Consider the following 57671-nt stretch of genomic DNA (forward strand, 5'->3'; position numbering starts at 1 on the left):
CGGGAAGACTGGCAGGCTTTTATCCGGAGGACTTTATGGGAGGTACCGAAAATTGAATGACCGTTGGAAAATGAACAGAATCGGATTTGTAAATTTCTGGCTGTATGATGAGGAATATTTTGGATTTACAGATGGAAAACTCCTTCTTCGTGGACAGAATGGGTCGGGAAAATCCATTACAACACAGAGTTTTATTCCCTTTGTGCTGGACGGAGACCGGACACCCAGCCGTCTGGACCCTTTTGGCTCCAGTGACCGAAAAATGGAATATTATTTTTTAGGTGAAGAAGGAAAGGATGAAGCAACGGGCTATCTGTTTCTGGAATTTAAAAAAGAAGCAACCGGTGAGTACCGTACCATTGGAATCGGACAGAGGGCAAGACGGGGAAAACCTATGGATTTCTGGGGATTCGTGATCCTGGACGGCAGAAGGATCGGCTATGATCTGTGGCTTTATAAAGAAGTAGGAAGCAGCAGGATCCCTTATGACAAGCGGGAAATGCGTGCTGTTTTGGGAGAGGAAAATTTCTTCACCGACAGTCAGAGTGATTATAAAAAGCATGTAAATCAGTATATTTTCGGGTTTCGGAAAGAAGAACAGTATGAACAGTTTATCCGTCTGCTGGTAAAGGTACGTGCGCCGAAACTTTCGAAAGAATTTAAGCCCACAAAGGTCTATGATATCCTGAATGATTCCCTGCAGACTTTGTCGGATGAGGATCTTCGCGCAATGGTAGATGCCATGGAAAAGATGGATGATATCCAGGACAGCCTGGAAACTCTGAACCGTGCATTTGCAGATGTAAAGATCATCCGGAATGAATATACCCGTTATAATCAGTATATGCTTGCAAAAAAAGCGCAGGCTTATCTGACAGAAAAAGAAAAAGTAGAAGAACTTCAGCAGGATTTTGAGGAACGCAGACAGAAGCTTCTGGAAACCGAAGAAAAAAGACAAAACGGAACAGAAGTTTTAAAAGAGCTTCGGGAAAAAGAAAAACTGGCGGAGACAGAACGAAATGGCCTTCTGGATATGGATCTGGAGGAAATCGATAATAAACTGGATTATGCCAGAAAACAGAAGGAAGAAGCAGAACAGAACGAGACACGCTGGGAAGAAAAGATCCAGGAGTTTAAGACAAGGATCTGGGAACAGGAGCAGGAGCTGAAGAGGACGCAGGAGCGTCTGGAAGAGAGGCAGCAGGAACTGGAACAGCAGAAAGAAGAGCTGGATGAGCAACAGGAAATCCTGCGATGGGAGTATCATGAAAAAGCCTGTGACATTATAGAAAATGAAAATTTTGAGAAAACGGAAGAGATCATAAGAAATCTGGATATTCTGAAAAAGCTTGTAGAAGAATGTCATCAGGTTATCCGGCAGTATGAGATGCTTTCCGGACAGTATGATGAAATTGCCGGTCAGCTGGAAATCCTGAAACAGGAAAAAACAGAAAAAAAACAGGCACTGAAAAACGCACAGGAACAGGTACAGGGCAGTATTGACCAGTGGATCACCGATGTTTTTGAGATAAAAAAGAATTCCAGCCAGTGGGAGCCGGACGAAGAAATGCTCCATGAGATCGAAGAAAAAGTGAGGGAATATCAGTCTGTAGAAGATGCGGGAGCTGTGCAGGAACTGTTAAGAGCTGATTATGAACGGCAGAGACAGGTAATTCTTGATCAGAAGACAGAGAAAGAGAATATACAAAAATCTGTAAAAGATAAGCTGGAAAAAGTGCAGAAAGAATTGACCACTGTTCTGGAGCAGAAAGAACTGGAGCCGGAACGGGACGAAGAAACTGAGCGGTCAAGGGCAGCGATGGCAGAAAAGGGGATCATAGCAGTTCCTTTTTATAAGACCGTAGAGTTTTCAGATGATCTGGATCAGTCTGCCTGTGCACAACTGGAGGCACAGCTTCAGAGAGCAGGACTTCTGGATGCGCTGGTGCTCACAGAACATGATTTTAAAGATATCAGGGAAAAGCTTCCGGAATTTCTGGATACGGTTATTCATATGGAGGAAACCGGAAATTCGGGATTTTCCGGACTGAAAGTAAATGAAGAACTACCGCCGGAATTGAAGAAAGAAATTTCGCGGATTTTGTCGAATATTTATGAAAAAGAAAATGGTTCCGGAATCTGTATCGGCGCAGATGGCTGGTTCCGTCAGGGAATCCTTACCGGACGTGCGGATAAATCCGGTGATGCGGAATACATAGGAGTTCTGGCGAGAAAACGCCGCAGGGAACAGAGAATCCAGGAACTGGAAAGTGAGATCAGGGAGCTGAATGAAACTCTGGAATCTGTGGAAAGTGAGATCCGGGAAATCTGCAACTATATGGAAACGCTCCTGGAAGAATACCGACAGCTGCCGGGATTTGGAGAGATCAATGCTGCGCTGGCACTGGAAAAAGAGTGCGAAATGCTTTTGCAGATAAAAAATGCGGAGTATACGCAGAAAGAGAAACAGGAGCAGGAGAAACTCCAGGAGAAAAATCAGAAATACCAGCAGATGCTGCAGAAATGCAAACTGTTTCCATATGGAAGGACCGAAGAAGCTTACGAAGAAGTCAGTAATGCCATTGAAGAATATCGTCATATCTGGCAGGAGATCAGGCAGGATATCCTGCAGATCATTACATTAAAAAGCAGCTGCATTGACAGACAGGATGCAATGGAACGGGACGAGCATCAGATGGATGATGCGTTCCGGGAGCTGGAACATTACAGTACAAAGCGAAAAGAAGCGGAGCTGCAGATCCGGCAGCTGGAAGAGTATCTGAACCGTCCTGACATAGCAGAAAAAGCAAACCGCCTGAAACAGCTGAGGGAAGAAATCCGGGAAACCAGAGACAGGATCAGCTTCCTGGAGAAAGAGCTGGCAGTCCTTACAGACAGACTGGAGCGGATGCAGGAAGAAGAGCCTGAGAAGAAGCTGGAGCTTCAGAGGGAGATTGCAGCAGAACAGACTTTGAGAAATTATTTTGAGGAAGAGATTGCCCTTAAGCTGGTACTGGAGAGAGAAGGCAGAACGTTATATGATTGTGCAAAGGCAGCAGTGGGGCTTCTTCGGGAGAATGACAGAAACAGAGAACAGAGCGAAGTGTTCCAGGCATTATTCCGTGTTTATCAGCAGCATAACGGAAGTCTGATACCGTATGGAACTTCCATAGAAAACTGTTTTGGGTCAGAGCAGAATGCACCGGAAGAAAAAGGAACTGCTTTGCGAAGCCGTGTGCGTATTGTATCTACCTGGCAGGGAAAACAGGTTTATTTGGAAGAGTTTTATAATATCCTGAAAGCAGCCATTGAGGAAACCGAGCTCCTCATTCAGGAAAAAGACAGGGAACTGTTTGAAGATATCCTTTCCCAGACAATCAGTCAGCAGCTTACCGATAAGATCGCGGAGAGCAGGAAATGGGTTAAGGACATGTCCGGGCTTATGAACGAGATGGATACTTCTATGGGATTAAGTTTTTCCCTGGAATGGAAGCCTTGCAAACCGGAAAATGATACGGAGCTGGAAGTGGGAGAACTTGAAAAGATATTGCTTCGTGATCATGCACTTCTGACACTGGAAGATATCGAAAAAGTTGCAGCCCATTTCCGTAGTAAGATCCAGGCAGAAAAAGCAAGGCTGGAAGAAAATAACGGTACAGTAACGTATATAGATCTGGTGCGGGATGCACTGGACTATAGGAAGTGGTTTGAATTCCGCATGTTCTACAAACGAGGGGAAGAATCGAAGAGACCACTGACCAATGCCGCATTTAACCGCTTCAGCGGAGGAGAAAAAGCCATGGCTATGTATGTGCCTCTTTTTGCGGCTGTGAACGCCCAGTATCAGAAGGCAGAAAATAAGGATCATCCGCGAATGGTTGCACTGGATGAGGCTTTTGCAGGTGTAGATGATAAGAACATCAGCAGCATGTTTGAACTGGTACAGAAGCTTGATTTTGACTATATCATGAATTCCCAGTCTCTCTGGGGATGCTTTGAAACTGTTCGTGGACTGCGGATCGCGGAGCTCCAGAGACCGCAGAACTCTCAGGTGGTTTCTGTGATCTTTTATACCTGGAATGGAAGTGAAAGGATCTTAGATGAGCAGTAACAGGAATAATGATCAGGCATGTGCGGAGTATTTTAAAAGCCAGAAGATTTATCAGCGCTGTTTTCGGGAGCTATGGAAAAAATGGCGTTCCTATGGCAAACCCGCTGGAAGGATCACGCTGAAGCATGCATCTGATGAAGAGCGCCGTGCAGTTGGCGGAATTACCGGAAAGGTGTTTTATGAGGAAGATATCCACTTTACTTTTGCGGAATTCGAGCAGGGACTGCAGAAGACCCGTTTTGCACCGGTTGATATAAAAAAGGTCCTGGAAGAATACTTTGGAGAAGAACTTGTCACAAAACAGGATCAGAAAAAGGAAGCACGAAAACAGAAAGAAAATTTTCTGAAAGATATCCGCGATGCTTTTCGGGAAAAGAGTGAGGCAGAATCTGTTGCGTCTGAATGGATAGAACAGATGCTGTCCATGAAAAAGTATGGATATCAGATTCTTATCCGGGAGTTTGAAAAAGATCCGGATCAGGCAGGTGTGCTGGCAGAATATGTGGGAAATTCCCTGGAAAAGCTTTGCGGGATTTCGAATACGGAGGAATGTCCACTTGCGGTATTTGCAGCAGAGATATCCGGAAATCCACATTATTTTGACCGCGAAACAACAGCAGGAATGCTTCTGGTCCGGGGAATCTGCTGTATCCGAAGGAGGGAAGTTCCGGAGAATGCTTACCAGTGGCGGGAGCTGATGGAGACAGAGGGAATCATTCCGGACAATGTATCCTCCCTGCTGCATGTATATGGATTGCGGTTAAAAAAAGGAGCTGCCTGGCACCCGGCGTACGAGGCATTTTGTGAAGCGGGAGAACCCTGCGTGATCACAATGGAAAACATGAAAGGAATCACAGAAGTACAGCCTCTGGGGAAAAAAGTGTTTATCGTAGAAAATGAAATGGTATTCAGTTATCTTATCGATAATCTTCCGGATAAAAACTGCACACTTCTGTGTACTTCCGGTCAGCTGCGCTTTGTGGCACAGAAACTGCTGAGTCTGGTCTTGGAAGCTGAGCTGGATGTTTATTACAGCGGAGATATTGATCCGGATGGAATGGGAATTGCGGACAGATTGTGGCAGAAATTTGGTGACAAGATCCATCTGTGGAGAATGAGTCCGGAGGATTATGAAAAAAGTATTTCCGGGGAACACATTGAGGAAAAGGGTCTGACGAAGCTTTTGCACATCCATCATCCATTGCTGAAAAAAACAGCAGAATATGTAAAACAGAAACAGTTATCCGGCTATCAGGAAAATATATTAAAAGAATTACTGGCAGATATGGCGAAAGCAGATGAACGCAGCTGAAAAAATAAAAACACCGAACAAAAATCTGAGATTTAACTTCAATAAAAGCGGAAGTTAAATCTCAGATTTTTTAATTGTTCAAACTATATATTTTTATGTGAAAATCACCAAAACCCTCTCGACTTTACACTACGTTAATGCTATACTTATATAGTTATTTAACGTTTTAAAGTGGAAAATAAAAGTGAAAATACAGGAAAGAAGATAGAAAATGAAGATCGTTGTATGTATGAAGCAGGTACCGGCAACTTCCAAGGTTGATATCGATCCGGAAACCGGTGCCATGAAACGAATGTCCGGTGAGACAAGGACTAATCCATATGATCTGTTTGCACTGGAAACTGCCCTTTCGATCCGGGAAAAAACAGGCGGAACTGTAACCGTCCTTACCATGGGACCGCCTCAGGCGGAAGAGATGATCCGGGATGCTTATACCATGGGTGCTGATGAGGGCGTGATTCTTTCAGACCGAAAATTTGCGGGAGCGGATGTTCTGGCAACCTCTTATGCGTTAGCACAGGGAATCCAGGTGATCGGCGGTGCAGATCTGATCATCTGCGGAAGACAGACCACAGATGGTGACACAGCCCAGGTTGGACCGGCCATTGCAGAGCATCTGACCATCCCACATGCTGCATGGGTAGCTGAGATCATGGACGTCAATGAAAAAAACATTCAGGTCCGTCAGGATCTTGTCAGTGTTTCCCAGGTTTCCGAGATTCCGTATCCATGTCTGCTGACTATTGATAAGGATACCTGCGTGCCACGTCTGCCATCCTATTTATTAAAGAAGGCAACTTCAGACCGTCCGGTACGGATCTTAAGCTTTGAAGATATGCCGGATCAGGATCTGAGCCGTTACGGACTGATCGGTTCCCCCACCTCTGTGGAAAAAATGTTTGCGCCGGAGGAAAGTGAAAAACAGGTTTATCTGGAAGGGACTGCAAAGGAAAAAGCAGACAGGCTTGTTGCTCTCCTGACCGGAAAGAAGATCATATAGGGGGAAGCGGAACATGGAATTTTTAAAATTTGATATAAACAAATGCGTACTCTGCGGAGTATGCGTGGAGAAATGTCCTTTTGGGGCCCTCACCATAGAGGGAAATGGAATTGTTGTAGGCGATGCCTGTCGTATGTGCGGGCTTTGCGTTCGTAACTGCCCGGAGAAAGCCATCCGGTTTGAGCAGAAGGCGAAATCCTTTGACAAGGATAAATGGAAAAACTTTCTTATCTATGTGGAGCAGGAGAGAGGAGAGATTCATCCGGTTACCTTTGAACTGATCGGGGAAGCGAGAAAGATGGCGGTCAAAGTCGGTTATCAGGTTAACTGTGTGATCGTCGGAGGAAAAGGAACAAAGGAAAATGCGGAAAAGCTTCTGCCGTATGGCGTAGACAATGTGTACGTATATGAGCATGAAGGCTTCGAAGGTTTCCGTGCAGATTGTTACACAGATGCAGTTGCAGACTGTATCGCAGCAAACAAGCCAAGCTCTGTGCTGATCGGAGCTACTGCGCTGGGGCGTTCCCTTGCACCGAGGCTTTCCACCAGGTTCCATACGGGACTGACTGCAGACTGCACAACTCTGGATATCCGTTCCAACACCGATATGATCCAGATCAGACCGGCTTTCGGCGGAAATATCATGGCTCAGATTGGCATCACCAAATCACGGCCACAGTTTGCCACGGTCCGTTATAAGGTTATGGACAAGGCAGAAAAAGTAAAAAATCCGCATGGTCAGGTGGTTGTATGTCCGGTAAACGAAAAAATGGCAGATTCCAGGATTAAAATTCTGTCATCCAGGGTCATTGATAAGGTAAAGAGCCTTGAGGAAGAGGATGTTCTGGTAGTAGCAGGCCGTGGTGTCCGGAATGAAAAGGATGTGGAAATGTGCCGGGAACTGGCAGATGCCCTTGGCGGACAGCTTGCCTTCACCCGCCCTATGGTAGAAAACGGATTCGGAGATGTTGCACATCAGATCGGACTTTCCGGAAGAACTGTCCGTCCGAAGCTGGTCATCACCTGCGGCGTATCCGGTGCTATCCAGTTTACCTCCTGCATGACAGGATCTGACTGTATCGTAGCGATCAACAATGATCCGGAGGCACAGATCTTTAATGTTGCAGATTACTGCATCGTGGATGATCTGTATCAGGTTGTACCGGAGCTGACAGAGCTGATAAAGAATCGGAAGGAGGATTAAGTCATGGCATATCCCTATAAAAAAATGACTTCAGAAGATTTTGACTACATCCGTTCTGTGACTGCTTCAGATCGTGTATGGGTCGGCGACGAGATCGCAAAAGAATATTATCGTGATGAGATGCCGGAGTACGGAGTTTTTCCTCCGGAGCTTTATGTGGAGGTTTTAAATAAAGAAGAGATCTCAGCCATTATGGCTTACGCATATAAAGAAAATATCCCGGTGGTATGCCGTGGCGCAGGAACCGGACTTGCAGGCGGAGCAACCTGTAAATATGGTGGAATCATGCTTTCTGTGATGCGCATGAACAGGATCTTTCCGATCGACAGAAAGAACCAGACCATCACAGCGGAGCCGGGAGCACTGCTCATCGATATCCAGGCGGCAGCAGCGGCAGGCGGACTTTTTTATCCGCCGGACCCGGGTGAAAAAACAGCTTCCATCGGCGGCAATGTTATCACAAATGCCGGTGGCATGAAAGCAGTACGATATGGACTGACCAGGGATTTTGTCCGCTGTATCGAGGCAGTTATGCCGGATGGTTCCATCATGAATTTTTCATCCAACGTTGTGAAGAACACAACGGGATATGATGTAAAAGATCTGGTGATCGGCTCAGAGGGAACCTTATGTATCCTGACTCAGGTAACGCTGAAGCTTCTTCCCGCACCGACCTGTACCTGTACCCTTGTAATGCCGTTCAGGAGTCTTGAGGAATGTGCAGACATGGTCCCGAAGGTTCTGGAGCTGCCGTTTGTGCCAACAGCCATCGAGTTTCTGGAAAGAGAACTGATCGATATCGTAGAACGTAATCTGAACAAAATGTTCCCTGTAAAACAGGGAGAAGCAGTGCTGATCGTTATGTATGATGCTTCCAGTAAACAGGAACTTGACAGTGCAGTAGAGGCAGCAGCGGAAGCAGCTCTGGCAAATGGAGCTCTGGACTGCTGTATCGCAGGAACGCCGGAGCGTGCCGGAGCTGTATGGAGTGTCCGGGGCGGGATCCTGGAAGGAATGAAAGCAGATTCTGTCGCACAGGAGGAGTGTGACGTGGTTGTTCCGCGTGCAAGGATCGCAGAGTATGTAAAAGCAGCCAAAAAGATCGCAAGTGCACATGGTATCCGTGTAGAGCCCTGCGGACATTGCGGAGACGGAAACATCCATACAGAGATGCTCCGTGGACCGGAAATGAGTGACCAGGAGTGGAAGGAAGCCACTCACGCAAGTCTGGTAGAGCTGTATGCACTGTCCAAGGAACTGGGCGGACAGCTTTCCGGTGAGCATGGAATCGGGAACGGACGTCTGGAATTTCTGGAAGAATTTGCGGGACCGAGAATGATCGCTCTTTATAAAGCCATCAAGCTGGCTTTCGATGATAAACTGATCCTGAATCCGGGAAAAGTCATCGAATATAATAAATAAAAAATGGGGGAAAGAGAGATGAGTCAGAATAAATCATTACAAAGTAAAATGCCTCTGGCTATGGGACTTGCGTTCGTCGCATTTACCACACAGTTCGGAGGCGGATTCGCATCAGGAGCGCAGATCTATCAGTATTTTATCAACTACGGTATCTGGTGTCTGATCCTGCCGGCAGTGACACAGGGATTGTATGCACTGTTTTTCTGGTATGGAATGCGCTATGCTTATAAACACAAAACCTACGATTACAGAAGCTTTTCCGACAGTCTTTACGGAAAAACGAAACCGGTTATGTCCAATCTCTATGAGATCTGTTACCTGATCATGATCGGAACTGCATCTGCAGCAGCCTTTGCAACCGGCGGTTCCACACTGCAGACACTGTTCGGGATCCCATACTGGCTCTGTACACTGATTATTGCAGCATTTATCTTTGTGATCGCGCTTTTCGGAACCAATGTCGTAAGAAAATGTGCTTCTACATTAAGTGTGCTGATCATCATCGGTCTTGTACTGGTACTTGTTCCGAATATCATTGCACAGTGGGGAGATATCACAGCTTCCATCCATACTATGTCCTCCGGAGAAATGACTGTACTTTCCTCCGAGAGCGGAGCCTTTGGACCGGCGCTCTATTCAGCAGTCCTTTATTTCTTCTTCCAGCTGGCATCTGTTTCTGTTATGTACCAGCACATGGAGGATGTAACGGACGAAAAACAGATCAACAAAGCAGCGATCTGGATGTTTGTATGCAATTTCTGTGCAATGGAGCTTTCCATCCTCGGACTTCTTGCCATTGCATATGTAAGTGAACTGGCATCTGCATCGGTACCGATGCTGGTACTGGTCCAGAACGGTGTAGGCGCCGGTATCCTGACACCGATCATTTCTCTGCTGATCATCCTTGGAGCTATCTCCACAGCAGTAAATATGATCTCCGGTATTGTGACCCGCTGCGTAAATGCAGTGGAGCGCCGTATGGACAGCCCGGCGAAAAAAGCGCAGGGACACCTTGGAAGAAATGCAGTTTTCACAGCGATCTTTACATTCCTGGCATTTGCCATCGCACAGTTCGGTCTGATGACAGTTGTTAAGAAGGGATATGCATACCTTGGATATGCGGCGTTTATTACATTGTTTGTACCGTTTGTTGTACATGCCGTTGCGACAAAGGGAAAAGAGATCTGAAGAATAAAAAGCTGAACAGAAAATCCCCCGTTGATCCGTATGGCAGGATCATCAGGGGATTTTGTCAAAGTTCACAAAAATATTATAAATATTTTATTAAATATTCCAGATAGACAACATATATTTTTTCTGATACTATTACGTACAGTTATTAAATAGTTACGAATCAGAAGGATTGTTACTGAAATATTTATTTATCGTCAGGCAAGACCTTATAGTAGTATAGGAATAGGTTTTCTATATACTGTAATGGTCTTTTTTTTATTTGTTTGGCAGCGGGGGAACAGGACTATGGTTATCCATAAGATTTTGAATAATAATCTGATACTGTCCAGGGATGGACAGGGACATGAAGTTATTGTAAAGGGCTGCGGAATTGCCTTTCAGAAAAAGAAAGGACAGCAAGTGGAGGAGTCCAGGATCGAGAAAATCTTTACTGCGGAAAATGCCCAGATCAGCAAGGAGATACAGGGTTATCTGACTGCTATTCCGGAAAAATATCTGGATTTTGTGGAAGCTTTTGTAAATGATGTGAAGGAAAAAGAGGGGATGAAATTAAATGACAGTATTTATTTTTCCCTTAGCGACCATATCATGGGTGCGATCTCCAGACTTGAAAACGGGATCCGCCTTCAGAATATGCTGCTTCTGGATATCAAGCAGCTTTATCATAAGGAATATGAGATCGGCCTGGAATTACTGAAAAAGGTAAATGAGATGTTCGAGGTAGATCTTTCTGCAGATGAAGCAGGATTTTTTGCATTGCATTTTGTGAATGCGGAAGATGGCGGCAAGACGGACAGCTATCAGATTTCCATTATCGTACATCAGATCCTGGACATCGTGGAGAAGTATTATGACAATATGGAATTTCAGGAGGATAATCTGTATTATCAGCGGTTTCTCACGCATCTGAAATATTTTGCCCAGAGATTCCTTCATAAAGAGCTTCACTATGATGAGAATCAGGAGCTTTTCAAGATCATCAAGGAGCAGTACAGAGAAGCTTACGGCTGTGTAAAAATGATCTATCTTATGATGGAAGAGGAATATAAATACGCTATGACTGAGGATGAAATGCTGTATCTGACGATTCATATCCAGAAGATCACAGAAGACCATAAATGTCTGAAAAACCTGTGAAAAGAGATTGTTTTATAAATTAGGTGTTAATGGATTGTTACTGAAATACGTGCCATGTGCGTATCTTTTCAGGCAAGACCTTTAATATAAATTTCAATATTTATTATTAAAGGAGGTCCCCAAATGAAAAAGGACTATGCAAAAACTGCAGACACACTGATTGCAGCGCTGGGCGGAAAAGATAATATCACCCGTCTGTTCCACTGCATGACAAGGCTTCGTTTCTATGTGAAAGACAGATCGAAGATCAACGAGAAAGAGATCTTAAAGCTTTCTGAGATCTCCGGCGTTAACTGGCATGAAGATCAGTTCCAGGTTATCGCAGGAAACGAAGTAAACGCTGTTTACAAGGCATTGGAAGACAAAGGCGTTCCTACCGATGATGCACCGGCAGCGAACTCTGACAGTTCAAAGAGTGTTGTTTCAAAAGTTATCGATGCCATCACCGGATGTATGACCCCGATGATCCCTGCCCTGACTGCAGCCGGTATGATCAAAGTTGTACTTACCCTGCTGACAACTTTTCATCTGGTATCAGAAACAAGCAGTACCTACCAGGTGATCAGTTTTATCGGAGATGTTACTTTCTACTTCATGCCGTTCCTGATCGCAGCAAATGCTGCAAAGGTTTTCCGCGTGAACCAGTCACTGGCGCTGTTTATTGCCGGTGTTTACTTAAGCCCTACCTTTGTAACTATGGTAGCTGGTGATGCGGCCATCACACTGTTTGGTCTGCCGATCACAAAAGCAACTTATTCTTATTCCGTTATTCCGGTTATCCTGATGGTATGGATCACACATTATATTGAGATTCTGGTTGATAAGATCACACCGAAAATGGTAAAACTGATCCTGAACCCGACACTGGTAATTCTGATCAGTGCACCGATCGCCCTGATCGTAGTTGGACCGATCGGAACAATTATTGGTAACGGACTTGCGGTAGCCATCAACTTCCTGTCCGTAAAACTTGGTTTCATTATTGTAGGTATCCTTGCAGCAACCTTCCCGTTCATCGTTATGACCGGTATGCACCATGCGCTGACACCGATCGGACTGAATGCCATTGCAACCGGTGGTACCGATACACTGATCTTTGTATCTCAGGTATGCTCTAACCTTGCACAGTCCGGAGCTTCTCTTGCAGTAGCTGTAAGATCCAAGGACAGCAACATGAAACAGCTGGCAAGTGCAGCCGGTGTTTCCGCTCTTATGGGTATCACAGAGCCTGCTCTGTATGGTGTTACACTGAAACTGAAAAGACCGGTTGTAGCAGCTTCCATCGCAGCCGGAATCGGTGGTATCGTAGGAGGACTTCTTCAGGTTTCTCTTTACATTGCACAGAATTGTATCATGGCGATCCCGGCGTTTATCGGCGAGAAGGGATTAATCAATCTGATTTATGGAATCATTATGATCGTGGTATCTTTTGTAGCTGCTTTTGTTCTTACGCTTATCTTCGGATTTGAGGATGTAAAGGCTGAGACAGAGGATGAAGTACAGAACACAGATACAGAAAAACAGCCGGCACAGCAGAACGCTCCGCTTGTAGATAAGATCGAGCTTTGTGCACCGGTAGCAGGAACTGTAAAAGCACTTTCCGATGTTCCGGATAAAACTTTTGCTGATAAGGTTTTAGGTGACGGAGCAGCGATCGTTCCATCAGAAGGAAAGGTTTATGCACCGGCAGATGGTACGGTGGCAAATATCATGGACAGCAAACATGGAATCATGTTTGTGACAGAAAGTGGAGCAGAAATTCTGATCCACATCGGACTTGATACTGTAAATTTAAATGGTAAATATTTTAAATCCCATGTTTCTGATGGAGATAAGGTAAAAAAAGGAAAGCTTCTTGTGGAATTCGATATGGATGCCATTAAGAAAGAAGGATATGATCTGATCACACCGGTTGTTGTGACCAATATTTCTGATTATATCAAAGCAGTATGCATGGAAAAAGAAGATGCAGCTGTAAATGCAGGAGATAAATTCCTGACTATTGTATAAGAATAATAACGAAACATCAGGCGGAGATAACAGATCCGCCTGATGTTTGTAAAAAGGAGAAAATTAAAATATGAAAAATTATAACCGTATGCCGGAAAACTTTCTCTGGGGCGGAGCAACCGCTGCAAACCAGTATGAAGGCGGTTGGGATGAGGATGGCAGAGGCCCGTCCATTGCAGATGTCCTGACAGGAGGAAGTGTGGATAAGGAACGTCGTCTTACACCGCCGGCACCGTTACCGGAAGAATTTTATCCCAATCACCAGGCGACTGATTTTTATCATCACTGGAAAGAGGATATTGCTCTTTTTGCAGAGATGGGATTTAAGGTATATCGTTTTTCTATTTCTTGGTCCAGAGTGTTCCCAAATGGGGATGAGGAAACTCCAAATGAGGAAGGCCTTAAGTTCTACGACAATGTGATCGATGAGTTGAGAAAATATAACATTGAGCCGCTGATAACGATCTCTCATTATGAGAATCCCCTTCATCTTTCTCTGGAGTATGGCGGATGGAAAAGCCGTAAGATGATCGATTTCTATCTTCGATTTGCAAAGGTTTTATTTGAGAGATATAAAGGTAAGGTAAAATACTGGCTGACTTTTAATGAGATCAATATGCTGACGCAGGACTTTGGTGCGGTATTCTGTGCAGGAATGCTGGACCCGAAGGATGTATGTGAGCAGAGCCGTTATCAGGCAATGCATCACCAGCTGGTAGCAAGTGCACTTGCAGTTTCCATGGCTCATGAGATCGATCCGGAGTTTATGCTTGGCTGTATGCTTGCTTATCACAATGGTTATCCATATACCTGCCATCCGGATGATATCTTATATGCACAGCAGTTTGGGCAGATCCACAATTCCATTGCCGGTGATGTTCATGTAAGAGGATATTATTCGGGATTTGCAGCGAGATACTTTGAGGAGCACGGAATCCAGCTGGAGGTTCTTCAGGAGGATAAAGAGATCCTCAAGAAGGGTACGGTGGACTTTTTCACCATCAGCTATTATTCCAGTAGCTGTGTCAGCGTGACAAAGGACGGAGAGAAAACGGCCGGAAATGGAAGTGACAATCTGAAAAATCCATATCTGAAAGCTTCCGACTGGGGCTGGCAGATCGATGCAACTGGTCTTCGCTATGTTCTGAACCAGATCTATGACCGCTATCAGATTCCGATCATGATCGTGGAAAATGGTCTTGGGGCGGTGGATCAGCTGACAGAGGATGGAAAGATTCACGATGATTACCGTATTGAATATATGCGCCGCCATATAGAGCAGATGAAGGAAGCAATCCATGACGGAGTAGATCTGATCGGCTACACCTGCTGGGGCTGTACAGATCTTGTCAGTGCCTCCACCGGAGAATTCAAGAAGCGTTATGGTCTTATCTATGTAAATAAAAATGATGACGGGACCGGAGACTTTTCCAGAATCCGCAAAGATTCTTTTTACTGGTACAAAAAAGTGATTGAATCCTGCGGGGAAGAGCTTTAACTGAATCAACTGCGAAGCAGTTATCTGGTGTAGACTTATGTAGCGAATGCGGTTGCTTTTATCCGGTTGACGACAAAATCCTGGAGTATGACAATATACTCCGGGATTTTTTTGGAAGGTTGACTTTTACACGGTAAAGTGTAATACTTATTGTAAGTGACGAATGTGAGGAGTGTTTTTTATGCCGGATGAAAAAGTACTGTAGGTAGCGATACTTACATAGGGATGTGCATTTTGTGCCATAGCTGCATTATGTATATTTCTGAGCAGTAATTATTGCTTGTTTTTTACTGCCTGTTTTTGTACGGCGCTTTTTCTTAATAGTAAGAATTAAGATAGTGCGGTCTGGATCAAATTCTTCTTCAATGATTGGCTCAGGCCACCCCTGATCTGCCCAAGTATTAAAAACATTTGGAACACCACTTCCGGCACGTTCACCTATATTGATGAGATTAAACATTTTCATCAATATTTTATTTCGAGGGTCTGATATTCCACCTTTACGCATCTGTTGTTTACCAGTTCGGGAATAACCAGGGTTTTCAAATATTATTTTTTCAGTATTTTTTCTGATAACAATACCACGCACGCCATAAAAATCAGCGTTTATTAAACAATTAGCAATTAAAAGACTGGAAATTTTCTGTAACGTTTTCGAAACCAGGGTCGTCTTATAAGTGAGAAGGGAGGAAAAGAAAGAACCAATGAATATAGAGGAACTTTACCGTACATATTTTGACATTGTATATCGGTATATCCGTTCTATCTCACAGGATGGGTCGCTGGCTGAGGAAGTGACACAGGAGACATTTTTTAAAGCGCTGAAAAAAGCAGATCAGTTCCGCGGTGACTGTGATGTGCGTGTGTGGCTCTGCCAGATCGCAAAGAATACGTTGTACGATCATCTGAAAAAACAGAAGAAGCAACTTCTCGGGGATGAGAAACTGGAAGAAGCAGAAAGCGCTGACGGAGAGCTTCTGGAGGAAAAGCTGGTGCAGCGGAGCCAGGCTATGGAGATCCACAAGGTTCTGCATAGACTTTCGGAACCGTACAAAGAAGTTTTTTCTCTGCGGACCTTCGGAGAGCGGACCTTCCGTGAGATTGGAATGCTTTTTGGAAAAAGTGAAAACTGGGCGAGGGTGACTTATTACCGTGCAAGAGTAAAGATCAGAGAGGAGCTGGAGCAATGAGGATCACATGTGATGTAATACAGGATCTGATGCCATCCTATGTGGACGGCATTTTAAGTGAAGACAGTCAGGCGCTGGTAAAAGAGCATATGGAAGCTTGTAAGGAATGCAGAAAAATGTTGGAGATCATGAAAGAGGAGCAGGGAAAAGAGCAGGCTCAAATGATATCATCTGCAGCCTCCGGAGCACAACGCAGAGCTGGTGAAGCGGAAAATACCGGAAGTGCAGCCGCACTGAAAAAAATCCGGAGAAAATTAATAATACGCAGAGTGCTGACAGCAGCAGTGGCCGTTATCCTGACACTCATCGCTGCGGCAGCAGGCTACGACCACTGGTATTTCAACGAAAAATACATGACCCTGGAAAATAGCGGAATGTACGTAAAAAATAACAGTTTGTATTCTTCCAATAATCTCATCAACCGAATGAAAGTACAGTACACAGAAGATGGAAAAACAGAGTTCGTCTACGCCATTGACGCGCCATATGCAGGAACTCTGGAACTGAAAGGCGATGACATGCTGCTTCAGGATTTTTCCAAAAAGACAGAGGAAGTATCACCGGAAGACGACAGCACCCCGGAAACGGTAACAGAGGTTTATTATATGAGTGAGGAGGCCGGAAAGAAGAGCCTGGAATTAACAGAGCTGGAAGCAAAGGGAGATCTGGATGCAGCGGAGAAAATTGTGGATGAGATGAAACAGAAATCGAAGCTGATATGGTCGGAACAAGAGGATAGAAATACCGCATCGTCTATGTTAAAATAAAACCTGGACAGTACAGTGAAAAAGTTCTATAAAAATTCTGTGCTGTAGGCAAAAAAACAGACAGCAGTGAATTTATGTATTTACTGCCGAAGAACAGGGGGACATAAGATGTTATTTGTATGCTATCCAAAATGCAGTACCTGCAAAAAGGCTCAGAAATGGCTGGATGAGAGTGGCGCAGAATATACGTTGCGTGATATTAAGACGGACAATCCAACTGCAGAGGAACTGAAAGCCTGGTGGGAAAAAAGCGGTCTTCCGCTGAAGCGTTTTTTCAATACCAGTGGAAATATTTATAAAGAGATGAAACTGAAAGATAAACTTCCGGAGATGAGTGAGGAAGAGCAGCTTGCGCTTCTTGCAACAGACGGGATGCTTGTGAAACGACCAATCCTTGTTGGGAAAGACAAGGTGCTGGTGGGCGCTAAAGAAAAAGAATGGGAAGAGTATCTGAAATCATGAAAAAGAAACTGAATTATGCAGATATCGTTAAGGAAACCGTGATCCTCACCGTGGCAGTGGCGATCATTGCAGCGGCGGTATATTTTTTCCTGGTGCCAAGCCATACGTCGGTCAGCAGTATTTCCGGTCTTGGAATCGTGCTTTGCAACTTTGTGCCGCTGCAGCTGTCGGCGATTACCATGATCCTGAATGTGGTATTGCTGATCATCGGATTTTTTACCTGTGGAAGAGAGTTTGGAGTTAAGACGGTTTATACCAGTGTGATGCTGCCGTTGTTTCTGGGACTTTTTGAGATCATTTTTCCGAATTTCGGTTCCATGACAGACAGCCAGGAACTGGATGTTCTGTGTTATATTCTGGTAGTGAGTGTGGGACTTAGCATTCTTTTTAACCGGAATGCATCCTCAGGCGGACTGGATATCGTGGCGAAGATCATGAATAAGTATCTCCACATGGAACTTGGAAAAGCCATGTCTCTTTCCGGTATGTGCGTGGCACTTTCCGCGGCGCTTGTGTATGATAAAAAGACGGTGGTCTTAAGTATTCTGGGAACGTATTTTAACGGAATCGTTCTGGATCATTTTATTTTTGACAATAATATCAAGCGGCGTGTCTGCATCATCACGAAAAAGGAAGAGGAGCTGAGGCAGTTTATCATTCATGACCTGCACAGCGGAGCCACGATCTATGAGGCCATCGGAGCTTATAACATGGAAAAACGCCGTGAGATCATCACCATCGTAGATAAAGGTGAATATCAGAAGCTGATGAAGTTTATAAACCAGGAGGACCCGAAAGCGTTTATCACGGTTTATAATGTATCGAATATGCGGTATCAGCCGAAGAAATAAAAATATTTTGCTGGAATAAAAAAACTCCCGGGACAAAAGGCCCGGGAATTTTTTTGCCATATTTTACAGGAAAATATATTTCAGGATAAACAGCACTGCCAGTACATACATCAGAGCGCTGAGCTTCTTTTCTTTTGCCTTACCTGTGATCAGGTTGATGGCTACGTATGTGATAATTCCCATGGAGATACCTTCGGAAATGCTGTAGAAGAACGGCATTGCGATGATACATACATAACATGGGATCGCCTCGGACATATCGCTGAAATCAATGCTGATAACATTGCTGAGCATGTACAGACCGACGATCACCAGAGCCGGAGCTGTGGCAAAGGACGGGATCGCCAGGAAGATCGGAGACAGGAACAGGGACAGGCCAAATAAGATGGCAGTTGTCACTGCGGTAAGTCCGGTTCTTCCGCCTTCGGATACACCGGAAGCACTTTCTACGAAGGTAGTGGTTGTGGATGTACCGAGAACAGCACCTGCAGTTGTTGCAACAGCATCTGCAAGAAGGGCGCCCTTGATGTTAGGAAGCTTGCCATTTTCATCCAGCATGCCTGCCTTGGAGGATACACCAACGAGAGTTCCGAGAGTATCAAAAAGATCTACAAATAAAAATGCAAACAGGATAACAAGGAAATCCAGTGAGAAGACTCCGTCAAACTGCAGCTTCGCAAAGATCGGAGCAAGACTCGGGATAGAGAGTCCTTTGCTGAAATCCGGGAGCAGGCTGTAGAAGCCGATCTCCGGGTTCGGAACATAAAGTCCGGCGAACTGACAGATAATTCCAAGTCCCCATGTGATCAGGATACCCCAGAGGATGTTTCCCTTTACATTCTTAACAACCAGGATTCCAGTTACGATGATACCGATCAGAGCCAGGATAACGGTGATCCCAACGTTGTTGAAGGAAGCCTCCACACCCTTGGCTGCGTTGTAGCCATCTACAGAGAAAAGCTGCAGCAGAGTGGAGCCGCCGATCACGATATTGGCATTCTGTAATCCTACAAATGCGATGAAAAGACCGATACCAACACTGACAGCGGATTTCAGGTTCAGAGGGATCGCATTGAAGATCGCTTCACGTACATTGGTAAGTGAAAGAACGATAAATACGATACCTTCTGCAAAAACTGCAGTCAGTGCATACTGCCAGCTGTATCCCATACCGATGACAACTGTATAGGCAAAGTATGCGTTCAGACCCATTCCGGGTGCCAGTGCGAACGGGTAGTTGGCGAAGATTGCCATCAGCAGAGTTCCCAGGAAGGCTGCCAGTGAGGTAGCTGTGAATACAGCTCCGGAATCCATGCCGGTTGCGGACAGGATGTTCGGGTTAACTGCCAGGATATAGGCCATTGTCATGAAGGTGGTGATACCTGCCAGAACCTCTGTTTTGGCGTCCGTTTTATTTGCGGACAGCTTGAAGATTTTTTCTAACATATTTCTTTCCCTTTCTTAAATATGTTTTTGGACAACATGTCTATTTTATCATATAAAAATTTCGTATGCAATCGTTAGTGCTCACAGATATGGATATAATAGGTGTTTTTTTGCAAAATAATTTACAGGCAGGCAATTTGTGTGTAAAATACAGGAAAGAGAGTATTTAATTTACAGACGGGTTTATTCTGCAATGAAAGGGGGATGGATAATGTCTGAGAAAAAACTGCGGAATATTACAGATGTGCTCTGCTTTCTGATGATCCTTGGGTACGTGATGTATCTTGTGGCCACCTGGGGAAATCTGCCGGAGAGGGTGCCGATCCATTTTAATGCGCATGGGATCCCGGACCGGTATGGGAAGAAGGGCAGCCTTCTTCTGGAGCCGATTTTGGGGCTGCTGATCCTGGCACTTCTGATGTTCTGTCAGAGATTTCCACAGTGGTGGAATTATCCGGTTGAGGTGACAGAGGAAAACAGAGAGAATATCTTTGAAATCGCGTCAAAAATGATGTCTGTGATCAAGCTGTTATCCATTGGAGTATGTCTTGATGCCGGGATCAGCGGGAATCTGGGAACGGCACCTATGTGGCCGGTGTGGATACTGATCACAGGGATTTTCGTGACATTGATCCTGGGGATCCGGGGGATATATAAGGCTGGTAAAGAAACTGGCATGGATGAGGATGATAAATCGTGAAGCGGTTGCGTTTGTGATCATGCAGAAGAGTGGAAGGGAAATGTTCGATTTATTGTACTGAATATGGATGGAACCAGCGAAAGCGGATCGCGAATATCCGCTTGGTGAAATTATAATAAAAACAGGAAAGGAATCTCAGGAGCATATGACAGATACAAGAACAGATGAGCTTTACAGAGCGCTTCAGGATAAGGGCTATCCCGATGAGCTGTGCCAGTGCTGGCAGATCAGAAGCTCTGCAGCAGTTCCGGGATTTTATGATTTGATTCTTGAATAAGAGGTAGTCAGGATAAAATCACTGTACTTAATACAACGAGATCACAGACTGCCTGTCCACGGTCTCAACATCCAGGGCTGACTGGCAGCAGGAGTTTCTTTCCATGGATTGTAAAATATGAATAAAATCGCGTTTCCAAACCATACTATCATTATTATCAAAAGAAAGGATGATCATAATGATATTAAAGGAAAAAGAACGCACAGTGATCCAGGATCTTCAGACACAGGAAAAAAGCTGCATTGAAAAATACGGAAAATATGCACAGCAGGCCAGGGATCCGGAGCTTAAAAGCTTATTTCAGACTCTTCAGAAAAAAGAGCAGGAGCATTACGATTCCCTGAGCCAGGTGCTTTCCGGTACAGTTCCACAGGTAAACTGTAATGACAGTGACGGCCGTGATTACCAGCCAAAGGCTGCTTACACATCGGTGATGTCCTCAGAGGATAAGGAACACGATGCTTTTCTTGCAACAGACTGTATCGGAACAGAAAAGCTGATTTCCGGAGAATACAACTCGGATGTTTTTGCTTTTGAAGACAGTGGTGTGAGGAAGCTTCTGGCTGATATCCAGGTGGAAGAGCAGAACCATGCGGAGATGCTTTACAAATATAAGACTGTGAACGGAATGTTCTGATATATAAAAAAAGGGAGGATTTCAGTAATGGAATTCTTCTTTTTTTTATTATATAATCAGGAGAACAGCAGGGAGAAATACTTTCCTGCAAAGAGAGGAGAAATAAATATGAAGGGAACCAGCTGCGAATACTGTGCAAACTATACATATGATGAAGAGTGTGACGAATATTACTGTGATGTCAATCTGGATGAGGATGAATATTATCGTTTTGTGAGCAGTGATTACAAGGAATGTCCGTATTATCGTTCCGGAGATGAATATAAGGTGGTACGTCATCAGATGTGATGCAGAGTAACGGAAAAAACAGAACAGAAGAGAATGTGATAAGACAAATGCGGGTTTTCCACGAAAAGGAATGCGAGTTTTGTGAAAATCTGCATTTTGATGTTTTGATATGTGCAAAAGGCTTCAAATTTGTAAAAATTGGCGTGTTTACATTTGAAAAAAATATCTTTATAATAAAAATATTGGTCTGACAGGTGGAGCCTTTATACCATCCAGACGATGATAATGCTACAGGATTTTGTCTGAGACAAAATTTCGGGTAAGCGTCTGACAGACTTATAATAGATTTTTTGATTTGACGGAGGATGTGACAGATTGGATATTATAAAGAAATTCGGGGATATGGTGGGAGAGAAATCCATCAGGGATCCGGAAAAAGCACGAAAACTTCTTCTCACTGGATACCGGCTCCAGGAAAAACGTCTGCAGCTTTTCCCTGACAGGAAGCTTCCGGCTTCGGGACAGTATGTAGCCCGTGTAGTCATGCAGAATATTATCAAAGCCCTTGCAAAACCGGACGATACCGCTCTTGTGAGTATTTTTGTACCGGGAGAGCTTCTGACAGCAGCAGGGATCACTCCGTATTCCGTGGAGGCAATGTCCTGCTTCATCGCCGGAACCAGATGCGAGCAGGCATTTCTGGCACAGACGGAATCAGAGGGCTTTCCGGAAACCATGTGCTCCTATCACAGAGTTTTTCTGGGAGCGTCCATGGCAGGACTGGTACCGAAGCCCAAATGTACCATCTATACAAATCTTGCCTGCGATGGAAACATGATGACGTTTCCTTATCTGAAACAGAAATATCAGATCCCGGGCTTTTATATTGACGTACCCTATGAAAAAAATCAGGATTCCATCAGCTATGTTGCAGATCAGCTCCGCGAGATGAAGAAATTCCTGGAAGATGTCACCGGCAAAAAGATTTCTGAGCAGTCGGTACAGCGTGCAGTTGCCAACAGCAATGAAGCGGCCTCCTATTACAGCCGCCAGCTTGCCCTCAGAAAGGAACACGATCCGGTGACTTCCCTGACAAATGAGCTGTATGCGATCTTTATGTGCCATCTTCTGGCGGGCTCAGAGGAATCCCTGAAATACACAAAAATGCTTCTTGAGGATGTGAAGAAGGCACCAAAGGGGGAAGGCCTTCATATTTTGTGGATGCATATGATGCCGTTTTTGCAGGAGCCGGTAAAGGATGTATTTAATTATAGCCAGAACGTGCATATCCGTGCCTGTGATTTTGTTGCAGACGGTTTTCAGCGGATGCAGGCCTCGGATCCTTATGAGGCTCTTGCGGAAAAAATGGTCAACTGCATTTACAACGGAAGTGTGAAGCAGAGGATCCGGCGTGCCCAGGAGCTGGCGAACCTTACAGAGGCAGACGGCGGGATCCTTTTTGCGCATTGGGGCTGCAAGGGAACCATCGGAGCTTCCAGCCTGATCAAAAATTCTCTGGAAAATGCAGGACTTCCAACCATGGTCCTGGACGGTGACGGCTGCAACCCGGCCAATTCCAGTGACGGCCAGGTATCCACACGACTTCAGGCATATCTGGAAATGCTGTCAGAAGGTAAGGAGGAAAAACGGTCATGATACATTACGTCTGTAAATATACACCGCTGGAGCTGTTTAAGGGCTTTGGCGAGGAATGTGCGGTTCTTGAGGAAATGCCGGAGAATTTTGAGCTTTCGGACCAGATCGCCCATGCCAATCTCTGTGGCTTCGGAAAATCTGTGATCCAGGCAGTGCTGGAGGGAAAGGTAGAGCAGCTTGTTCTTGTTAACTGCTGTGATTCCATGCGCCGTGTGTACGACATTGTGGAAAGTACCGGTAAATGTAAATTTCTGTACATGCTGGACATGCCTCATGAGGATAACGACTGTGAAAAGGTGAAGCTTGCCCAGGGCATCCACCGTCTGAAGAAAGCTTATGAGAAATTTTCGGGGAAAACCTTCGACAGAAGTGGATTTCTGAATGCTTTTTCCCATGAGACTGTGGATAACCAGCCGTATATCGGTGTTCTGGGTGTCCGTGTCAGCGGCATCCTGGAAAAAATGATCCGGGATAATATCCGCATGGATGTGGAAAACCTGACCTGTACAGGTGGAAGACGTCTTGCAGTGATCCGTGAGGAGCTGGAAAAAATGGAAGACGATGCCATGTTCCTGGCTTATGCGGATGCACTTCTTTCCCAGATGCCCTGCTTTCGTATGAACAACAGCACCCGAAGAAACCGGCTGTATCTGGATCCGAACCTGAAGGGGATCATTTATCATACTATTAAATTCTGCGACTATTACGGATTTGAGTATGCAAGCATCAAGCGTGATATCAAGGTTCCGCTTCTGAAGATCGAGACAGATTTTACAAGCCAGAGTGCAGGACAGCTCCTTACCAGAGTGCAGGCTTTTGCGGAGACCCTGGAAGGCTCTGAGGATATGGACCCATCAAAAGGAATCAGCGAGGAGATAAGGAAAAAAATGGAATCAGGAGTTTATTATGTGGCAGGGATCGACAGCGGTTCCACAAGTACGGATGTTGTGATCCTGGATAAAGACGGAAAAATTAAATCGACCATGATCATTCCCACAGGCGGCGGCGCTATGATGAGTGCAGAAAAGAGCCTGGAGATGGCCGTGGAAAAAGCAGGGATCAGGAAAGAAGATATCGTGCGTATCGTTACTACCGGATATGGACGTGCCTATATTGACAGTGGTGATGACAGTATCACAGAGATTACCTGTCACGCAAAGGGAGCTCATTATCTGAATCCGAATGTGCGTACAGTTATCGACATCGGCGGTCAGGATATCAAGGCGATCAGCATTGACGAGAACGGTGCGGTAAAAAATTTCCTGATGAACGATAAATGTGCAGCAGGAACCGGACGATTCCTGGAAATGATGGCCCGTACTCTTGGACTTTCCCTGGAGGAGATGAGTACCCGTGGTCTGGAGTGGAAAGAGAACGTAGTGATCTCAAGCATGTGTACTGTATTTGCAGAGTCCGAGGTAGTTTCCCTGGTTGCCCAGAATAAGGACGTGGCAGATATCATCCATGGTCTGAATGTATCTGTTGCTTCCAAGGTAGGAGCTCTTGCAGCCCGCCTTGGCAAAAAGAATCCGGGGGAATACATGATGACCGGTGGTGTTGCCAGAAATAAAGGTATCATCCAGGCACTGGAGGAGAAGCTGGGGGCGAAGCTTTATATCTGTGATGAAGCACAGCTTTGTGGTGCGCTTGGTGCGGCACTGTTTGCTTATGAGAAGTGTAATGCGGCACTGTAGCCAGAAGTGTGGAAATTTTTGAAAAATCCTTATATTTCCTGAGAAAAGAAATGACATAAGCCTGATGGAATGATAAAATGATAGACGGAATGGTAGTTTTCTGAATGATAATTCTATCACAGGAGGATTTTTACAATGAAAAAAGCGCAGATCATCGTGGACAAATATTTCCTCACCGGAAAAACAGACAAAAGGATCTATGGTTCCTTTATAGAACATCTCGGACGTGCGGTTTATGAGGGGATTTATCAGGAAGGCAGCCCTCTTTCTGATGAGCAGGGATTCCGGAAGGATACTCTGGAGCTGGTAAGGGAGCTTCAGGTACCGATCGTTCGTTATCCGGGTGGAAATTTTGTATCCGGATTCCGCTGGGAGGACAGCGTCGGACCGAAAGCTCAGCGTCCGTCCAGACCGGAGCTGGCCTGGGGTGTCATCGAGACAAACCAGTTTGGACTCAATGAGTTTGTGGACTGGTCCAGAAAAGCTGACAGCGATGTGATGATGGCAGTAAACCTGGGAACAAGAGGACCGGAGGATGCGAAAAATCTTCTGGAATACTGTAACTTTAAGGGTGGTACCTATTACAGTGATCTCCGTAAGGCTCACGGCTATGAACAGCCGCATGATATCAAATTATGGTGTCTCGGAAACGAGATGGATGGTCCGTGGCAGATGGGACATAAAACCGCGGCAGAGTACGGAAGAGTTGCAGCAGAGACTGCCCGCCTGATGAAATTTATGGATCCGGAGGTTGAGACTGTTGCATGCGGAAGCTCCAATCTGGAAATGCCTACCTTTGGCTCCTGGGAGTATACGGTTCTTGACGAGGCTTACGATCAGGTGGATTATCTTTCCCTGCATCAGTACTATGGAAATGCAGCGGGAGACACTGCCGATTTTCTGGCAAGCTCCAAGGGCATGGATGATTTTATCTCAGGAGTGGTTTCCATCTGCGATGCTGTAAAAGCAAAGAAGCATGGAAAAAAACAGATCAATCTTTCCTTCGATGAGTGGAACGTATGGTACCACAGTAATGAACAGGATAAGAAGCTGGAAAAATGGGTACAGGCGCCCCATCAGCTGGAGGATGTTTATAACTTTGAGGATGCACTTCTTGTGGGAAGTATGCTGATCACACTTCTCCGTCATGCAGATCGTGTAAAGATCGCCTGCATGGCACAGCTGGTAAATGTTATTGCGCCGATCATGACATCCGATACAGGCGCATGGCGTCAGACGATCTTTTATCCGTATATGCTGACAAGTGTGTTTGGAAGAGGAACCGTCCTTAATACACAGGTTCTCACACCTATATATGAAAGCAAGACTTATGGAGAAGCTCCATATCTGGATTCTGTGTGCGTCTGGGATGAGGAAAAGGATACGCTGACGATCTTTGCAGTGAATAAAAGTATGGATGAGGATATGGAAGTTTCCTGTGACTTAAGACAGTTTGAGGGATATAAGATTGTAGAGCATATCGTGCTGAATAACGATAATCTTCAGGCAGTCAATACAGAGACGCAGCCCGAGAATGTAGTTCCTGTAAAAGCCAGTGCAGAATGCTCAAAGCTGGACGGCGGAAAACTGGAAGCAGTTTTTGCAAAACACAGCTGGAATATGATCCGTCTTGCGAAATAAGGGTCGGTGAAGTATAGTAAAAGCAGTTACAGAAAATGTAAATCATGCAAGAAAGTCTCCGGTGTTACTGAGAACGGAGTGAACAGAAAGTCTCCGGCGGGAGTGCAAAGAGCAATAAGCAGTGGAGGTTTGACAACGGGATAGGTGTGTGCTATATTGAAAAACAGAAAAGAAAAGAGCCAGCGGGAGCTTGTGTGACAGGCTGAGAGGAAGATAGATCTTCGACCGTACCTGATTTGGGTAATGCCAACGGAGGGATTGTGATCTGAGAGCGTGTCTCCGTGGAGTTTGCCATGGGATGCGCTCTTTTTTAATGCAGCAATGAAACTGGAATGGTCTGACAATGTGGGGATGTGAAAGTGACAGAGACTGCATGTGGAGCTTCTGCGAAAGAGCGGGCAGGAAGGGGAGCGCCTTAATGTCTGGCAGGAGAGTGATATTCCGGAGGATTTTTCCGGAAGTATCATGTAAGCGATGGGAATCCGTGTTTTCGGAGTGAGAGGAAGTAAGGGAACTTCGACCGCCAAAATCTAAGGGCAGACTGCAGCAGACGGGAAGCTTTTGCCCGGATCTGACAGGGCTCTGCCTGATATTTCAGGGAGGAAAAACACTATGGAAAAACAAAGGATGCACACGCTTCGTATGGTAATGCTGGCAATGATGGTTGCGATCGGTGTCGTTATTTCACCGATCCTGAGGATTGAGGGAATGTGCCCTACGGCGCATCTTGTCAATATCGTATGCTCGGTTCTGATGGGACCGTGGTATTCCCTTCTCTGTGCGACCATGATCGGCGTGATCCGTATGATGTTCATGGGAATCCCGCCACTTGCACTGACCGGTGCAGTATTTGGCGCATTTCTTTCAGGTGTGTTCTACAGACTTTCCAAAGGCAAGATCATCTGCGCGGTGATCGGTGAGATCTTTGGAACAGGTATCATCGGATCCATGGTTTCTTATCCGGTGATGGCATTCCTGATGGGAAGAGGCGGACTGACAGCATTTTATTATACGCCGATGTTCCTTGCAGCAACCACAATGGGAGGATGTGTTGCCTATATTTTCCTGAAGGCTCTGAGTAAAGCAGGTCTTCTGGTGAAATTCCAGGCAGCTTTGGGTTCAAAAACATATGAGACAAAGAATTTTACAACTGCGAAAGCGAATTAAAGAAGAAAAGCCGCTGATCCATTGCATCACCAATCCGATTTCGATCCATGACTGTGCCAACGTGATCCTTGCAGTGGGTGCAAGGCCGATCATGGCGGAGCATCCGGCAGAGGTGGCAGATATTACGGCATCGGCTGGTGCGCTGATGCTGAATCTCGGGAATATTACCGATGCCAGGATCGAGTCAATGAAGCGTTCTATGAGAACCGCGATGGAAAATAAGATTCCGGTTCTTCTGGACCTGGTAGGGGTTGCCTGCAGTGATCTCAGGCTGGATCTGGCACGGGAGCTTTTAAGGATCGGTCATCCGGCAGTGCTGAAGGGAAATATGTCAGAGCTTCTGGCTGTTTCCGGGCTGCCGTCTCATGCGATCGGAATCGATGCGGGTGTCGAGGATGCTCTGACTGAGGAAAATATTGATGGAGTCAGTGAAGTGCTTAAGGCTTTTTCCAGAAATAATCAGGCAATCGTGCTGGCTACCGGGAAACAGGATTTTGTTACCGATGGTGAACGGGTTGTTCTGGTACAAAATGGCAGTGCGGCGCTGTCCGGGATCACAGGAACCGGCTGTATGGTCGGTGCACTGACTGCGGCGTTTTTGCCGGGGTGCGAAGATAATATTGCGAAAGAGATGACGGATAGTATAGAGGCAGGTGTCTGGTCTGGCGTTGAGATGGAATTAAATGGGAGATCCGGGAATTATCTGGCTGCGGCAGTGCTTGGTACTGCACTTATGGGTATCGCCGGCGAGGAAGCGGAGAAGATTTCCCGCGGTCCGGGAAGCTTTCAGGTAAATCTGCTGGATGAGATCTATGGGGTTTCGGATCGACAGCTGCTGGATCTGTTGAAGATTGAAATATACTGAAAAAGAGGGGATTAGGATGGATAGAAAAGATTTGGATGTAACGTTGTATCTGGTGACGGATAGTTCTTATCATACGGAGGAGTCTTTGCTCCGTACGGTTGAGGAGGCCTGTAAGGGTGGTGTGACTCTGGTCCAGCTTCGCGAGAAGAATAAGGGTGGACGGGAGTATCTGGATAAGGCTTTTAAGGTGAAGGAGATCACAGATCGTTACAATGTGCCGCTGATCATTGATGATCGTGTGGATGTGGCGCTGGCTTGTGATGCGGCTGGTGTGCATGTTGGAGCTTCTGATATTCCGGTTGCTGTGGCAAGGAAGCTGATGGGACCGGATAAGATCGTGGGGGCTACTGCCAAGACGGTGGAGGCTGCTGTGAAGGCTTATGAGGCTGGTGCGGATTATCTTGGTGTGGGGGCGATTTATCCTACCACTACTAAGGTTGTGACGATCCTTACCAAGGTTTCTACGTTGAAGGATATCTGTGAGGCGGTTCCGATTCCGGCGGTTGCGATCGGGGGATTGAATGCCGGGAATATGGATGTGCTTGAGGGCGCCGGTATGAGTGGTATGGCGGTTGTTTCTGCGATCATGAAGGCGGAGGATCCGAGGAAGAATGCGCAGGAGCTGAAGCAGAAGATTGTTGCTTTGATGGGAAAGTGATTTAGGGAATGCGTGAAGAACAGTGGTGGATTATTCCACCGGCAGATCTCTGTGTTCTACGCTGGTGGAGAATACGATCTGTGTTTTGGTGCGGCCGAACTGCTGGAGTTCGTTGATGAAGTGGTCCAGTTCCATGGTGGAGCGGAAGGCTACTTCGATGAGCATGGAGTAATCGCCGGTGACGCAGTTGCATTCGATGACGTTTGGGATGGACTGGATGAAGGGATAGAAGTCTTTTTTCTGGTTGGGTTCTACTTCCAGGTTGATGAATGCTTTTATATGATAACCGAGAAATACCGGGTTGATCTGGGCGTGGTAGCCTGTGATCAGCCCGTTTTTTTCGAGGTGTTCGATCCTGGCGGAAACAGCGGGGGAGGAGAGGAAGACTTCCTTTGCGATTTCCTTTACCGGGGTGCGGGCGTTTTTCTGAAGCATTTCGATGATCTTTCGGTCGATGTTGTCGAGTTTGTGTTCCATGTGGAATGTCTCCTTTCGATGAAAAAATGTCATTTGTAACTGGTACAGAGCTGCGTAGGGAAGTGGATTGAAAATAGGTATTTCTGTATTGATTATACTGCGTGTGTTATCCCAACACAAGAAACGACTTAATAAAAATAAGAAAAATAAAAGAAACTCTTAAAAAGATTAATATAAACTATTGAAAAACACGGATAATCATGGTTTTCCCTTAAAAGTATTTACAAGCCACAAAGAAAGTGTTAGTTTCTTAGGCATCAGAAAACAGCTGCTGATAAAAATGAAAATAACAAAATGATTTGAAAACAGCGAATATCTGGCGAATGAAAAAGATGAGATCAGACAGCGGAGCAAATCAGATGTGCACAGGATCAGAAGAAAGAAGAGGGATGACAAAATGACAACAGAAACAAGACTGGAAGCAGATTCGATCGGAACTATGGAAGTGCCTGCAGAGGCTTATTACGGAGTTCAGGCTTTAAGGGCAAAACAGAATTTTCCTATTACAGGTACAAAGCTTCATCCGGTATTTATCAGGAACCTGGCACAGATTAAAAAAGCAGCAGCTATCACTAATAATAATGCAGGGCTTCTTCCGGAGGATAAGGCAGATGCCATTGTCAGAGCCTGTGATGAAGTGATCGCAGGAAAATTGGCTGAGGAATTTATCGTAGATGCCATTCAGGGTGGTGCCGGAACCAGCGCAAATATGAATATGAATGAGGTGATCGCAAACAGAGCCGGTGAGATCCTCGGATGTCCGAAGGGTAGCTATAAAATGGTCCATCCAAATGATCACGTAAACATGGCGCAGTCCACCAATGATGTGATCCCGACGGCCGGTAAGCTTACCGTTCTGGATCTTCTTGCACCTCTGGAAAAAGCACTGGTAAGACTTGAGAAGGAGCTTGCAAAAAAGGCAGAGGAGTTCGATGATGTGATCACTATGGGACGTACACAGCTTCAGGATGCAGTTCCGATCCGCCTTGGTCAGGTGTTCCACGGTTATGCGTCCATGGTTTCCAGAGACAGGAAACGTATCGAAAAGGCTCACAGGGAAATGTACACCGTAAACCTTGGAGGAACTGCAGTGGGAACTGCTATCAACGTTTCCGATTCTTATTTTTATAAGATCGTGCCAAATCTGGAAAAGCTTACAGGTTATCCGCTGAAACAGGCCGAGGACCTTTTTGACGCAACAGAAAATCTGGACGGCTTTGTTGCCGTATCCGGTGTAGTAAAAACCTGTGCGGTGGATCTTTCCAAGATGTGCAACGATCTTCGACTGATGTCTTCCGGCCCGAAAACCGGATTTGGGGAGATCAATCTTCCAGCAAAGCAGAATGGGTCTTCCATCATGCCAGGTAAGGTAAATCCGGTCATTCCGGAGGTAGTAAGCCAGGTTGCTTTCCACATCGTAGGACATGATACCACCATTACCATGGCGGCAGAAGCCGGACAGCTGGAGTTAAATGCTTTTGAGCCGGTTGTATTTTGTAATCTTTTTGAATCCATTACGACTCTGGAAAAAGCAGTGGATACATTGAGCGTAAACTGCATCACAGGAATCACCGCAAACCGCAAACACTGCAAAGACCTGATGGAAAGCAGTGCAGGAATCGCAACGGCTCTTTGCCCGCATATTGGCTACAAGGCGTCTGCAACCATCGCAAAAACTGCAGTAAAAACCGGCAAGTCTGTCCGGGAACTTGTTCTGGAACAAGGGATCATGACTGAGAAAGAGCTGGAAGAGGTTCTTGATCCGTATCTGATGACAGAAGTCGGAGAAGAGCGGAAAGAGGATGAAGCAAGAAGAAAAGCCTGCTGAGAACGGAGTGAACAGTAACAGCGACAGGAATAAGATATCAATGAATATACACAGGAGACTTGCCACAGTGCAGGTCTCCTTTTATAATGGAAGAAACGCGATAAGAAAAGAAGGGAAAGATACATGCTTAAACGAACAGCCATCCGGGCACTTTGTAATACAACGGCATATCAGAGAGGTCTTGATATTTACCGTACCGGAAAGAGGATCCAGTCGCTGGATATTAAGTCGGAAGGAGCTGTGGATAAAATATCTGCAGCAGTGAAGGGAAGTGGGCGTAATGTATACAATACAGGCTTTCAGTATGATACAGAAGCGGACCGCATAAAAGAAGCATACTGTGACTGCCCGGCCTTTCGCAGCTATTCCGGAATCTGTAAGCACTGCGTGGCAGTGCTTCTGGAATATGGAGACCGTAAGGCCTATGAGCGTGTGGAAATCCGCAGACAGCAGGATGAGGAACCGAAGCAGGCAGAGTTATTGAGCGGAACAGCATTTCCGGCTGCTTTATCCGGACCAGGGCAGCCTGCAACGAAAACCACCGTTGAGCTGAAAAGCCTCCTTAATCGCCAGCTATACAGCCGTATGCTTCCGTTTTCCGGGGATCCGTATTTTGGCAGGGTGGAGCTGGAAACCTGCCTGAAATTTAATTCTGTGAGAAATTGTTTTACCGTGGAATTCCGCGTTGGCTGTGAGAAAAAATATATCCTCAAGGATGTGCTGGCCTTTGTGTGGAATCTGGATCATAATGAGAGGGTTTCTTATGGAAAAAATCTGGAATTTATCCATTCAGATGAAGCCTTTTCAGCAGGATCCAGAAGCGTGCTGGCTTTTATCCGGGAATGGGTCGAGAATCATCACGGCACTTACATGTCCAGATATGAACAGCTGAAGAATATAGCTGTGGAAAAGGTGAGGGATCTTACCGTTGACAGAAAAGAACTTGAGGATCTGCTTCTTATACTTGGCGAAAAAAGTTTCAAGTTTAAAATGAACAATGATCCGGAGACAACATGGCATTCTGTCAGAGAAATTCCGGACAGGACGCTGATGATCCGGAAGAAGGATCAGGGGTTATCTCTTGAGATCGCGCCGGTATACAGTGTGACAGGCATACGGTATCATATGTATTTTGATAATGCGAAGGTATATCTGGTTTCCAGGCAGGAGCTTGGAGCAGTGGAGGAATTTGTTACCTGTCTGGAGCGGCTTCCTGCGGGCCGAGGTTTTATTGATGAACCGGATGTGCCTGCGTTTGTGCGTGAGCTGCTTCCTTCCCTGAAAAAATTTTTTCACTGTGATCTCAGGGATTTCCCGGAAGAAACAGGTCTTGAATGCTACAAGGCTGCATATGAGATCTATCTGGATGCGCCGGAGCGTGACTGGATCACCTGTAAGGCATTTTCTGTTTACGGGAAGGATAAATTTTCGGTTTTTGACCGAGATGTGTCTGCCCGCACCAGGGATATTCCGGGAGAGCTTGGTGTGTTTGCGCTGCTGTCAAAATATTTTAACGGATATGATGACCAGCGGATGGAGCTGGCATTGGATTGTCGTGCCGGGGAACTGGAATCTTTGTGCAGGGAAGGTTCAGGGAAGCCCGCCGGTGTGAAAGATTCCGAAGAAAAGCTCTACCAGCTTCTTACTGAAGGAATCCCCGCCATGCAGAAAGTTGCAGCTGTCTATATTTCCCAGTCCATCAAACAGATGAGGGTAACAAAGCTGCCAAACATCCGTCTTGGTGTTTCTCTGTCAGCCGGACTTCTGAACCTGGATCTGGATGTGGAGGGGATGGATCAGGCGCAGCTTTTTGATATTCTTTCCAGGTACGATCGCAGAAAAAAATATTTCCGCCTGAAAGATGGCAGCTTTCTGGATGTTTCTGATGGTCAGCTCAGGGAGCTTTCTGCTCTGAAAAATGGACTGCAGATCAGTGATCGTGAACTGAAAAAAGGAAAGACTCAGGTTCCGGCCTATCGTGCTATGTATCTGGACAGTCAGCTGAAGGGCGGCGATCTGATCAAGGTAGAGAAGGACAATGCCTTTCGTGCGTTGATCCGGAACATGCAGACAATGGAAGAACATAAATTTCAGATTCCCAGGGAGCAGGAAAAAATCCTCCGGGGTTATCAGAAAGAGGGCTTTTACTGGATCAAAACTCTGAAGCATAATCAGTTTGGAGGGATCCTGGCAGATGATATGGGACTTGGAAAAACCCTCCAGGTGATCACATTTCTCTGGTCAGAATTTCAGGAATCTGCGCCGGGAGAAAACAGACGTGCCCTTGTGATAACGCCTGCTTCGCTGGTGTTTAACTGGATGAACGAGATCGAACGTTTTGCGCCGGGACTTCCGGCTACCGTTGTGACTGGTGATGTGAAGGAGAGGAAAGCACTGATCAAAAATGCGGGAGAACGGGAGGTTCTGATCACCTCCTATGACCTTCTGAAACGGGATCTGAAGGCTTATCAGAACCTGGATTTTGCTGTGCAGATCATTGATGAGGCGCAGTATATCAAGAATCACGGAACTCAGGTGGCAAAGGCTGTGAAGGAGATCCGGTCGGAATTCAGGCTTGCGCTGACCGGTACACCGGTGGAGAACAGGCTCAGTGAGCTGTGGAGTATTTTTGATTTTCTGATGCCAGGATTTTTGTATTCTTATGAGAAATTCCGCAAGGAAATAGAGCTTCCAGCTGTGCAGTACAGTAATTCCGATGCGATGGAGCGTCTGCAGAAAATGATCCGTCCTTTTGTGCTGCGGAGATTGAAGAGGGATGTGCTGAAGGATCTTCCGGATAAGCTGGAAAAAGATATGTTTTCCACGTTGGAAAGCGAGCAGAAGGAGCTGTATGAGGCCCATACGGAACGGCTTCGCCTGATGCTTGGGATGCAGTCGGATGCGGAGTTTCGCACTTCTAAACTGCAGATCCTTGCAGAGATCACGAGGCTGCGGCAGATCTGCTGTTATCCGGGACTGGTATATGAAGGATACAAAGGGAATTCTTCCAAGCTGGAGATGTGCATGGAGTTGGTTCAGAATGCGGTGAATGGCGGACATAAGCTCCTGTTGTTTTCCCAGTTTACTACCATGCTGGATGTGCTGGCTGTCCGTCTGAAAAAAGCAAAAGTTTCTTTTTATATGTTGACCGGATCGACTTCCAAGGAAAAACGGGCGCAGATGGTACATGCATTTAATGAGGATGATACTTCTGTTTTCTGTATTTCTCTGAAAGCAGGAGGAACAGGCCTGAATCTTACGGCAGCTGATATTGTGATCCACTACGATCCCTGGTGGAATCTTGCCGTGCAGAATCAGGCAACAGACCGTGTCCACCGCATCGGTCAGCAGAACGTTGTCAGTGTCTACCGCCTCTTTATGAAAGACACCATAGAAGAACGAATCCGGGCTCTTCAGGAAAGAAAACGGGAACTGGCTGATGAGATCTTAAGCGGCGAGGGAATCGGCCAGGCTTTGATCAGCAGAGAGGAAGTACTGGAGCTGCTAGGCAGGTAAAATTCTTAACTGAATCAAGTAAGTTCCCTGCTTCAATTACGAAAAGCAATACGCGGTGAGGGGACTTGCTTGTATCAGGAAGAATGCAGGCTGTGAATATCCGCCTGACTCAGCAAAAACACCCCTGATGGAAATCGCGTGTGTAAATCACGTACGATATCCGTCAGGGGTGTTTTATTTTATGCAAAAAACTTGTCGTACAGACCAAAGAAGAAGATAAACAGAATGATCAGCGGCAGGATATAAGTGATGTATCCGCGCATCCATTTCCGGATCTTCATGCCTTTTCCGGTGTTGGCTTCTTCTGTGAAGTTTTCCCAGCCCCAGCCACGTTTGGAAACGCAGAAAAGCAGGTATACAAGAGAACCAAGCGGGAGCAGAATGTTGCTTACCAGGAAATCCTCAAGGTCGAGAATTGCGCCGCCGAATACCTTGAGCCAGTCCCAGGACCATACATTGTATCCAAGTACGCATGGCAGAGACAGAAGGATGATGGCGATGGCATTTACAAGACTGGATTTTTTTCGGCTCCAGCCGGTAAGCTCCATACCGCAGGAAATAATATTTTCAAATACAGCCAGGATGGTAGAGAAAGCTGCAAATGACATAAAGATGAAGAACAGGCTTCCCCAGAGTCTTCCAAGCGGAATGTGGTTGAAAATATTCGGCAGTGTGATAAAGATCAGGCTCGGTCCGGAGGTCTGGTCAACATTGAAAGTGAAACATGCCGGGAAAATAATAAGTCCGGAGGCGATCGCAACGAATGTATCCAGGATCGCAATGTTCACGGATTCCCCAAGCAGTGCTTGATCTTTTCCGATGTAGCTTCCGAAGATCGCCATGGCACCGATACCGAGGCTGAGAGTGAAGAATGCCTGGTTCATAGCGCCGGTGATGGTGGTGATGATACCGATCTTCTTCATACGCTCAAAATCCGGGATCAGGTAGAATTTCAGACCCTCTTTGGCACCATCCATGGTAAAGCTGTTAACAGCCAGGATAACCATAATGATCAGAAGGGAGATCATCATAACCTTGGTAACCTTTTCCAGGCCATTCTGAAGACCGCGGGAGCAGACGAAAACACCTGCGATAACAACAACGATCATCCAGAATCCCATGGTTACAGGCTGCCCCAGCATGTCTGTAAATTTTCCGGCAACACCCTCAGAATCAAGTCCCTGGAATTTGCCGGTGGCAGTCATATAGAAGTAATTCAGCATCCAGCCGGTAACAGTAGTGTAGAACATCATCAGAAGGTAGCAGCCGATCAGAGTGATGTATCCGTGGATGTGCCATTTCTGGCCGGGTTTTTCCAGTGCATAGTAGGCTTTGACAGGGCTCTTCTGGCTGGCACGTCCAACAGAAAATTCCATAGTCATAACAGGAAGACCCAAGATTGCCAGAAAGATCAGGTAAAACAGTACAAATGCACCGCCGCCGCCCTGTCCGGCCATATAAGGGAACTTCCACACATTTCCGATTCCGATGGCACAGCCGGCAGAAATCAGGATGAATCCCAGACGGGATCCCAGTTGCTCTCTCTCTTTCATAATTCACCTCATTATTGCAGTATGGTAAACTGCTATTTGTATAAAGTCGCAGGTTTTATCTTAACACATTCCAGGATATTGCACAATAAAAAGAACTTGCATTTTACATAAAACATATGTTAGAGTAAAATACTATTTTAACGAGATGAAACGGTGAAACGTTACGCTTTAATGAGACGAAGATCATGTGCCGATAGAACCTGGATAACTGTTCTTTTCCGTCAGGGATACGAAATTTTTCGGAGAGATTCCGTAATATTTCCGGAAACATTTGCTAAAATATCCGGAATCGGAAAATCCGCATAAAGCAGCTACATTTTGAATGGAAGGGCTGTTTTCCAGAAGAAACTGTCGGGCTTTTTTCATGCGGCATACATTGATGTAAGAGGTAAGTGTAACTCCGGATTCCTGGCTGAATACAGCAGAGAGATGCTGGGGATTGATAAAAAAATGGGAAGCAATAGTTTCAAGACGAAGATCCGGCTGATTAAAGTTCAGACGGATATATTCCTGAATCTGGGACACGAGCGCTGACTTCCGTGGACTTTTTTCATCAGCAAGAGAATCCAGAACTGTATTGCAGGTAGACTGAAGCAGTTGTTTTAGCTGCATAGCACTCTGGCAGTTCTGGTAAGTATTCAGGGCATTTTCGAGGAGAGGAAAAAGAGTTTCACGCTGATTACATTCCGTGATAAAACCATCAAGTACAGTAAGAAATGCAGCAGCCACACTCCAGGTCTGACGGATGTGGATTTTTTTTGTGATGATATCGTTGAAGTATTTATCAATATATTCACAGAGAGCCTGTGAGTTTCGCTGGCGTAGAAAAATCAGGATATCATCATAAACCAGTGGTTTTAATGTAAAATCGGAAGAATGTGACTGAGGTGTGAAACAAAGAAATCCGGAAGAAGATGCAGCCCTGTTATGAAAAACAGAAAGAGCCTCTTCATAGGAATAACGGATTCCTTCCACGCCTTCATGAGGCGTTCCACAGCAGAAAAAAGTGGAAATCTGTACGGTATTATCATATATTCCGGCAAGTCTGAGGCAGGATTGTTCCAGGTCGGTAAAAGAAAAACTAGAGTCTGTTTCTATGATGATATATTGCCGCATTTGAGAATAGTCAATGTAAATAAGCTCTTTGCACACAGGTTGTAAGATTTCTCTGCATATGTTTTCCAGGATGTTATGGAGCAGAGAAAAATCACTCTTTTCATCCCACATTTCCAGATTGGCACTGTGGATCTGCATAAGAATGGTAAGATAACCGGAATTTTTATGAACTGAAATTTTTTCCAGATTATCTGGAGAAAGGGTCGTTCCGCTGATTATTTTCTGGAAAAAATTAAGCTGCATTTGTCGTTTGTACAGATCGCGGAACTGAAAATAATTATTCACATAGCTATTTCTGGAATCTTCCTGATCGATTTCGTTGCTTACTTTCTGGAGTGTTTCCATAAGCTCCTGGTGATCCAGTGGTTTCAGGAGATATCCACGGACCTGAAGAGAGATTGCTTTTTTTGCATAGTCAAAATCTTCGTATCCCGTGGAAAGGATAAACCTGGTACGACAGTCGGCTCCAAGAGCTGCAATCATATCCAGACCGCTCATAACCGGCATGGATATGTCCACAAGGGCAATATCAGGTTTGACATTTTCAATAAGCCGGATTCCGGCCTGCCCGTTATTGGCTTCCCCTGCAATCTCATAAATATTCTGTTTTTCAAGAAAATTAATCAGAGATTTTCTGAAAAAAACTTCATCGTCAATAATTACAAGTGTTTTCACTTTATATTTCCCCCTAAATCAGATTTTGTGTCAGGTATTGCTATGGTTACAGTGGTGCCATTTTCAGGTGAACTTTCGATGGAAAGTCCGTAATTTTCTCCGTACAGAAGAGCAATCCTGTGGTTGATACTTGGAAGCCCGAAAGAATGTCGGGCAGTTTTGAAGTCCCTGATAGAACGATTAAGTTCGGCAAGTTTTTCCGGTGGAATACCAGAACCGTTATCAGAAACGGAAATAAAGATGGTGTCATTTCTGATGGAAATGTTTAAGTGAATATGACACATCTGGCTGGTAAGCCCATGGACAAAAATATTTTCAACAACAGGCTGTATGGTCAGTTTAGGTATCTCTGTTCCATGATCTTCCCAGGATGGTTCATAGGTGATCTCGTAATCAACAAAATCCATATACCGCAGATTCTGGATATAAAGATACTGTTCTGTAAGAAGCAGCTCCTGGTGCAGAGGAATGATAAACTGTCCCTTTGAAAGAGAGTTTCTGTAGAAAGCTGACATGGCAGATACTGCTTTTACTGCGGTGTCTTTCATATCAAGTTCTATGAGAGATTTGATGGTGTTTAAAGTATTGTAAAGAAAATGGGGGTTGATCTGGGATTGTAGGAGACGCACTTCCATTTTCTGTTTGGCATTTTGTTCCTCATAGATGTCGTTAAGCAATATCTGGATCTTTTGCATCATAAGGTTAAACTGGTTATAGAGAACTGCAAGTTCATCGTTGGAAGAATAACTGGCAGAAATATTCAGCTTTCCGGTAGAAGCAGATTTCATTTTGTCCACAAGTCTCTGGATAGGTGCAGTGACAGTACTTGTACTTAATATGGAAAAAAACACCGATAAAATGAACACCACGATGCTGATCAGAAGAATGTTGTGCAGGATCACCATATGATCCAGAGGCAGGTTTTCCAGAGGAATCAGGTTGATCACATTCCAGTTCAGAGCAGGATAGGATTTGCAGATAAAAAGAGTATCAGTGCCGTCTACGGAAAAAATCTGCCTGTCAGTTTTTATCAGGGTTTTATATTTATCTGAGCTGATTTTTGTGTAGGATGAGAAATCCTTATAAATTCCCTTTGATGAAGAAGAGGAAAGTATCTGTCTTTTTTCATTGGTAATATAGAAATCCCTGGAAGAACTGTCCGGAAGATCGCGGAATGCAGAAGAAATATTCGTTTCCTTGATCAGAAGGACCAGAGCCCCCAGATATTTGGTGTTATCAATGTTGGTGATACTTTTTAGGGCTACAAAGGTTGGTTCTCCGCTTATCTGGAAAGGCCCGAGAAACTGAAAAGCCAGATTGGTCTGAAGGTTTTTAAGAACTTCAGGATCCAGAAGAGAATCAAGTTGGTCTGTTTCTGTGGTACTGCTGTGAAACCAGTGGTTTTCCGTATCCAGTATATCCCAGGCATAGATGTTTCTGTGAAGTCCGATAATACGCTGGGCCTGATTTGTGAGTTCGGAATTTACTAGAAAATGTTCCAGTTCGTTTTCAGGAACTGTAGGGTTTTCTTTTAAAATATTGGCGATATTGCTGTTAATGGAAAGGGTGATGGCATAGTCTGATATATGGTCGATTTTTTCGCCAAGGTTACTAGTGATCAGGGATAGCTGCTGCTGACTGGAAAGTGCGGCACGCTTGATCAGTACTTTTTTGGACGCAGTATAAAAAAACACGGAAGTAAGCAGGAGTATCAGAGAACTGAGCAGCAGATATGTAATAAAAAGTCTGCGTTTCAAGCTGATTCCTGAAAATAATTGAAACGCCTTTTTTTTTAGATTTTCTATCATGGAATCCCCCCTTGTTTTAATGGCTACATTATATAATAAGGGAAAAATCCTCACAAGTGACGGGAAAGGATTGGAGAAAATATTCCAAGCACAGCGAAGATTTTCCATGTATTTTTCCGGACGGATTTAATATAATAGGCTCATCGATAAGGAAAGCATAACAGAATATTCAATCCGGATGAATAAAACTGTACCAAAAGGAGGACGAAAATGAAATTAAAAAAAGTGATGGCTGCTACACTTGCTACAATGATGTGTCTCTCTTCATTCAGTATGATGAATGTATGGGCTGATAAAAAAGAAGATTCCAAACCACTTGTGATTAACTATATCAGTGCCAGAGGTGAAACAGATGCAGCATTAAAAACACTGAAGAAGCTTGCGGAAGATTATAAAAAAGATCACCCGGATTTTGAATTTAACGTAGAGTCTATTGCAGACAGAGAAACATATCTTCAGAAGATCAAGATCCTTGCATCAAGCAATGAGTTGCCAGACTGGTTTGATGCCGACCCGGAGGCATTTTTTGAAGGACTTTGCAAAAAAGAGCTGATCTACAGTGTGGATAATCTTTATGATGAATTGGGTATCAAGGATAAGTTTTTTGATATTGCACTGGATTATCCGAAGCTCAGTGACGGAAGTAATTACCTTATGACCTGGCAGGGAAATGTGGAATATTTCTGGTATCACAAAGATATGTTTGAAAAAGCCGGAATTACTGAAACACCCCAGACACTGGAAGATCTCCTGGATGTGTGCCAGAAGCTGAAAGATGCGGGAATGACCCCGATATCCGCAGGAAATTACGACATGATCATGCGTTATCCTGCATTTAAGGCTTTCAGACTGGAAGGAAATGACTTCATTGACAATGCAAGAATGGGAAAAGAAAAATTTAATTCTGAGACAGGTATCGCAACAGCCCAGTATGCACAGGATATAGCTCAGTATTTCAGTGAAGGATGGACAAGTTCAGATGCTACCGCGCAGATGGATCTGTTTCTGAACAATGGTGCGGCAATGTTATACACCGGAACATGGGATACACCGGATCTTACAGATGATGAGGGAAATCTTAAAGATGATATTTCCATGTTCAAACTTCCTGTAGACAGCGAGGGAACCGCTACGGGAGAAAATGATTACTATGCGAATTGTGGAATCGGAACTGCCATTCTCAAGGATTCCATGAGTGATGAGATGAAAGATTTCATCAGTTATGTATGGGATAATTTTGCTGATACGGCAATGTATGAGTTCAATATGCTTCCATCCATGATGCCAAGTGACCCGGAGAAGCTGCCGGAGCTTACACAGCAGATTTTAAGCGATCTTGAGAACTGCGGCACTTTTGCCCAGTGCTGGGATGTTCGTCTGGATCCTTCTACAAACGAGGTTTACAGAAAAGAGCTGGCAAGCCTTGGAATGGGAGAATCAACACCTGAAGAGTTCTGTGAAAACATGGACAAAGCTGTAGAACAGTATGCATCTGATTATTTTGACACTGAAGAATAACTGATAGAATGCGCAGATGCGGAATTTTATCTGCATCTGCGTATGAAAGGGGAGAGGATATGAAGCCCAGAAATAAAATCCAGCCTTTACCATTTGTTCTTCCTGCACTGATCGTATATATTCTTACTGTTATCATCCCGATTCTGTGGTCAATGGGTTACAGCCTTTTTTCCTGGAATGGAATCAGTGATATGAAGTTTATCGGACTGGAAAATTATGTAAGGATGTTTCAGGATGAGACATTTCGTGAGGCTGTTGTAAATAATCTTAAATTTGTTGTACTGGGAAGTCTGTTCCAGTTATGTGCAGGACTGATCCTGGCGATTTTGCTTACACATATTTCCAAGGGTGGAAATATTCTGCGGGTTATTTATTTTATTCCATGTATCATTTCATCTATGGCGATCTGCCAGATTTTTTCCAAAATGCTTTCTGTCCAGCCCCAGGGCCTGGTTTGCTATGTGATGGAAAAACTGGGAATGGAACCTATCGCTTTGCTGGCAAATTCCCATACAGCGCTGATTACCATAACCCTGATCGATGGATATAAATACTGTGGTCTGTATATGATCATTTTTTATTCCGCATTTGTATCCGTATCAAAGGATGTGATCGAGGCATCTACAATGGATGGCTGCAATGTTTTCCAACAGTATCGTTACATAAAGCTTCCGCTGGTGAAAAATATATTCAGTATTGTCATTGTAATGCTTGTAAATGGTTGTCTGAAAACCTTTGATGTATTCTATATTCTTGACAATAAATCCAGATCAACAGAGATGGTGGCAACTTATATGTATAAAACCGCTTTTAATTCGGCTGACTTTGGCTATGGAAGTACATTGTCCGTTTTTCTGGTCATTGAATGTCTGGTAGCAGTAGGGATTATACAGAAATGCCTGGGATCGGCGAAAGGAGATGGGTCAGAATGATAAAATCAAGAAAAAATATACCTATTCGTGCTGTGTTCTATGTAGTGATCCTTATTTTTGTCATGATACAGGTCTACCCTATTTTCTGGGTTATCTGCTCCAGCCTGAAAACACCGGATGAAATGACATATACTGCACAGTATGCCCTGCCATCAGGATTTTATCTTGGAAACTATATCAGCGCACTGACGATCTCATCCATTCCAAGATATTTTCTTAACAGTACGGTTGTGGCAGTTCTCACACTTCTTGGCATCGTAGTCCTGGGATGCCCGGTTGCATTTGTGATCAGCAAGGTAAAGGTAAAATATGCCAATGCACTGATGGCATTTTTCCTGTTTGGAATGATGGTGCCTATTTTTTCCTGCCTTATACCCATGTTCCAGATTTATAACAGGATCGGACTGCGAAATACATACTGGGCACTGGTGCTTCCGCAGATCGGGTTCGGACTTCCAATGTGTATCTATCTTTACACCGGATTTTTTAAATTTATGCCGGATTCTCTTCTGGAAGCAGCAGTTATTGACGGTGCCACAATGGGAACCACATTCCGCAAGATCGTGGTACCTATGGCTAAAAATACTACAATGACAGTTCTTACATACAATTTTGTTTTTGTATGGAACGAATTTACCTATGCCAATACATTTATCTCATCTTCTGATATGAAAACTCTGCCAATTGGCCTGAATGACTTTGTGGGGCAGTTCGGAAGAGTGGACTGGGGAAGTACATTTGCGGCGATCGTAATATCGATCCTGCCTACACTGATCGTGTATTTTATTCTTAACAAAAACATAATCGAAGGTATGGCTGCAGGTGCGGTCAAGAGTTAGGAGGCTGAAATGGAAACAAGGATTGAATTGAAACAAGGATGGAAAATTTTGCAGGATGTTCATGATACAGGGGAAAAGACCGGACTTTATGCTGCCAGGGAAGCGGATACTTCCGTAGGTTCCCAGGTGTCTGAATGGGAGGAACTGGAGGAACTGAAACATCTGCAGCTTATCTATGCCAGACAGCCATATTTCGGGCGTGAACTGAGATATTTCAATCAGGCGCCCTGGTGGTACAAAACAGAGTTTGAAGTTCCGGATCAGAAAGTTACGGATGCTGTCCTTAAATTTACCAATGTTGATTATTATGGAAAAGTATGGATTAACGGAGAATTTCTTGGAGAGCATGAAGGATATTCCGCTCCATTTTCCTTTAATGTAAAAGATAAGCTTGTTTTTGGAGAGAAAAATTATCTCATTGTAAAGGTAAGTTCTCCATGGGATGATGAGGTGGAGCTGGATGCACAGGATTCCAGAACCCACCTGGTAAAAAGAAATATGGTAAAAGGTACCTACGAACATTCTGATACATTTATCCAGAGAGATGTAAATCCTGTAGGAATCTACGGAAAAGTGGAACTGATCCTGACAGAAGAAGGTGTTCTGGAAGATCAGACAGATCTGAAGTATGAACTGGATCCGGATGTAAGGAAAGCAGACATATATGTGGAAACTGAAGCGCGAGGTCTGAAATCCGGGGAGACATATGATTTTAATGTAAAGATCCGGGAAAAAGAGTCCGGTCTTATAAAGGCAGAAAAAACTGTTCAGATAATGGCAGAGAAAGCAGAGACAGGTTTTAAATGTGAGCTTAAAGTGGAAGATGTCAGACTGTGGTCCACATGGGATCATGGTTATCCCTGGATGTATCAGGCAGAACTTACGTTAAGCAGGGGAAAAGACATACTGAGCAGCAGAACAACGAATTTTGCTTTTCGGGACATTCAGATTGAGCGTAATGAAAAAATAACAAGATTCTGGCTTAATAACAGGAAACTGTATATAAGAGGAACCTCTTATTTTCCGGATTGTTATATTTCTGCAATGACAAAGGAACGGTACCTGAGAGATCTTCTTAATGTAAAGGCGGCAGGTTTTAATCTGGTACGAGTACATGTCCACACAGAGCAGGAAGTTTTTTATGATCTGTGTGACGAGCTGGGAATTGCAGTTTTTCAGGATTCGGAGTACAACTGGACGCATCCTTCAACAGATGAATGGGCGCAGAGATTTGCAGATGTTTACAGAGAAAATGTGAAACTTCTGAAGCATCATCCGTCTCTGATCTGCTGGATCATTATGAATGAACCGGGATGTATTGATCCGGATGGAAATGTGAGAAGGAGATTTATGGAAGAAAATCCGGGACCTGCTTTGTACAGGGAAGTACAGAAGATGGATCCGGGCAGACCGATCATCAAGGGTTCTTTCTGCGAAGACGATCTGCTTAGCGGGGACAGCCATAATTATCTGGGTTCTTTATGCGGTGGAGAATATGCAGATATTTATGAGCAGACAGAAAAGCTGAATACAGAGTACGGATTTGATGCACCGGGCAGCAGTGAAAATCTGAAAACTGTTCCGGCGGTATATCATCGTCTGGAAAAACTGGTGGATGATATCCCGAAGATCCAGGAATATCAGTATAAGCTTCTGAAATATTATACAGAGCATTACAGGATCCAGAAATATGAACCTTGCTCAGGATATATACAGTTTATGTTTATCGATCTGTGTCCTCAGAGCTTCTACGGATTATATGACTGGTGGGGAATTCCCAAAAAGGGTCTTCAGGCTATACTGGAAAGCAACGCACCAGTGGGTGCTTTTGCAAAGTACAAAGATTATCTGGACAGTCTGTATATTGTAAATGATACAGATGGAACTCTGGGAGAGTGTGAACTTACATGGATCATTACAGAAACATTGAACGGAGAACTGGTGGAAAAGGGAAGTGTTAAAGCAGAAGTTCCGGCAGACAGCCGTGTCATGGTAAAAACCTTTGAGAAAGAATACGGAAAAGGTCAGAAGTGGAACCTTACACTAATTCTTTCTGATAATAACGGCAAATGTATGGCAAAGAATACCTATCAGGATATCTGTACTTTGCTTTCAAGAGTTGATGGGCATCCGGACCGTATGAGCCATGAGTTTGGAATGAGACTCTACTGGGCCTGAGATATCCGTAGCTCACAGCCACTTTCATCCTTTCCTTGTGTCGAAAATCACAACATGTTATACTTTATGTATAAAGGAAGATTTTCGGCGTGGAAGGAGCGATATTATATGCGTTTACAGAAAGTACAGGATGCCCTGAATAAGAAAAATATCAAATTCGAATACACAGAGGAGGATGGCTGCGGAAGCCTGGATTTCATGTTCCGTGGACTGAAATTCCATGTATGGGAATACGAGGACAACGGTTGGGGTGCCGAGACCAACATTTATGCGGCTGGAAGAAGTGAGGACATTGACGGAGATTATGAAGAGAAGATTTCTGCAGAGATTCTTTCCTGGCCGGATATGATCAATAACTGAATATAATAATATTGAATAAAGTGGCTGTAACTGAACGAATACGCTCAGTTACAGCTACTTTTTATCGGAGAAAAGTTTTCTGAAGAACTATAGCTGTACGTTCAGGTATTCACTGGGAGATATCTGACAGTTCTTTTTAAAAACCTTGCTGAAGTAATTTCCATTGCTGAAACCAAGATGCCAGGCAATGTCGTCGAGAGTCATATCCGTAGACGGCAGAAGCCGTTTCGCCTCGGTGAGCTTCAACTGCATAGTATAGGAAAAAAGATTCTGACGTTTTTTTAAAACAATCTGGACAGATGCTCCTTACTTAGAAAAAAAGATTCTGCAATATCGGCCAGGGAGATATTTTCCAGATAATGTGCATTGATATAATCAAAAACGTCACCGATTACCTTACTGGTGAACGCAGAGCAGGCTTCAGTATGTAATCAATAACACCGGCCTGGATCGCAAGTCTTGTATATTTGAAATCGCTGAATCCGCTGATCACACTGATTTTGCTGTCGATGTGAAGTTCTTCCAGCTTTTTTAAGAGCTGTGTTCCGTCCATGACGGGCATTTTCATATCTGTGATAATAATGTCAGGATGCTCTTTGAGAATGATCTTCAGGCCATCTTCGGCATTATCTGCTTCCAGAAGATCACTGTTTGCTCGGATTTATCCCATGGTGTTTTGAACTTCCGGATAAGGGATATGAAGAAGCTTGGGAGCAGATTGTGAATCCGGAAGGTTTTGCCTCCCCCTGTGGCCCTACAACTGCGGAACAGAGACATCCACGGTACGGATATGAACAGGCAGATTATGAATGTCTGTGGAACGGTCCATCCTAGCCATTTTCAACGACACAGACACTGACAGCAATGGCAAATCTTCTGAAAGATTATCCGCAGACTTATGTGACAAATATGGTCTATCTGGAATGTTTTTGGTTGTTGCTGAAAAAGATTTCATGGTTCAGGATCCCACATCAGTGACCCTGATCTCATCCTGGAATCCGTCCGTATAATGCAGCTCATAATCCTCTGTGATAAATACAGCCTGCACGCCTTTTTTCTCTGCAAATTTCAGCCCGTCTTCCAGGCCAAGGGCGAAACAGGTGGTGCTTAAGGCATCGCCGTCTACAGACTGGTCGGAGATGATCGTCACAGAGATCAGGCCGTTATCATAAGGATAGCCGGTTTGGGGATTCAGGATATGATGATATAATTTACCATCCTGCTTAAAGCACCTCTCATAAATTCCGGAGGATACAACGGATTTTCCGGCGATATCCATAACAGCCTCTGTTTCATTGCGGTCTGCAAAAGGCTTCTGGATGCCGATCTTGAAGGGAGTGCCGTCAGGCTTCGAGCCGATGCAGAGGACATTGCCGCCAAGGTTGATGATGGCACTGTTTACGCCTTTTTTTACCAGAAAATCTTTCAGGCGGTCTGCAATATAGCCTTTGGCAATGGCGCCTACATCGAACTGGATGTCATCAGAGGGAAGTGTGATATCCTGCCCGTCAATGGTGACGCCGTCGGAGCTGCACAGGGGGAGAACTTTCTGAATATCTGCATCATCCGGAGCCTTCGGGTCTTCTGCTGTGAAATCCCAGAGAGAGGTCAAAGGCGCAATGGCGATGTCAAAGGCACCGTCGGATTCCCTGGTGATATCGAGTCCTTCGGAAAGCAGAGAGGCAAGGTCTTCAGATATATGCCAGGTGTCTGCTGTGCCGCTGACCGGATATGGAGTAGTCTGCCGGTCGGTACTGGTATCTTTATCCGATGTATCTTTGCGGTGATTTAATTTATAAAGCTCGCTTTTCTCATTTGTCCGGCTGAAGACCAGCTCATATTTATCGCACAGTGCCAGACAGTCATCCAGGAGAGCTTTATCCTGAGAATCGTAAATTGTGATCTGTACAGCTGTATTCAATTTGATACTGCTGATACTGATGGGCTGATTTCCGGTGGTGGATGTATCTGCATCCGTGATATTTCCGCAGCCTGTGAAAAGGAGCATTGGACAGACAAGAACTGTGCACAATATTAAATAGAAGAAACGGGAATGCGAGCGGCTTCTTTTGGAATGAAAAAAATAAGTTGACATAATATTCTCCTGTTTTCTGATTGACTGACTTAACTGAAGAGCATTTATTTGATGCAAATCTATGTAGTACATGAGGATGGGGTCATTCACTTGACCGGATCAGGAAGCGATGCGGATTGCGGATATCCGCCTGACCGACATCGGACAGATTTATGAAATCTCATTATACCATGTATTTCTGAAATCAGAAAGGCATATGCCTGTCGCAAAAATCATTGTATTTTGCAATAATATAAGATATAATTTCTCCGAAAAAAGAACATATTTGCTATGGATGCTATGGATCCGAATGATTGACCGGGAATTTTTACAGATAAAAGGAGAAATTTTTCATGATAAAAGTAATTGCAAGTGATATGGACGGCACACTTCTTGGTGATGACCACAGGATCGCACCGGAAACCCTTGCGGCGGTCAGGCGTGCCTGCGATGCGGGAATTCGTTTTATGGTTGCCACCGGCCGGAATTTCCCCGGTGCCATGGAGGAACTGAAGGGAACAGAGCTGACCTGTGATTATGTGGTGAGCAGCGGTGCTGAAGTACGGAATCCGCAGCAGGAGGTTGTAAAGAGTACACCGATCTCTATTGAGCTGTGTGAGGAGGTCTACAATACGGCAAAAAAATACCCGGTATCTGTAGCATTTTTTACGGATCGCTATGATTACCGTATTGGAACAAAGAAAGAAATTGAAGACGGGATCATTCAGCAGATCCGTCTTTTCAATATGGATATGGATACCAGCGAGGAGATTGTACGGAAATCCCCGCAGTACCGCAGGATTGCCGGAAACACGAAAGGGATTTCCGATATCCGTTCTCTGGAAAGCAGCGGTGCGCCGGTATATAAGATCTTCATTTTTGCGGCAGATGTGGAGCAGCTGGAGAAACTCAGCGATGAGCTGAAAGAAAATCCGGCTGTTGCAGTGGCTTCTTCCTTTATATATAATCAGGAGATTACAGCAGTAGAGGCGCAGAAAGGCCCGGTGCTGAAAGAATATATCGAGTCTCTGGGTTATACCATGGATGAGGTGATGGTCCTTGGTGACAGTCTTAATGATTATTCCATGATTTCCATGGATTTCGGCGCAACCGTTGCAATGGAAAACGCAGTTCCGGAGATCAAAAAGGCAGCAAAATACATCACAAAGAGCAACAATGAGTTTGGTGTGGCCTATGCTATCGATCAGATCCTGGAACACCAGGGAAAATAGTTTTCCCCCTTTTGAAAAAGTGTCGTTTATATTATAATGTAAAAAGATGAATACAGAAAAGCGAAGGGATTGCGTTCCTGTGTATGAAGCAGAGTGTAATGAGAAGATTCGCTTTACAAAAAAACACAGACAAAGAGAGGAAATCACGATGGAAAAAATGGAAAATGTTTATATTATGGATCACCCGCTGATCAAACACAAAATCTCAATGCTCCGTGACAAAAGTACAGGAACAAACGAGTTCCGTAAGCTGGTGGAGGAGATCGGAATCCTGATGGGATATGAGGCGCTTCGTGATCTTCCTACAGAGGAAGTGGAAATCGAGACACCGATAGAAACCTGTAAGACACCGATGATCTCAGGCAAGAAACTGGCAGTGATCCCGGTCCTCCGCGCAGGACTTGGAATGGTAAACAGCATTCTCACACTGGTACCGTCTGCAAAGGTCGGACATGTGGGACTTTACCGTGATCCGGTAACACATGAGCCCCATGAGTATTACTGTAAGCTTCCGGAATCTATTGACGAGCGTATTTCAGTGATCGTTGATCCGATGCTTGCAACCGGCGGTTCTGCTGAGGCTGCCATTGATTTTGTCAAGAAACAGGGCGGAAAAAATATCAAGTTTATGTGCATCATCGCAGCTCCGGAGGGATTGAAGCGTCTCCATGAGGCACATCCGGATGTACAGATCTACTGTGGTTCCCTTGACAGAGAGCTCAATGAGAACGCTTATATCTGCCCGGGACTTGGCGATGCCGGTGACAGAATTTTCGGAACAAAATAAAATGATACCAGCTTGCTGCGGAACAATCCGTGGTATCTGAAAAAACTTCAAAAAAATACTTGACACACCCGGCACTGTTATGGTATTGTACCTAAGAACGCTGCCGAAGACAGTAGGTGCCGTAAGGCATAAGGATCAAAACGCCTACCGAGGTCCAAGTATTCTGAGTTAAGATTACACAAGGCCTTATTGCGAAGCAGTAAGGTCTTTTTTTAAACAGATTGACTTATTGCGACGGCGGTATACAAAATCTATAAGGAGGTGTACCATTTCATGGCAAAAGTAGAACTGAAACAACCAATCGTAGAAGAGATTTCTAACTGCATTAAAGACGCACAGTCTGTTGTACTTGTAAACTACAGCGGTCTTACCGTTGAGCAGGATACAATTCTTCGTAAAGAGTTAAGAGAAGCTGGTGTTCAGTACAAGGTATACAAAAATACCATGATGCGTCGTGCATTCGAGGGTACAGCATTTGAGAGCCTCAGTGATCATTTACATGGCACAAATGCGATCGCTATCTCCGAGACAGACGCAACTGCTCCGGCAAGAATCCTTGCTAAATATGCAAAACAGTTCCCGGCACTGAATCTGATCGCAGGTGTAGTTGAAGGTAACTACAATGATCAGGCCGGAATTCAGGCACTGTCCACAATTCCTTCAAGAGAGGAACTTCTTGGAAAACTGCTTGGAAGTATGCAGTCTCCGATCGCAAACTTCGCTCGTGTGCTTAATCAGATCGCAGAGCAGAACGGCGGAGCTGACGCAGCAGCTGCTGAGTAATCCCAGCAACGTGCAATTGGCGGCATAACGACCGCATGATTATTAATTAAAATTTATAAATGGAGGGAAATTAAAATGGCAAAATTAACAACAGAAGAATTTATTGCAGCAATCAAAGAATTATCTGTATTAGAGTTAAATGACCTTGTAAAAGCTTGTGAGGAAGAGTTCGGCGTTTCCGCAGCAGCAGGTGTTGTTGTAGCAGCAGCAGGTGCAGCAGGCGAGGCAGCTGAGGAGAAAGATGAGTTTGACGTAGAGCTTACAGAGGTTGGCGCTAACAAAGTTAAAGTTATCAAAGTTGTTCGTGAGGTTACAGGTCTTGGACTTAAAGAGGCTAAAGCTATCGTTGATGGTGCTCCGAAGGTTGTTAAAGAGGGCGCATCCAAAGCTGAGGCTGAGGACATCAAAACTAAACTTGAGGCTGAGGGAGCTAAGGTTACACTTAAATAATCCAGTCAGAATAAGAGCTTTGAGGCTGTTGTGCCTGCCGGTTTACCGGCGGCACAGCAGCTTTTTTAGTAAAAAAATCCAGTGTAAATCTTGCTTTTTGAAGAAAAAGAAAGAATAATAAAGGAGACAGGAAAGGGTGGATGGAATATGAAACGAAAAATAATGGCCTGTATCCTTGCTGCTGCGTTGGGAATCACAGGAGTTTCTTTTCCGACGGCAGCCAGGACAGCGTCTGTCGGAAAAAATGTAAAAAATATAACTGTAAACGTGAAAAATCCTCTGGATGAACTTCGGGCTCAGGAAGCTGCAATGCAGCAGCAGGAGGAGCTTGAAGAAGAGGAAAATATGCCGGAACAGGATCTGGATCCGCTTGTGCTGGATAACGATGGCAGTGTGGTTCCTGCATCACAGGCATCCTGGACAAAAATAGAGTCAGGTGCTGTAGAAGCAGTGGATGTATCAGAGGCACCGGGGGATGAGGAAATATCGGAAAATTCAACTGAAGACACATTTTCAGATGGAAGCACAGATGGAGATTTTGACACAAATAAGAATATTTCTGACAATGCAGCAACGGAAGCTGGCAGTGAGGATATTCAGACAGCAGATGGCAGTATCAGCGGAGAATTGCCGGCAGATTTTTCCGAAGGAACGGAGAACGGCGATAACGGTTCCGAAGAACTTCAGCTTCAGCAGGAAAACGGTAATGTAGAAAACGTCGCAGAGCCGGATAATAATAAAGCTGATGAAGGCGCAGGTCAGGCACAGACTGATTTTACAGATGATGCCAATGCTGCTGGGGATTTTTCCGCAGGAGATGCTTCAGATGGAGAACTTGGAACTTATCAGACTGTGACTCTGGAAGTTGAGGAAGGACAGGATATCACAGCACCCTTGAACACACTGTTTCTTAAACTGAAAGATCAGGCCACAGATGAAAATCCCTGCAAGATCATAATTCCACCGGGAAATTATGAACTGACAGGTACACTTTGCATGTACAGTAATATGTACTTATATGCAAGAGACGCTAATATTACAAAAACGTCTACCACCAAACATCTGATCCTCCGTCTTGGAAATACCAAAGATTCAGAAGGCGGATATGATGGATATCGCAACATTGTGATCGATGGAGGAACCTGGGACTACAATTATCAGTGTGTGGAAAATAAGGATGCACCAGGCGGATTTGTGGGATTTTGCATTGGACATGCTACGAATGTTACGATTAAAAATGCTACATTTCTTAATAATCTGAAATCTCATTTTCTGGAATTTGGCGGAGTGAAAAATGCCAAGATCACAGGCTGTACATTCAGTGGCTATTATAAGAATTATGTGGAAGGCGGACAGGAATGTATTCAGATCGACTGCTGTACAGATGAGAGCAATGTTTTTCCGCAGTACAGACCTTATGATGGAACGACCTGTGAAGATTTTGTGATCGATGGAAATGTGTTCGAAGATGTCTTTACAGGGCTGGGAACGCACAGTATGATGTCCGGAAAAACATATAAAAGGATCACAGTTACGAATAATACTTTCCATAATGTAAAAAAACGCTGTATAAGGTTTATGAATTATGAAGATTCTACAGCAGAAAATAATACCATGGTAAATGTGGGAAATGGAGTGGACATTTCTTCTGTGAGCAGCAATACACACCAGACGCCAGGCTATGATGATGGGCCGGACATGCTGAAAAACAGGAATCTTCGTGTGGCAGGAAACTACATCAGTCTTGCCAGAACTACCAGCATTGGTGGAATTGCATGGATCTGCAGTGGTATAAAAGTTTCAGGCTATAATATGAAAAAAGATGGAGCTGTGCTTCCTAAAAAGATATATCCGGTGAAAGGTGTGACTATAGAAGATAATCAGATCAGCGGATATGGAAACGGAATCAGCATGTCTCTTACTGACACAGATACCGTAACAGATAATCAGGTAACAATGAAAAAAACTTCTTCATATTCCAATTTTGGGATTTATGCCCAGGATTCCAGAGGAAGCGTTATCAGCAGGAATACAGTGTCCGGAACTGCAAATACAGGAATTTATCTCTCCGGTTCTGTCTATGCAGCAGGATCAGAACAGAGAAATCTTGTAGAGCAGAATACTGTTTCCGGAGCAGGCGGAGATGGAATTTATCTGCAATCTGTAAATACTTCATCCACTGCACAGAAGAATACTGTTAAATCAGTGGACGGCTCGGGAATACATGTAAATGCAGGAAAGAACAATAATGTTCTTGGTAATACCTGTTTATCCAACAAAAATCATGGCGTGAAAATTGAGTATGTGGTCGGCGGAGTCAGAGTAAACAGCAATCGTGTGACATCAAATGCAAAAAGTGGTATTTTGCTCTGGAAATCAAAAGTATCCGAAGTATCAGGAAACCGTGCGGAGAAAAATACGGGGAATGGTGTTTATGCATATGCATCTGTAATACCGGTCATGAAAAAGAATACATTTTGCGAAAACGGAAAGGTTCAGGCGATATATGTAAAAAGCTGCAAAGGATGGACCGGCATCAACCGTCCTTCATGCAGAACTGTTACATCAAGAAGTACAGCTATAAGCGGAACTGCATCAGGCAGCCAGACAGTTATTGCATATGTGCAGCGTTCCGGAAAACAGACAAAGCTGGGTGTATCATCCGTAAACAAAAAGAAACAGTACGTTATTAAAATAAAGAAGCAAAAAAAGAATACTGCTCTGAAACTTGTCTCAAAAGATAAATACGAAAATACAGTAACAGTAAATATTGTTGTGAAGTAAGTATGTGTGATAAAAAAAAGATTCTGTTCCGGATATCCATACATCGTATGTATAGAAGGAACAGAATCTTTTTTTTGAAAAATGTAAAAAAATCAAAAAAAGTGCTTGACACACTTTTTTTCTTATGTTAAAGTGGAGGATGCTATATTATGGCTAGATATGCCTGCCTAAAGGTCAGGCGGGATCATGTTGTAATAAATAATAAAAAAACAGGGGTGAAACGTCAATGGAAAAAAACAGAATTCGTTCTGTAAAAACTGGAAAAAGCATGCGTATGAGCTACCAGAGACAAAAAGAAGTCCTGGAAATGCCAAACCTGATCGAAGTTCAGAAAGATTCCTACCAGTGGTTTCTTGACGAAGGTTTAAAAGAAGTATTTGATGATATTTCTCCGATCGCAGATTACGGCGGAAAGCTCAGTCTGGAATTCATCGATTTCACATACGATGAAAAAGATGCAAAATATTCCATCGAGCAGTGTAAAGAACGTGACGTGACTTATGCCGCACCTTTGAAGGTTCGAGTAAGGCTGATCAATAAGGAAACAGAAGAGATCAACGAACACGAGATTTTCATGGGAGATTTACCGCTGATGACAGCTACGGGTACCTTTGTTATCAATGGTGCTGAGCGTGTTATTGTCAGCCAGTTAGTACGTTCCCCTGGAATCTACTATGCGATCGCTCATGATAAGCTTGGTAAGAGACTGTTTTCCAGTACTGTAATTCCGAACAGAGGTGCATGGCTGGAGTACGAGACAGATTCAAATGATGTATTTTATGTACGTGTAGACAGAACAAGAAAGGTTCCGATCACTGTTCTGATCCGTGCACTGGGCATTGGAACCAATGCTGAGATCATTGATCTGTTTGGTGAAGAGCCAAAGATCCTTGCCAGCTTTACAAAGGATACCTCCACAAACTATCAGGAAGGTCTCCTTGAGCTGTATAAGAAGATCCGTCCGGGCGAGCCGCTTGCAGTAGAGAGCGCAGAGAGCCTGATTATGGCAATGTTCTTTGATCCGAGAAGATATGACCTTGCCAAAGTCGGACGTTATAAATTTAATAAGAAGCTTCATTTCAATAAACGTATCGTAGGCCACAAGCTTTCCCAGGATGTTGTAGATACAACAACAGGTGAGATCCTTGCTGAGGCTGAGACACTTGTTACAAAAGAGCTTGCTGATACATTACAGAATTCCGCAGTTCCGTACGTATGGATCCAGGGTGAGGAGAGAGAGATCAAAGTCCTTTCCAGCCTTATGGTTGATATCCGTCACTATCTGCCGGAGCTTGAGGATCCGAAGTCCCTGGGTGTTACAGAATTAGTATACTACCCGGTGCTCGAAAAAATTCTGGAAGAAAATGACACATTTGAGGACAGATGTGATGCAATCAAACGTGATATCCACGACCTGATCCCGAAACACATCACCAAGGAAGATATCCTTGCGTCCATTAACTACAATATGCATCTGGAGTATGGCCTTGGCAACGATGATGATATCGACCACCTGGGCAACCGTCGTATCCGTGCTGTCGGTGAGCTGCTTCAGAATCAGTACCGCATCGGTCTTTCCAGACTTGAGCGTGTGGTACGTGAGAGAATGACAACACAGGACACAGAGAGTATTTCTCCGCAGTCCCTGATCAATATCAAACCTGTAACTGCAGCAGTAAAAGAGTTCTTCGGTTCTTCCCAGCTGTCACAGTTCATGGATCAGAACAACCCGCTTGGAGAGCTGACTCACAAGAGAAGACTTTCCGCACTGGGACCTGGCGGTCTGTCACGAGACAGAGCCGGATTCGAGGTTCGAGACGTACATTATTCCCACTATGGAAGAATGTGCCCGATCGAGACTCCTGAGGGACCGAACATCGGTCTTATCAACTCCCTTGCATCCTATGCAAGAATCAATCAGTACGGCTTCGTAGAGGCTCCGTACAGAAAGATCGACAAAACAGATCCTTCCAACCCGCGTGTAACCGATGAGGTTGTATACATGACAGCGGATGAGGAAGATAATTACCATGTAGCACAGGCGAATGAGCCGCTGGATGAAGAGGGACACTTCATTCATAAGAACGTTTCCGGTCGTTACCGCGAGGAGACACAGGAGTACGAGCAGCACATGTTCGATTACATGGATGTATCTCCGCGAATGGTATTCTCCGTTGCTACAGCCCTGATCCCGTTCCTGCAGAACGATGATGCGAACCGTGCGCTGATGGGATCCAACATGCAGCGTCAGGCCGTTCCGCTTCTTACAACAGAGGCTCCGGTTGTTGGTACAGGTATGGAAACCAAGACAGCTGTTGACTCCGGTGTATGCGTTGTTGCAAGAAAAGCAGGTACAGTACTTCGTTCCACATCTACAGATATCTCTATCAAGAATGATGACGGAACAAAAGATGATTATCATCTGACTAAATTTATGCGAAGCAACCAGAGCAACTGCTACAACCAGAGACCGATCGTGTTCCAGGGTGAGCATGTTGAGGCAGGACAGGTTATTGCGGATGGCCCGTCTACATCCAATGGTGAGCTTGCACTTGGTAAGAACCCGCTGATCGGATTTATGACCTGGGAGGGTTATAACTACGAGGATGCTGTTCTTCTCAGTGAGAAACTGGTACAGAATGATGTTTATACATCTGTCCATATTGAGGAATATGAGGCAGAATCCCGTGATACCAAGCTGGGACCGGAAGAGATCACACGTGACGTTCCGGGTGTCGGTGATGACGCTCTGAAGGATCTGGATGAGCGTGGTATCATCCGTATCGGTGCTGAGGTACGTGCCGGTGATATCCTTGTCGGTAAGGTTACTCCTAAGGGAGAGACTGAGCTTACTGCTGAGGAGCGTCTCCTTCGTGCTATCTTCGGTGAGAAGGCAAGAGAGGTACGTGATACTTCCCTTAAGGTACCGCACGGTGAGTATGGTATTATCGTAGATGCCAAGGTATTTACAAGAGAGAACGGCGATGAGCTGAGCCCTGGAGTAAATCAGGCAGTACGTATTTATATTGCACAGAAGAGAAAGATCTCCGTTGGTGATAAGATGGCTGGTCGTCATGGTAACAAGGGTGTCGTTTCCCGTGTACTTCCTGTTGAGGATATGCCATTCCTTCCAAACGGACGTCCTCTTGATATCGTGCTGAATCCTCTGGGTGTACCTTCCCGAATGAACATAGGACAGGTTCTGGAGATCCACTTGAGCCTTGCTGCCAAAGCACTTGGCTTCAATATTGCAACACCTGTATTCGATGGCGCAAACGAGGTTGATATCCAGGATACTCTGGAGCTTGCCAACGATTACGTTAATACGGAAGATTTTGAGGAATTCCGTGAGAAATATAAAGACACCCTTGCACCGGATGTTATGCAGTATCTCGATGAGAATAAAGCTCACAGAGCACTCTGGAAGGGCGTTCCGATCTCCAGAGACGGTAAGGTAAGACTTCGTGACGGACGAACAGGCGAGTACTTCGACAGCCCTGTAACTATCGGTCACATGCACTACCTGAAGCTGCATCATCTGGTAGATGATAAGATCCATGCACGTTCCACAGGTCCATACTCCCTTGTAACACAGCAGCCTCTGGGTGGTAAAGCTCAGTTTGGTGGACAGCGT

General features: G+C 44.7%; 47 protein-coding genes, 1 riboswitch and 1 other annotated feature (2 of these 49 only partly in view). Of the genes, 38 read left to right on the plus strand and 9 right to left on the minus strand.

Translation table 11 applies throughout. The features are described 5' to 3' along the window. From V9W66_RS11390 to V9W66_RS11435, 10 genes are all read left to right on the plus strand, one after another. On the plus strand, positions 1–56 hold the 3' portion of the coding sequence (locus tag V9W66_RS11390; protein ID WP_144094223.1) for a TIGR02678 family protein. The gene continues 1081 nt to the left of window position 1, outside the view; only the last 56 of its 1137 coding nucleotides appear in the window; its start codon lies off the left edge, out of view; its stop codon occupies positions 54–56. Further along, the gene (locus V9W66_RS11395; protein ID WP_144094222.1) at positions 53–4111 is read left to right on the plus strand and encodes a TIGR02680 family protein; all 4059 of its coding nucleotides are present in this window, start codon (positions 53–55) and stop codon (positions 4109–4111) included. The genes V9W66_RS11390 and V9W66_RS11395 overlap by 4 nt, the downstream gene beginning before the upstream one ends. Further along, complete coding sequence (locus V9W66_RS11400; protein ID WP_144094221.1) at positions 4101–5423, plus strand: TIGR02679 domain-containing protein; 1323 nt, start codon at positions 4101–4103, stop codon at positions 5421–5423. The genes V9W66_RS11395 and V9W66_RS11400 overlap by 11 nt, the downstream gene beginning before the upstream one ends. A gap of 211 nt (positions 5424–5634) precedes the next feature. Further along, a complete protein-coding gene (locus V9W66_RS11405) occupies positions 5635–6423 on the plus strand; it encodes an electron transfer flavoprotein subunit beta/FixA family protein (protein ID WP_144094220.1) in 789 nt (262 codons plus the stop codon). A 13-nt stretch (positions 6424–6436) separates the two neighbouring features. Continuing rightward, positions 6437–7627, plus strand: coding sequence for an electron transfer flavoprotein subunit alpha (locus tag V9W66_RS11410; protein WP_144094219.1), 1191 nt, complete (start codon positions 6437–6439; stop codon positions 7625–7627). 3 nt (positions 7628–7630) lie between these two features. Then, complete coding sequence (locus V9W66_RS11415) at positions 7631–9049, plus strand: FAD-binding oxidoreductase (protein ID WP_144094218.1); 1419 nt, start codon at positions 7631–7633, stop codon at positions 9047–9049. 18 nt (positions 9050–9067) lie between these two features. Next, a complete protein-coding gene (locus V9W66_RS11420) occupies positions 9068–10237 on the plus strand; it encodes a YkvI family membrane protein (RefSeq protein WP_092072300.1) in 1170 nt (389 codons plus the stop codon). 291 nt (positions 10238–10528) lie between these two features. Then, on the plus strand, positions 10529–11380 hold the full coding sequence (gene licT / locus V9W66_RS11425) for a BglG family transcription antiterminator LicT (protein WP_144094217.1): 852 nt from the start codon (positions 10529–10531) through the stop codon (positions 11378–11380). Between the two features lie 123 nt (positions 11381–11503). Continuing rightward, a complete protein-coding gene (locus tag V9W66_RS11430; RefSeq protein ID WP_021650624.1) occupies positions 11504–13390 on the plus strand; it encodes a beta-glucoside-specific PTS transporter subunit IIABC in 1887 nt (628 codons plus the stop codon). A 70-nt stretch (positions 13391–13460) separates the two neighbouring features. Continuing rightward, positions 13461–14888: a glycoside hydrolase family 1 protein gene (locus V9W66_RS11435; protein ID WP_144094216.1), complete on the plus strand. Its 1428-nt coding sequence runs from the start codon at positions 13461–13463 to the stop codon at positions 14886–14888. Between the two features lie 250 nt (positions 14889–15138). On the opposite strand, the gene V9W66_RS11440 is transcribed toward V9W66_RS11435, so the two are convergent. Next, positions 15139–15477 carry an ATP-binding protein gene (locus V9W66_RS11440; RefSeq protein ID WP_243121740.1) on the minus strand — a complete coding sequence of 113 codons (339 nt, stop codon included), beginning with the start codon at positions 15475–15477 and terminating at the stop codon, positions 15139–15141. 115 nt (positions 15478–15592) lie between these two features. On the opposite strand from V9W66_RS11440, the gene V9W66_RS11445 reads away from it, so the two are divergent. From V9W66_RS11445 to V9W66_RS11460, 4 genes are all read left to right on the plus strand, one after another. Then, positions 15593–16078: an RNA polymerase sigma factor gene (locus tag V9W66_RS11445; protein ID WP_144094214.1), complete on the plus strand. Its 486-nt coding sequence runs from the start codon at positions 15593–15595 to the stop codon at positions 16076–16078. Next, complete coding sequence (locus V9W66_RS11450; protein WP_144094213.1) at positions 16075–16845, plus strand: zf-HC2 domain-containing protein; 771 nt, start codon at positions 16075–16077, stop codon at positions 16843–16845. The genes V9W66_RS11445 and V9W66_RS11450 overlap by 4 nt, the downstream gene beginning before the upstream one ends. A gap of 108 nt (positions 16846–16953) precedes the next feature. Next, positions 16954–17307 carry an arsenate reductase family protein gene (locus tag V9W66_RS11455; protein WP_015526336.1) on the plus strand — a complete coding sequence of 118 codons (354 nt, stop codon included), beginning with the start codon at positions 16954–16956 and terminating at the stop codon, positions 17305–17307. Next, on the plus strand, positions 17304–18158 hold the full coding sequence (locus V9W66_RS11460; protein ID WP_144094212.1) for a YitT family protein: 855 nt from the start codon (positions 17304–17306) through the stop codon (positions 18156–18158). The genes V9W66_RS11455 and V9W66_RS11460 overlap by 4 nt, the downstream gene beginning before the upstream one ends. A gap of 63 nt (positions 18159–18221) precedes the next feature. Here V9W66_RS11460 and V9W66_RS11465 read toward each other — a convergent pair whose 3' ends face one another. After that, positions 18222–19604 carry an NCS2 family permease gene (locus V9W66_RS11465; RefSeq protein WP_144094211.1) on the minus strand — a complete coding sequence of 461 codons (1383 nt, stop codon included), beginning with the start codon at positions 19602–19604 and terminating at the stop codon, positions 18222–18224. Positions 19605–19815: 211 nt separating this feature from the next. Between V9W66_RS11465 and V9W66_RS11470 the strand changes: the two genes are divergently transcribed. The 10 genes from V9W66_RS11470 to thiE all read left to right on the plus strand — a co-directional run bounded on the left by V9W66_RS11470 (position 19816) and on the right by thiE (position 29127). Further along, positions 19816–20304, plus strand: coding sequence for a DUF1648 domain-containing protein (locus V9W66_RS11470; RefSeq protein ID WP_186290071.1), 489 nt, complete (start codon positions 19816–19818; stop codon positions 20302–20304). Positions 20305–20449: 145 nt separating this feature from the next. Further along, the gene (locus V9W66_RS11475) at positions 20450–20581 is read left to right on the plus strand and encodes a hypothetical protein (protein ID WP_279231431.1); all 132 of its coding nucleotides are present in this window, start codon (positions 20450–20452) and stop codon (positions 20579–20581) included. 178 nt (positions 20582–20759) lie between these two features. Next, positions 20760–21218, plus strand: a complete 459-nt coding sequence (locus V9W66_RS11480; protein WP_044961927.1) for a ferritin-like domain-containing protein — start codon at positions 20760–20762, stop codon at positions 21216–21218. A gap of 108 nt (positions 21219–21326) precedes the next feature. Then, positions 21327–21506, plus strand: a complete 180-nt coding sequence (locus V9W66_RS11485) for a DUF6472 family protein (protein WP_015526328.1) — start codon at positions 21327–21329, stop codon at positions 21504–21506. Between the two features lie 315 nt (positions 21507–21821). Beyond that, positions 21822–23102 (plus strand): 2-hydroxyacyl-CoA dehydratase subunit D, encoded by a 1281-nt coding sequence (locus V9W66_RS11490; protein WP_144094208.1) that lies wholly within the window; start codon positions 21822–21824, stop codon positions 23100–23102. Continuing rightward, on the plus strand, positions 23099–24796 hold the full coding sequence (locus V9W66_RS11495) for an acyl-CoA dehydratase activase (protein ID WP_144094207.1): 1698 nt from the start codon (positions 23099–23101) through the stop codon (positions 24794–24796). The genes V9W66_RS11490 and V9W66_RS11495 overlap by 4 nt, the downstream gene beginning before the upstream one ends. 135 nt (positions 24797–24931) lie before the next feature. Then, a complete protein-coding gene (gene arfA, locus V9W66_RS11500; RefSeq protein ID WP_144094206.1) occupies positions 24932–26437 on the plus strand; it encodes an arabinosylfuranosidase ArfA in 1506 nt (501 codons plus the stop codon). A 172-nt stretch (positions 26438–26609) separates the two neighbouring features. Beyond that, positions 26610–26712, plus strand: a riboswitch (TPP riboswitch). 337 nt (positions 26713–27049) lie between these two features. Then, positions 27050–27604 carry an energy coupling factor transporter S component ThiW gene (gene thiW / locus V9W66_RS11505; protein WP_015526323.1) on the plus strand — a complete coding sequence of 185 codons (555 nt, stop codon included), beginning with the start codon at positions 27050–27052 and terminating at the stop codon, positions 27602–27604. Then, positions 27567–28469 (plus strand): hydroxyethylthiazole kinase, encoded by a 903-nt coding sequence (locus V9W66_RS11510; protein ID WP_144094205.1) that lies wholly within the window; start codon positions 27567–27569, stop codon positions 28467–28469. The genes thiW and V9W66_RS11510 overlap by 38 nt, the downstream gene beginning before the upstream one ends. 16 nt (positions 28470–28485) lie before the next feature. Continuing rightward, a complete protein-coding gene (gene thiE / locus V9W66_RS11515) occupies positions 28486–29127 on the plus strand; it encodes a thiamine phosphate synthase (protein ID WP_144094204.1) in 642 nt (213 codons plus the stop codon). A gap of 30 nt (positions 29128–29157) precedes the next feature. On the opposite strand, the gene V9W66_RS11520 is transcribed toward thiE, so the two are convergent. Beyond that, positions 29158–29604 (minus strand): Lrp/AsnC family transcriptional regulator, encoded by a 447-nt coding sequence (locus tag V9W66_RS11520; RefSeq protein ID WP_021652217.1) that lies wholly within the window; start codon positions 29602–29604, stop codon positions 29158–29160. Positions 29605–30001: 397 nt separating this feature from the next. On the opposite strand from V9W66_RS11520, the gene V9W66_RS11525 reads away from it, so the two are divergent. Further along, positions 30002–31432: an aspartate ammonia-lyase gene (locus tag V9W66_RS11525; protein WP_110103606.1), complete on the plus strand. Its 1431-nt coding sequence runs from the start codon at positions 30002–30004 to the stop codon at positions 31430–31432. Positions 31433–31555: 123 nt separating this feature from the next. Next, a complete protein-coding gene (locus V9W66_RS11530) occupies positions 31556–34948 on the plus strand; it encodes a DEAD/DEAH box helicase (protein WP_144094203.1) in 3393 nt (1130 codons plus the stop codon). A 179-nt stretch (positions 34949–35127) separates the two neighbouring features. Here V9W66_RS11530 and V9W66_RS11535 read toward each other — a convergent pair whose 3' ends face one another. The 3 genes from V9W66_RS11535 to V9W66_RS11545 all read right to left on the minus strand — a co-directional run bounded on the left by V9W66_RS11535 (position 35128) and on the right by V9W66_RS11545 (position 40100). Continuing rightward, positions 35128–36501 (minus strand): sodium-dependent transporter, encoded by a 1374-nt coding sequence (locus tag V9W66_RS11535; protein WP_144094202.1) that lies wholly within the window; start codon positions 36499–36501, stop codon positions 35128–35130. Between the two features lie 183 nt (positions 36502–36684). After that, the gene (locus V9W66_RS11540; RefSeq protein WP_144094201.1) at positions 36685–38292 is read right to left on the minus strand and encodes a response regulator transcription factor; all 1608 of its coding nucleotides are present in this window, start codon (positions 38290–38292) and stop codon (positions 36685–36687) included. Continuing rightward, positions 38289–40100 (minus strand): sensor histidine kinase, encoded by a 1812-nt coding sequence (locus V9W66_RS11545; RefSeq protein WP_186290070.1) that lies wholly within the window; start codon positions 40098–40100, stop codon positions 38289–38291. Before V9W66_RS11545 ends, V9W66_RS11540 begins: the two co-directional genes overlap by 4 nt. 210 nt (positions 40101–40310) lie before the next feature. On the opposite strand from V9W66_RS11545, the gene V9W66_RS11550 reads away from it, so the two are divergent. From V9W66_RS11550 to V9W66_RS11570, 5 genes are all read left to right on the plus strand, one after another. After that, on the plus strand, positions 40311–41618 hold the full coding sequence (locus tag V9W66_RS11550) for an ABC transporter substrate-binding protein (protein ID WP_144094199.1): 1308 nt from the start codon (positions 40311–40313) through the stop codon (positions 41616–41618). Positions 41619–41677: 59 nt separating this feature from the next. Further along, a complete protein-coding gene (locus tag V9W66_RS11555; protein WP_144094198.1) occupies positions 41678–42550 on the plus strand; it encodes a carbohydrate ABC transporter permease in 873 nt (290 codons plus the stop codon). After that, a complete protein-coding gene (locus tag V9W66_RS11560; protein ID WP_015526309.1) occupies positions 42547–43389 on the plus strand; it encodes a carbohydrate ABC transporter permease in 843 nt (280 codons plus the stop codon). The genes V9W66_RS11555 and V9W66_RS11560 overlap by 4 nt, the downstream gene beginning before the upstream one ends. A 9-nt stretch (positions 43390–43398) precedes the next feature. Continuing rightward, complete coding sequence (locus V9W66_RS11565; RefSeq protein WP_144094197.1) at positions 43399–45567, plus strand: glycoside hydrolase family 2 protein; 2169 nt, start codon at positions 43399–43401, stop codon at positions 45565–45567. A gap of 108 nt (positions 45568–45675) precedes the next feature. Beyond that, on the plus strand, positions 45676–45927 hold the full coding sequence (locus V9W66_RS11570; RefSeq protein WP_044961921.1) for a hypothetical protein: 252 nt from the start codon (positions 45676–45678) through the stop codon (positions 45925–45927). 87 nt (positions 45928–46014) lie between these two features. Here the strand turns inward: V9W66_RS11570 and V9W66_RS11575 are convergent, their stop codons facing one another. Together V9W66_RS11575 and V9W66_RS11580 are read right to left on the minus strand one after the other, a co-directional pair. Beyond that, the gene (locus tag V9W66_RS11575; RefSeq protein ID WP_270426856.1) at positions 46015–46218 is read right to left on the minus strand and encodes a helix-turn-helix domain-containing protein; all 204 of its coding nucleotides are present in this window, start codon (positions 46216–46218) and stop codon (positions 46015–46017) included. A 100-nt stretch (positions 46219–46318) separates the two neighbouring features. Next, positions 46319–46588, minus strand: a complete 270-nt coding sequence (locus V9W66_RS11580; RefSeq protein ID WP_144094196.1) for a response regulator — start codon at positions 46586–46588, stop codon at positions 46319–46321. Here V9W66_RS11580 and V9W66_RS11585 point away from each other — a divergent pair. After that, positions 46579–46761, plus strand: a complete 183-nt coding sequence (locus tag V9W66_RS11585; protein ID WP_118512725.1) for an MGH1-like glycoside hydrolase domain-containing protein — start codon at positions 46579–46581, stop codon at positions 46759–46761. The two genes, V9W66_RS11580 and V9W66_RS11585, sit on opposite strands and share 10 nt — an antisense overlap. Before the next feature lie 124 nt (positions 46762–46885). Here V9W66_RS11585 and V9W66_RS11590 read toward each other — a convergent pair whose 3' ends face one another. After that, complete coding sequence (locus V9W66_RS11590; RefSeq protein WP_144094195.1) at positions 46886–48022, minus strand: FAD:protein FMN transferase; 1137 nt, start codon at positions 48020–48022, stop codon at positions 46886–46888. 332 nt (positions 48023–48354) lie between these two features. Here V9W66_RS11590 and V9W66_RS11595 point away from each other — a divergent pair, with 332 nt between their 5' ends. The 6 genes from V9W66_RS11595 to rpoB all read left to right on the plus strand — a co-directional run. Next, positions 48355–49233, plus strand: a complete 879-nt coding sequence (locus V9W66_RS11595; RefSeq protein WP_144094194.1) for a Cof-type HAD-IIB family hydrolase — start codon at positions 48355–48357, stop codon at positions 49231–49233. Between the two features lie 157 nt (positions 49234–49390). Continuing rightward, entirely contained in the window at positions 49391–50020 is a 630-nt protein-coding gene (gene upp / locus V9W66_RS11600) for a uracil phosphoribosyltransferase (RefSeq protein ID WP_118623620.1), read from the plus strand. Positions 50021–50105: 85 nt separating this feature from the next. After that, positions 50106–50242, plus strand: a sequence feature (ribosomal protein L10 leader region). 51 nt (positions 50243–50293) lie between these two features. Further along, positions 50294–50803, plus strand: a complete 510-nt coding sequence (gene rplJ, locus V9W66_RS11605) for a 50S ribosomal protein L10 (protein ID WP_144094193.1) — start codon at positions 50294–50296, stop codon at positions 50801–50803. A 75-nt stretch (positions 50804–50878) separates the two neighbouring features. Continuing rightward, complete coding sequence (gene rplL / locus V9W66_RS11610) at positions 50879–51253, plus strand: 50S ribosomal protein L7/L12 (RefSeq protein WP_015526302.1); 375 nt, start codon at positions 50879–50881, stop codon at positions 51251–51253. Positions 51254–51400: 147 nt separating this feature from the next. Next, on the plus strand, positions 51401–54037 hold the full coding sequence (locus tag V9W66_RS11615) for a right-handed parallel beta-helix repeat-containing protein (protein ID WP_144094192.1): 2637 nt from the start codon (positions 51401–51403) through the stop codon (positions 54035–54037). Between the two features lie 226 nt (positions 54038–54263). After that, on the plus strand, positions 54264–57671 hold the 5' portion of the coding sequence (gene rpoB / locus V9W66_RS11620; protein ID WP_144094191.1) for a DNA-directed RNA polymerase subunit beta. Its footprint extends 450 nt past the window's final position; only the first 3408 of its 3858 coding nucleotides appear in the window; the start codon lies at positions 54264–54266; the stop codon falls past the right edge of the window.

Source organism: Blautia massiliensis (ex Durand et al. 2017), from assembly GCF_051861785.1.
Lineage (GTDB): Bacteria > Bacillota > Clostridia > Lachnospirales > Lachnospiraceae > Blautia_A > Blautia_A luti_A.

Coding starts and splice junctions, on each gene's coding strand:
- V9W66_RS11510 (WP_144094205.1), top strand. CDS start 27,567: ATGAGACAAAGAATTTTACAACTGCGAAAGCGAATTAAAGAAGAAAAG.
- V9W66_RS11565 (WP_144094197.1), top strand. CDS start 43,399: ATGGAAACAAGGATTGAATTGAAACAAGGATGGAAAATTTTGCAGGAT.
- V9W66_RS11615 (WP_144094192.1), top strand. CDS start 51,401: ATGAAACGAAAAATAATGGCCTGTATCCTTGCTGCTGCGTTGGGAATC.
- V9W66_RS11570 (WP_044961921.1), top strand. CDS start 45,676: ATGCGTTTACAGAAAGTACAGGATGCCCTGAATAAGAAAAATATCAAA.
- V9W66_RS11400 (WP_144094221.1), top strand. CDS start 4,101: ATGAGCAGTAACAGGAATAATGATCAGGCATGTGCGGAGTATTTTAAA.
- V9W66_RS11460 (WP_144094212.1), top strand. CDS start 17,304: ATGAAAAAGAAACTGAATTATGCAGATATCGTTAAGGAAACCGTGATC.
- V9W66_RS11520 (WP_021652217.1), bottom strand. CDS start 29,604: ATGGAACACAAACTCGACAACATCGACCGAAAGATCATCGAAATGCTT.
- rplJ (WP_144094193.1), top strand. CDS start 50,294: ATGGCAAAAGTAGAACTGAAACAACCAATCGTAGAAGAGATTTCTAAC.
- V9W66_RS11405 (WP_144094220.1), top strand. CDS start 5,635: ATGAAGATCGTTGTATGTATGAAGCAGGTACCGGCAACTTCCAAGGTT.
- V9W66_RS11480 (WP_044961927.1), top strand. CDS start 20,760: ATGATATTAAAGGAAAAAGAACGCACAGTGATCCAGGATCTTCAGACA.
- V9W66_RS11430 (WP_021650624.1), top strand. CDS start 11,504: ATGAAAAAGGACTATGCAAAAACTGCAGACACACTGATTGCAGCGCTG.
- V9W66_RS11450 (WP_144094213.1), top strand. CDS start 16,075: ATGAGGATCACATGTGATGTAATACAGGATCTGATGCCATCCTATGTG.
- V9W66_RS11455 (WP_015526336.1), top strand. CDS start 16,954: ATGTTATTTGTATGCTATCCAAAATGCAGTACCTGCAAAAAGGCTCAG.
- V9W66_RS11595 (WP_144094194.1), top strand. CDS start 48,355: ATGATAAAAGTAATTGCAAGTGATATGGACGGCACACTTCTTGGTGAT.
- V9W66_RS11410 (WP_144094219.1), top strand. CDS start 6,437: ATGGAATTTTTAAAATTTGATATAAACAAATGCGTACTCTGCGGAGTA.
- V9W66_RS11470 (WP_186290071.1), top strand. CDS start 19,816: ATGTCTGAGAAAAAACTGCGGAATATTACAGATGTGCTCTGCTTTCTG.
- V9W66_RS11535 (WP_144094202.1), bottom strand. CDS start 36,501: ATGAAAGAGAGAGAGCAACTGGGATCCCGTCTGGGATTCATCCTGATT.
- V9W66_RS11445 (WP_144094214.1), top strand. CDS start 15,593: ATGAATATAGAGGAACTTTACCGTACATATTTTGACATTGTATATCGG.
- V9W66_RS11435 (WP_144094216.1), top strand. CDS start 13,461: ATGAAAAATTATAACCGTATGCCGGAAAACTTTCTCTGGGGCGGAGCA.
- thiE (WP_144094204.1), top strand. CDS start 28,486: ATGGATAGAAAAGATTTGGATGTAACGTTGTATCTGGTGACGGATAGT.
- V9W66_RS11590 (WP_144094195.1), bottom strand. CDS start 48,022: ATGTCAACTTATTTTTTTCATTCCAAAAGAAGCCGCTCGCATTCCCGT.
- upp (WP_118623620.1), top strand. CDS start 49,391: ATGGAAAATGTTTATATTATGGATCACCCGCTGATCAAACACAAAATC.
- thiW (WP_015526323.1), top strand. CDS start 27,050: ATGGAAAAACAAAGGATGCACACGCTTCGTATGGTAATGCTGGCAATG.
- V9W66_RS11495 (WP_144094207.1), top strand. CDS start 23,099: ATGATACATTACGTCTGTAAATATACACCGCTGGAGCTGTTTAAGGGC.
- V9W66_RS11415 (WP_144094218.1), top strand. CDS start 7,631: ATGGCATATCCCTATAAAAAAATGACTTCAGAAGATTTTGACTACATC.
- V9W66_RS11420 (WP_092072300.1), top strand. CDS start 9,068: ATGAGTCAGAATAAATCATTACAAAGTAAAATGCCTCTGGCTATGGGA.
- V9W66_RS11545 (WP_186290070.1), bottom strand. CDS start 40,100: ATGATAGAAAATCTAAAAAAAAAGGCGTTTCAATTATTTTCAGGAATC.
- V9W66_RS11465 (WP_144094211.1), bottom strand. CDS start 19,604: ATGTTAGAAAAAATCTTCAAGCTGTCCGCAAATAAAACGGACGCCAAA.
- V9W66_RS11485 (WP_015526328.1), top strand. CDS start 21,327: ATGAAGGGAACCAGCTGCGAATACTGTGCAAACTATACATATGATGAA.
- V9W66_RS11555 (WP_144094198.1), top strand. CDS start 41,678: ATGAAGCCCAGAAATAAAATCCAGCCTTTACCATTTGTTCTTCCTGCA.
- V9W66_RS11475 (WP_279231431.1), top strand. CDS start 20,450: ATGACAGATACAAGAACAGATGAGCTTTACAGAGCGCTTCAGGATAAG.
- V9W66_RS11550 (WP_144094199.1), top strand. CDS start 40,311: ATGAAATTAAAAAAAGTGATGGCTGCTACACTTGCTACAATGATGTGT.
- V9W66_RS11525 (WP_110103606.1), top strand. CDS start 30,002: ATGACAACAGAAACAAGACTGGAAGCAGATTCGATCGGAACTATGGAA.
- licT (WP_144094217.1), top strand. CDS start 10,529: ATGGTTATCCATAAGATTTTGAATAATAATCTGATACTGTCCAGGGAT.
- V9W66_RS11560 (WP_015526309.1), top strand. CDS start 42,547: ATGATAAAATCAAGAAAAAATATACCTATTCGTGCTGTGTTCTATGTA.
- arfA (WP_144094206.1), top strand. CDS start 24,932: ATGAAAAAAGCGCAGATCATCGTGGACAAATATTTCCTCACCGGAAAA.
- rplL (WP_015526302.1), top strand. CDS start 50,879: ATGGCAAAATTAACAACAGAAGAATTTATTGCAGCAATCAAAGAATTA.
- V9W66_RS11530 (WP_144094203.1), top strand. CDS start 31,556: ATGCTTAAACGAACAGCCATCCGGGCACTTTGTAATACAACGGCATAT.